The organism is Massilia mucilaginosa (assembly GCF_011682145.1).
GTDB classification, from domain to species: Bacteria; Pseudomonadota; Gammaproteobacteria; order Burkholderiales; family Burkholderiaceae_D; genus Telluria_A; species Telluria_A mucilaginosa.
Map to the genome: position 1 here is coordinate 1 of NZ_WHJH01000016.1, position 54,905 is coordinate 54,905.

The 54,905-nt window shown below is 64.0% G+C and carries 58 protein-coding genes and 1 tRNA gene (1 of these 59 running past the window's edge); 20 read left to right on the top strand and 39 right to left on the bottom strand.

What is annotated here, in order from left to right; all coding sequences use genetic code 11:
* The first annotated feature begins 200 nt into the window (after positions 1–200).
* From ribA to F2P45_RS15015, 3 genes are all read left to right on the top strand, one after another.
* Positions 201–845: a GTP cyclohydrolase II gene (gene ribA, locus F2P45_RS15005; protein ID WP_166876420.1), complete on the top strand. Its 645-nt coding sequence runs from the start codon at positions 201–203 to the stop codon at positions 843–845.
* Between the two features lie 76 nt (positions 846–921).
* Positions 922–2,382: a S1C family serine protease gene (locus F2P45_RS15010; protein WP_166876421.1), complete on the top strand. Its 1,461-nt coding sequence runs from the start codon at positions 922–924 to the stop codon at positions 2,380–2,382.
* On the top strand, positions 2,379–3,350 hold the full coding sequence (locus F2P45_RS15015; RefSeq protein ID WP_166876424.1) for an FHA domain-containing protein: 972 nt from the start codon (positions 2,379–2,381) through the stop codon (positions 3,348–3,350). Before F2P45_RS15010 ends, F2P45_RS15015 begins: the two co-directional genes overlap by 4 nt.
* A gap of 7 nt (positions 3,351–3,357) precedes the next feature.
* On the opposite strand, the gene F2P45_RS15020 is transcribed toward F2P45_RS15015, so the two are convergent.
* Positions 3,358–3,963: a YdeI/OmpD-associated family protein gene (locus tag F2P45_RS15020; RefSeq protein WP_166876426.1), complete on the bottom strand. Its 606-nt coding sequence runs from the start codon at positions 3,961–3,963 to the stop codon at positions 3,358–3,360.
* A gap of 79 nt (positions 3,964–4,042) precedes the next feature.
* Here F2P45_RS15020 and F2P45_RS15025 point away from each other — a divergent pair, with 79 nt between their 5' ends.
* The 3 genes from F2P45_RS15025 (at position 4,043) to F2P45_RS15035 (ending at position 7,100) form a co-directional block, all read left to right on the top strand.
* A complete protein-coding gene (locus F2P45_RS15025; protein WP_166876429.1) occupies positions 4,043–5,098 on the top strand; it encodes a sensor histidine kinase in 1,056 nt (351 codons plus the stop codon).
* Entirely contained in the window at positions 5,086–5,799 is a 714-nt protein-coding gene (locus F2P45_RS15030) for a LytR/AlgR family response regulator transcription factor (RefSeq protein ID WP_166876432.1), read from the top strand. Before F2P45_RS15025 ends, F2P45_RS15030 begins: the two co-directional genes overlap by 13 nt.
* A 98-nt stretch (positions 5,800–5,897) precedes the next feature.
* Positions 5,898–7,100 (top strand): acyltransferase family protein, encoded by a 1,203-nt coding sequence (locus F2P45_RS15035; RefSeq protein ID WP_166876435.1) that lies wholly within the window; start codon positions 5,898–5,900, stop codon positions 7,098–7,100.
* A gap of 135 nt (positions 7,101–7,235) precedes the next feature.
* Here the strand turns inward: F2P45_RS15035 and phaP are convergent, their stop codons facing one another.
* A complete protein-coding gene (gene phaP / locus F2P45_RS15040) occupies positions 7,236–7,928 on the bottom strand; it encodes a TIGR01841 family phasin (protein ID WP_166876437.1) in 693 nt (230 codons plus the stop codon).
* A gap of 394 nt (positions 7,929–8,322) precedes the next feature.
* Here phaP and F2P45_RS15045 point away from each other — a divergent pair, with 394 nt between their 5' ends.
* Positions 8,323–9,051, top strand: coding sequence for a hypothetical protein (locus tag F2P45_RS15045; protein ID WP_166876440.1), 729 nt, complete (start codon positions 8,323–8,325; stop codon positions 9,049–9,051).
* 49 nt (positions 9,052–9,100) lie between these two features.
* On the opposite strand, the gene F2P45_RS15050 is transcribed toward F2P45_RS15045, so the two are convergent.
* From F2P45_RS15050 to F2P45_RS15060, 3 genes are all read right to left on the bottom strand, one after another.
* Complete coding sequence (locus F2P45_RS15050; protein WP_166876443.1) at positions 9,101–10,003, bottom strand: ion transporter; 903 nt, start codon at positions 10,001–10,003, stop codon at positions 9,101–9,103.
* A gap of 55 nt (positions 10,004–10,058) precedes the next feature.
* Positions 10,059–10,610, bottom strand: a complete 552-nt coding sequence (locus F2P45_RS15055) for an NADPH-dependent FMN reductase (RefSeq protein ID WP_166876445.1) — start codon at positions 10,608–10,610, stop codon at positions 10,059–10,061.
* 105 nt (positions 10,611–10,715) lie between these two features.
* Positions 10,716–11,354, bottom strand: a complete 639-nt coding sequence (locus tag F2P45_RS15060; protein ID WP_166876448.1) for an NAD(P)-dependent oxidoreductase — start codon at positions 11,352–11,354, stop codon at positions 10,716–10,718.
* Between the two features lie 248 nt (positions 11,355–11,602).
* On the opposite strand from F2P45_RS15060, the gene F2P45_RS15065 reads away from it, so the two are divergent.
* The 3 genes from F2P45_RS15065 to F2P45_RS15075 all read left to right on the top strand — a co-directional run bounded on the left by F2P45_RS15065 (position 11,603) and on the right by F2P45_RS15075 (position 15,590).
* Entirely contained in the window at positions 11,603–13,951 is a 2,349-nt protein-coding gene (locus tag F2P45_RS15065; RefSeq protein ID WP_166876451.1) for a S8 family peptidase, read from the top strand.
* A gap of 54 nt (positions 13,952–14,005) precedes the next feature.
* A complete protein-coding gene (locus F2P45_RS15070) occupies positions 14,006–14,911 on the top strand; it encodes a LysR family transcriptional regulator (RefSeq protein ID WP_166876454.1) in 906 nt (301 codons plus the stop codon).
* 226 nt (positions 14,912–15,137) lie between these two features.
* Entirely contained in the window at positions 15,138–15,590 is a 453-nt protein-coding gene (locus F2P45_RS15075; RefSeq protein ID WP_166876457.1) for a hypothetical protein, read from the top strand.
* Positions 15,591–15,787: 197 nt separating this feature from the next.
* On the opposite strand, the gene F2P45_RS15080 is transcribed toward F2P45_RS15075, so the two are convergent.
* The 3 genes from F2P45_RS15080 to F2P45_RS15090 are packed head-to-tail and all read right to left on the bottom strand — an operon-like array spanning position 15,788 to position 17,836.
* Positions 15,788–16,096 carry a hypothetical protein gene (locus F2P45_RS15080; RefSeq protein WP_166876460.1) on the bottom strand — a complete coding sequence of 103 codons (309 nt, stop codon included), beginning with the start codon at positions 16,094–16,096 and terminating at the stop codon, positions 15,788–15,790.
* Positions 16,093–17,361 carry an MFS transporter gene (locus tag F2P45_RS15085; protein ID WP_223164750.1) on the bottom strand — a complete coding sequence of 423 codons (1,269 nt, stop codon included), beginning with the start codon at positions 17,359–17,361 and terminating at the stop codon, positions 16,093–16,095. The genes F2P45_RS15080 and F2P45_RS15085 overlap by 4 nt, the downstream gene beginning before the upstream one ends.
* Positions 17,345–17,836, bottom strand: coding sequence for a MarR family winged helix-turn-helix transcriptional regulator (locus tag F2P45_RS15090; RefSeq protein ID WP_370663258.1), 492 nt, complete (start codon positions 17,834–17,836; stop codon positions 17,345–17,347). Before F2P45_RS15090 ends, F2P45_RS15085 begins: the two co-directional genes overlap by 17 nt.
* A gap of 75 nt (positions 17,837–17,911) precedes the next feature.
* Here F2P45_RS15090 and F2P45_RS15095 point away from each other — a divergent pair, with 75 nt between their 5' ends.
* On the top strand, positions 17,912–18,448 hold the full coding sequence (locus F2P45_RS15095; RefSeq protein WP_166876462.1) for a PaaI family thioesterase: 537 nt from the start codon (positions 17,912–17,914) through the stop codon (positions 18,446–18,448).
* Here F2P45_RS15095 and F2P45_RS15100 read toward each other — a convergent pair.
* The 27 genes from F2P45_RS15100 to F2P45_RS15230 all read right to left on the bottom strand — a co-directional run bounded on the left by F2P45_RS15100 (position 18,435) and on the right by F2P45_RS15230 (position 41,716).
* Positions 18,435–19,391: a hypothetical protein gene (locus F2P45_RS15100; RefSeq protein ID WP_166876465.1), complete on the bottom strand. Its 957-nt coding sequence runs from the start codon at positions 19,389–19,391 to the stop codon at positions 18,435–18,437. The two genes, F2P45_RS15095 and F2P45_RS15100, sit on opposite strands and share 14 nt — an antisense overlap.
* A gap of 121 nt (positions 19,392–19,512) precedes the next feature.
* Positions 19,513–20,028: a 2-C-methyl-D-erythritol 2,4-cyclodiphosphate synthase gene (gene ispF, locus F2P45_RS15105; RefSeq protein ID WP_166876468.1), complete on the bottom strand. Its 516-nt coding sequence runs from the start codon at positions 20,026–20,028 to the stop codon at positions 19,513–19,515.
* Positions 20,029–20,046: 18 nt separating this feature from the next.
* Positions 20,047–20,733 (bottom strand): 2-C-methyl-D-erythritol 4-phosphate cytidylyltransferase, encoded by a 687-nt coding sequence (gene ispD, locus F2P45_RS15110; RefSeq protein ID WP_166876471.1) that lies wholly within the window; start codon positions 20,731–20,733, stop codon positions 20,047–20,049.
* Between the two features lie 8 nt (positions 20,734–20,741).
* A complete protein-coding gene (locus F2P45_RS15115) occupies positions 20,742–21,455 on the bottom strand; it encodes a hypothetical protein (RefSeq protein ID WP_166876474.1) in 714 nt (237 codons plus the stop codon).
* A gap of 6 nt (positions 21,456–21,461) precedes the next feature.
* Positions 21,462–22,019 carry an NUDIX domain-containing protein gene (locus tag F2P45_RS15120; protein WP_166876477.1) on the bottom strand — a complete coding sequence of 186 codons (558 nt, stop codon included), beginning with the start codon at positions 22,017–22,019 and terminating at the stop codon, positions 21,462–21,464.
* 16 nt (positions 22,020–22,035) lie between these two features.
* Positions 22,036–22,356 carry a DUF2818 family protein gene (locus F2P45_RS15125; protein WP_188130156.1) on the bottom strand — a complete coding sequence of 107 codons (321 nt, stop codon included), beginning with the start codon at positions 22,354–22,356 and terminating at the stop codon, positions 22,036–22,038.
* Positions 22,356–23,873: an NADH-quinone oxidoreductase subunit NuoN gene (gene nuoN / locus F2P45_RS15130; protein ID WP_166876480.1), complete on the bottom strand. Its 1,518-nt coding sequence runs from the start codon at positions 23,871–23,873 to the stop codon at positions 22,356–22,358. The genes F2P45_RS15125 and nuoN overlap by 1 nt, the downstream gene beginning before the upstream one ends.
* 8 nt (positions 23,874–23,881) lie before the next feature.
* Positions 23,882–25,384 (bottom strand): NADH-quinone oxidoreductase subunit M, encoded by a 1,503-nt coding sequence (locus tag F2P45_RS15135; protein ID WP_166876483.1) that lies wholly within the window; start codon positions 25,382–25,384, stop codon positions 23,882–23,884.
* A gap of 24 nt (positions 25,385–25,408) precedes the next feature.
* A complete protein-coding gene (gene nuoL, locus F2P45_RS15140; RefSeq protein ID WP_166876485.1) occupies positions 25,409–27,538 on the bottom strand; it encodes an NADH-quinone oxidoreductase subunit L in 2,130 nt (709 codons plus the stop codon).
* A 54-nt stretch (positions 27,539–27,592) separates the two neighbouring features.
* The gene (gene nuoK / locus F2P45_RS15145) at positions 27,593–27,901 is read right to left on the bottom strand and encodes an NADH-quinone oxidoreductase subunit NuoK (protein WP_126075091.1); all 309 of its coding nucleotides are present in this window, start codon (positions 27,899–27,901) and stop codon (positions 27,593–27,595) included.
* Positions 27,898–28,593: an NADH-quinone oxidoreductase subunit J gene (locus F2P45_RS15150; protein WP_166876488.1), complete on the bottom strand. Its 696-nt coding sequence runs from the start codon at positions 28,591–28,593 to the stop codon at positions 27,898–27,900. Before F2P45_RS15150 ends, nuoK begins: the two co-directional genes overlap by 4 nt.
* A gap of 54 nt (positions 28,594–28,647) precedes the next feature.
* A complete protein-coding gene (gene nuoI, locus F2P45_RS15155; RefSeq protein ID WP_099876575.1) occupies positions 28,648–29,136 on the bottom strand; it encodes an NADH-quinone oxidoreductase subunit NuoI in 489 nt (162 codons plus the stop codon).
* 10 nt (positions 29,137–29,146) lie between these two features.
* Positions 29,147–30,238, bottom strand: a complete 1,092-nt coding sequence (nuoH, locus tag F2P45_RS15160) for an NADH-quinone oxidoreductase subunit NuoH (protein WP_166876492.1) — start codon at positions 30,236–30,238, stop codon at positions 29,147–29,149.
* Positions 30,238–32,577, bottom strand: a complete 2,340-nt coding sequence (nuoG, locus tag F2P45_RS15165) for an NADH-quinone oxidoreductase subunit NuoG (RefSeq protein ID WP_166876495.1) — start codon at positions 32,575–32,577, stop codon at positions 30,238–30,240. Before nuoG ends, nuoH begins: the two co-directional genes overlap by 1 nt.
* Before the next feature lie 15 nt (positions 32,578–32,592).
* The gene (gene nuoF, locus F2P45_RS15170) at positions 32,593–33,888 is read right to left on the bottom strand and encodes an NADH-quinone oxidoreductase subunit NuoF (protein WP_166876498.1); all 1,296 of its coding nucleotides are present in this window, start codon (positions 33,886–33,888) and stop codon (positions 32,593–32,595) included.
* Positions 33,885–34,364, bottom strand: a complete 480-nt coding sequence (gene nuoE / locus F2P45_RS15175; protein ID WP_166876501.1) for an NADH-quinone oxidoreductase subunit NuoE — start codon at positions 34,362–34,364, stop codon at positions 33,885–33,887. Before nuoE ends, nuoF begins: the two co-directional genes overlap by 4 nt.
* 25 nt (positions 34,365–34,389) lie before the next feature.
* A complete protein-coding gene (locus F2P45_RS15180) occupies positions 34,390–35,643 on the bottom strand; it encodes an NADH-quinone oxidoreductase subunit D (RefSeq protein WP_166876503.1) in 1,254 nt (417 codons plus the stop codon).
* Positions 35,643–36,236: an NADH-quinone oxidoreductase subunit C gene (locus F2P45_RS15185; RefSeq protein ID WP_166876505.1), complete on the bottom strand. Its 594-nt coding sequence runs from the start codon at positions 36,234–36,236 to the stop codon at positions 35,643–35,645. Before F2P45_RS15185 ends, F2P45_RS15180 begins: the two co-directional genes overlap by 1 nt.
* A 15-nt stretch (positions 36,237–36,251) precedes the next feature.
* Positions 36,252–36,728 carry a NuoB/complex I 20 kDa subunit family protein gene (locus F2P45_RS15190; protein WP_054263649.1) on the bottom strand — a complete coding sequence of 159 codons (477 nt, stop codon included), beginning with the start codon at positions 36,726–36,728 and terminating at the stop codon, positions 36,252–36,254.
* A 3-nt stretch (positions 36,729–36,731) separates the two neighbouring features.
* Positions 36,732–37,091 (bottom strand): NADH-quinone oxidoreductase subunit A, encoded by a 360-nt coding sequence (locus tag F2P45_RS15195; protein WP_099876556.1) that lies wholly within the window; start codon positions 37,089–37,091, stop codon positions 36,732–36,734.
* A gap of 172 nt (positions 37,092–37,263) precedes the next feature.
* Positions 37,264–37,350, bottom strand: a tRNA-Leu gene (locus F2P45_RS15200).
* A 166-nt stretch (positions 37,351–37,516) separates the two neighbouring features.
* The gene (gene secG, locus F2P45_RS15205) at positions 37,517–37,960 is read right to left on the bottom strand and encodes a preprotein translocase subunit SecG (protein WP_166876507.1); all 444 of its coding nucleotides are present in this window, start codon (positions 37,958–37,960) and stop codon (positions 37,517–37,519) included.
* Positions 37,961–37,996: 36 nt separating this feature from the next.
* The gene (tpiA, locus tag F2P45_RS15210) at positions 37,997–38,743 is read right to left on the bottom strand and encodes a triose-phosphate isomerase (protein WP_166876509.1); all 747 of its coding nucleotides are present in this window, start codon (positions 38,741–38,743) and stop codon (positions 37,997–37,999) included.
* 83 nt (positions 38,744–38,826) lie between these two features.
* Positions 38,827–39,807, bottom strand: coding sequence for an NAD(P)H-quinone oxidoreductase (locus F2P45_RS15215; protein ID WP_166876511.1), 981 nt, complete (start codon positions 39,805–39,807; stop codon positions 38,827–38,829).
* A 230-nt stretch (positions 39,808–40,037) separates the two neighbouring features.
* On the bottom strand, positions 40,038–40,688 hold the full coding sequence (locus tag F2P45_RS15220) for a tetratricopeptide repeat protein (protein ID WP_308613542.1): 651 nt from the start codon (positions 40,686–40,688) through the stop codon (positions 40,038–40,040).
* Positions 40,685–41,437, bottom strand: a complete 753-nt coding sequence (locus tag F2P45_RS15225; RefSeq protein ID WP_166876512.1) for a GIN domain-containing protein — start codon at positions 41,435–41,437, stop codon at positions 40,685–40,687. Before F2P45_RS15225 ends, F2P45_RS15220 begins: the two co-directional genes overlap by 4 nt.
* 72 nt (positions 41,438–41,509) lie before the next feature.
* Complete coding sequence (locus F2P45_RS15230) at positions 41,510–41,716, bottom strand: hypothetical protein (protein ID WP_166876514.1); 207 nt, start codon at positions 41,714–41,716, stop codon at positions 41,510–41,512.
* Positions 41,717–41,915: 199 nt separating this feature from the next.
* On the opposite strand from F2P45_RS15230, the gene F2P45_RS15235 reads away from it, so the two are divergent.
* Positions 41,916–43,211 carry a GMC family oxidoreductase N-terminal domain-containing protein gene (locus F2P45_RS15235; RefSeq protein WP_166876516.1) on the top strand — a complete coding sequence of 432 codons (1,296 nt, stop codon included), beginning with the start codon at positions 41,916–41,918 and terminating at the stop codon, positions 43,209–43,211.
* Between the two features lie 33 nt (positions 43,212–43,244).
* Here F2P45_RS15235 and F2P45_RS15240 read toward each other — a convergent pair whose 3' ends face one another.
* Positions 43,245–43,931: a methyl-accepting chemotaxis protein gene (locus F2P45_RS15240; protein ID WP_166876518.1), complete on the bottom strand. Its 687-nt coding sequence runs from the start codon at positions 43,929–43,931 to the stop codon at positions 43,245–43,247.
* A 520-nt stretch (positions 43,932–44,451) separates the two neighbouring features.
* On the opposite strand from F2P45_RS15240, the gene F2P45_RS15245 reads away from it, so the two are divergent.
* The 8 genes from F2P45_RS15245 (at position 44,452) to F2P45_RS15280 (ending at position 53,144) form a co-directional block, all read left to right on the top strand.
* Positions 44,452–45,006 carry an FxDxF family PEP-CTERM protein gene (locus tag F2P45_RS15245; protein WP_166876520.1) on the top strand — a complete coding sequence of 185 codons (555 nt, stop codon included), beginning with the start codon at positions 44,452–44,454 and terminating at the stop codon, positions 45,004–45,006.
* A gap of 176 nt (positions 45,007–45,182) precedes the next feature.
* Positions 45,183–46,580, top strand: coding sequence for a M16 family metallopeptidase (locus tag F2P45_RS15250; protein ID WP_166876522.1), 1,398 nt, complete (start codon positions 45,183–45,185; stop codon positions 46,578–46,580).
* 12 nt (positions 46,581–46,592) lie between these two features.
* Positions 46,593–48,011: a M16 family metallopeptidase gene (locus F2P45_RS15255; RefSeq protein WP_166876525.1), complete on the top strand. Its 1,419-nt coding sequence runs from the start codon at positions 46,593–46,595 to the stop codon at positions 48,009–48,011.
* Between the two features lie 294 nt (positions 48,012–48,305).
* Positions 48,306–49,937 (top strand): YncE family protein, encoded by a 1,632-nt coding sequence (locus F2P45_RS15260; protein WP_187367175.1) that lies wholly within the window; start codon positions 48,306–48,308, stop codon positions 49,935–49,937.
* Between the two features lie 67 nt (positions 49,938–50,004).
* Entirely contained in the window at positions 50,005–50,688 is a 684-nt protein-coding gene (locus F2P45_RS15265; RefSeq protein ID WP_166876528.1) for a hypothetical protein, read from the top strand.
* 32 nt (positions 50,689–50,720) lie between these two features.
* Complete coding sequence (locus F2P45_RS15270) at positions 50,721–51,155, top strand: CC0125/CC1285 family lipoprotein (protein ID WP_166876530.1); 435 nt, start codon at positions 50,721–50,723, stop codon at positions 51,153–51,155.
* Between the two features lie 14 nt (positions 51,156–51,169).
* Complete coding sequence (locus F2P45_RS15275) at positions 51,170–51,592, top strand: hypothetical protein (RefSeq protein ID WP_223164752.1); 423 nt, start codon at positions 51,170–51,172, stop codon at positions 51,590–51,592.
* Positions 51,593–51,782: 190 nt separating this feature from the next.
* Positions 51,783–53,144 carry a sigma-54-dependent transcriptional regulator gene (locus F2P45_RS15280; RefSeq protein ID WP_166876535.1) on the top strand — a complete coding sequence of 454 codons (1,362 nt, stop codon included), beginning with the start codon at positions 51,783–51,785 and terminating at the stop codon, positions 53,142–53,144.
* A 6-nt stretch (positions 53,145–53,150) separates the two neighbouring features.
* Here F2P45_RS15280 and F2P45_RS15285 read toward each other — a convergent pair whose 3' ends face one another.
* The 3 genes from F2P45_RS15285 to F2P45_RS15295 all read right to left on the bottom strand — a co-directional run.
* Positions 53,151–53,636 (bottom strand): GNAT family N-acetyltransferase, encoded by a 486-nt coding sequence (locus F2P45_RS15285; RefSeq protein WP_166876539.1) that lies wholly within the window; start codon positions 53,634–53,636, stop codon positions 53,151–53,153.
* Positions 53,633–54,745, bottom strand: a complete 1,113-nt coding sequence (locus tag F2P45_RS15290) for a SagB/ThcOx family dehydrogenase (RefSeq protein ID WP_166876542.1) — start codon at positions 54,743–54,745, stop codon at positions 53,633–53,635. Before F2P45_RS15290 ends, F2P45_RS15285 begins: the two co-directional genes overlap by 4 nt.
* A gap of 84 nt (positions 54,746–54,829) precedes the next feature.
* Positions 54,830–54,905 carry the 3' end of a hypothetical protein gene (locus F2P45_RS15295; RefSeq protein ID WP_166876545.1) on the bottom strand. The gene runs 443 nt beyond the window's last position, so only the last 76 of its 519 coding nucleotides appear in the window; its start codon lies beyond the right edge, outside the window; its stop codon occupies positions 54,830–54,832.

Below are 54,905 nucleotides of genomic sequence, written 5' to 3' on the forward strand. Positions count from 1 at the left end.
GCTGCTCTGAGGTAGAATTCATGTCGGGCAAGGTGGCGTTTTTGTTGATAGCTGTGTTTCTCGATAACTCACATTTTATCAATCACTTACGGCATTCTTGCCCTTTTTTATGCAAAATTCAGGCTAGAGCCCCTCCCCCAACGGCTGCCCCCGTTTTCCGCTACACTTGCGGCTACAGCAATAGATTTGAGAACATCGCCATGCCCTCCCCTGTCACTGAAGAACTCCTCGATTACACGACTTCCTGCGCGCTGCCCACTCCCTGGGCGCAGTTCACCCTGCACGCCTTTGTCGAGCATGCAACTGGCAAGGAGCACCTGGCGATGACCCTGGGCGACATCGGCGACGGCGAACCCGTCCTCGCGCGCGTCCACTCCGAATGCCTCACCGGCGACGTGCTTTTCTCGCAACGCTGCGACTGCGGCGCCCAGCTCGAAGGCGCCCTCAAGCGCATCGCCGAGGAAGGCCGCGGCATCCTGCTCTATCTGCGCCAGGAAGGACGCGGCATCGGCCTGGTCAACAAAATGCGCGCCTACCGCCTGCAGGAAGCCGGCGCCGATACGGTCGAGGCCAACCTGGCCCTCGGTTTTCATGCCGACGCCCGCAGCTACGAGCTGTGCCAGCCGATGTTCAGCCATTTCAGCATCCACTCCCTGCGCCTGATGACCAACAATCCGCGCAAGATTGCCGCGATGGAAAAGCTCGGCGTCACCGTCAGCGAGCGCGTCCCCCTGCTGGTGAACCGCAACGCCACCAACAACAGCTACCTGAACACCAAAGAAGCCAAGCTCGGCCACATGATGACCCCGCTGGCCGAGCCGGTCGCACAGGACGGCGAGCTTTAAGAGAACCCGGAAAGCGCGCAAATAAGCTAAGCTGGTGGCAAGATAGAAGAAACAGTTCTTGCCACCGAAGGATTGCATGAAATTTGTCAATACCGCAGTGCTTGTTTATTGCTTTGCGACCCATGCTGTCGCGGCGGCGCCGCCCGTCAAGCCTGCGGTGCCGCCCCGTCCGCCCGCTTCCCTGGCCATGCCGGCCGTGATTCCTCCGACAGTCCCCGCCGCGATCCCTCCGACCGTCCCCGCCGTGATTCCACCGGGCGCCCAGCCTCCTGCCGGCACCGCGCCCGTGCCCGACGTCGACGACAACGCCACCCTGCCGCCGCCCTCCTCGGCCGCGCAAAAAGTGTATTCCGCCGCCAAGGCCGACCTGTTGCAAATCCGCATGCTGCTCAAGAACGGGCGCAGCCAGTCGAGCGTGGGCTCGGGCTTCATGGTCGGCACCAGCAACCTGGTGTTGACCAATTATCACGTGGTGTCGCAAATGGCGATCGACCCGGATGTGTACGTCGGCGAATACATCGATACCGACGGCAAGAGCGGCCCGGTCGAGCTGCTGGCCGTGGACGTGCTGCACGACCTGGCGGTGGTGCGCATCAACCGCAACGGCAGCGGCTTTTTCAATATCCCCGAGAAACTGGTCAAGCTGACCCAGGGCCAGTATCTGTATTCGCTGGGCAATCCTCTCGACCTTGGCTTCGCCATTTCGGAAGGCTCCTACAACGGCATCATCTCGCGCAGCTTTTACGACCAGCTGATGTTTACCGGCCCGATCAACTCGGGCATGAGCGGCGGCCCCAGCGTGACCGTGGGCGGCGAGGTCGCCGGCGTGAACGTGTCGAAGCGGCGCGATGGCGAATTGATCAGCTTCCTGGTGCCGGTGCGCTACGCCCAGGAACTGCTGAAAAAAGTGCAGGCGCAGACCAGCAAGCCGAAGGATTTCAATCCCCTGATCGGCGAGCAACTGCTGGCGCACCAGCGCGCCATGATCGACCGCCTGCTCGATTCGCCGCTCTCGCTCAAGACCATGGGTCCGTACCAGGTGCCGGTGCGCGAGTCGGAACAGGTGCGCTGCTGGGGGCGCTCGAACGTCAAGGCCGAAGCGACCTTCAACGCCGACACCATGGCCTGCGCGATGGAGTCGGCCATTTTCGTGTCGGATTCGCAGCAGACCGGGCACGTGTCGATGACGCACCAGTACGTGCGCTCGGCCATCCTGGACCCGGTGCGTTTCGCGGTGCTGGCCTCGACCCTGTTCAAGACCGATAACCTGGGCAGCACCAAAGACACCCGCATGACCGGGCCAATGTGCACCGAAAAATTCGTCAAGACCAAGTCGCTGCCGCTGCGCGCGGTGACCTGCGTGCGCGCCTACCGCAAGTTCGCGGGCCTGTACAACTTCACCCTGCTCACGGCCAGCACCGACGACGCCCGCGCCACCTTGCAGAGCCGCCTCGATGTGTCGGGCGTCTCGTACGACAACGGCATGCGCACCACGCGCGCCTTCCTCGAAGCGCTGGCGCGCGGGAACAACAAATGAACGCGCCCTACTTCATCGAAACGCTGGCGCGCAACGGCGACGTGCTGCACCGGCACCAGGTCGACGCGCTGCCGATCCGCTTCGGGCGCGGCTACGACAACGACTTCATTCTCGACGACGCCTTCGCCGCGCCGCGCCACGCCGTGCTCGAAGCGGGCGAGGACGGCCAGGCCGTGCTGCGCGACCTGGGCACCAAGAACGGCGTGATCCACCTCGGCAAGCGCAAGTCCAGCCTGGCGCTGACCGGCGACACCGTGATCCGCATCGGCCACACCACCCTGCGCGTGCGCGGCGCCGATTTTCCGGTCGGACCCGAGATGGTCGACCGCACCATGCACGGCTGGGAGGGCGGCATTCCCGGCGTGGTCGGCATGCTCCTGACCGGCGCTTTTGCGCTGATCACCACCTGGCTGGGCGACACCCAGGCGTTCCAGTTGATCCGCTACCTGCTGCCGCTGGCCTTCGGGATCGGCGCGGGACTGGTATGGGGCGGCGCGTGGGCCTTCGCCAACCGCCTGTTCGGGCGCCACGCGCGGCTGGGGCGCCACCTGTTCATTTTCGGCTGCGGCCTGACGGCGGTGCTGGCCTACAAACTGGGGGCGAGCGCCGCCGCCTACGCGTTCTCGCTCGAAGCGCTCACCGCCTACAGCGCGCACGTGGCCATCGCCATCGTGGCCGGCGTGATCTTCTTTCACCTGGGGACGGTCAAGCCGCACCAGACCCGGCGCTTCGGGCTTGCCTGCCTGATCATCGCCATGATCGGATCGGGCCTGGTCCTGATCAGCAACCAGCTGCGCTACGGCCGGGTGGCGGACGAGCTGTTCATGTCGGTGCTGATGCCGCCATCGACGCGCGTCAGCCTTGACCACAGCGTCGACGGATTCATGACCGATGTCGCCGCCATGAAAGCCAGGCTCGACGCCGAGCGCGGCACCAGGATCAAGGGCGACGGCGGCGACGACGATTGAACGAACCTCAGGCTTTCTTGGCCATGATCGGATGCAGCATCTCGCCACGGGCCAGCATCGCCGCAAAGTTGGCGATGTGGCGCGCGCGGGTTTCGGGCTTTTTGGCGGTCTGGATACGAAACAGCATCGCATAGCGGTTCTGCGAATTGAGCGTGGCGAAGAACGCGCGCGCGCCGGGGTGCGCATCGAAGGCCGCCTCCAGGTCGGGCGGCACCTGGGCCGAACTGGCGGGTGCGTAGGCGGCGTCCCAGCGGCCATCCTGCTGCGCGCGCCGCACTTCGGCCAGGCCGGCCGGCTGCATTTTTCCCTCGGCGATGCAGGCGAGCGCCTTGGCGCGGTTGACCTGCGACCAGATGCTGCGCGCGCCGCGCGGCGTCCAGCGCTGCAGCCAGTAGTGCTGGTCCTCGGCTTTCTTCTGGCCGTCGATCCAGCCGAAGCACAGCGCCACTTCCAGCGCTTCCTGGTACGACACGGTCGGTTCAGGGGCGCCCTTCTTCGCATGGCGCAGCCACAGCCCGCGCGAGCCGGCATGGTGCTCGGCCAGCCACTGCGCCCAGGCGGCTTGCGAGGAAAATGCGCGCGGGGTGGCGTCTTGCGCCAGCGCTGTCTCCATCTTGTTTCTCCCATTTCTTTGACATGATCGAGAGAATACGCAATCATCAGCGCTTCGACCAGCCCCCCCCCACCCGCTCATGCCACTGCAACGCTCCACCATTGTCATCGGCGTCGCCTGGCTGCTGTTCTGGGCACTGATGGTATCGGTCGCCGTCGAGGATTACCTGCGCGACGGCGGCACCCGGCTGTGGCAGCCGGTGCTGTGGGAAAGCTCCTCGATGCTGGCCGCGACCGTCTTGCTGGCGATCCAGCGCCAACTCACGCGCCGCCACGATCATTTGCTGGCGGCCCCGTGGCGCTGGTTCGGCCTGCAGGCGCTGTTCCTGCCGATGTACTGGGTGGCGTTCGTGCCGATCGCCTTCGGCATCCGCCATGGCGTGTACGCGCTGGCCGGCTCAAGCTACGAGCACGAAGCCTGGGGGCCGACCTTTCTGTACGAATCGCTCAAGCTGTCGGTGTTCGTCGGCCTGTTCGTGGTGATCGTGTTCGGCATCCTGTCGTACCGGCAGCTGCTTGAAGAGAAGCTGCGCGCCGAACAAGCCAACGCCCTGCTGCGCCAGGCCCACCTGCAGCGCCTGCGCCAGCAGATGCAGCCGCACTTCCTGTTCAATGCGCTCAACACTATTTCATCCCTGATGCACACCGATGTCGCGCGCGCCGACGCCACCCTGATCGAACTGGCCGACGTGCTGCGCGCCACGCTCGACGTGGGCGAGCTGCAGGTAGCGCCGCTGTCGACCGAACTGCGGCTGGTGCGCGGCTACGCCCGCGTGATGGAAGAGCGCTTCGCCGGGCGCGTTGTCATCGCATGGCGGATCGACGACGCTGCACTTAGCTGCCCGCTGCCGGTGATGAGCATCCAGCCCCTGCTCGAAAACATCTTCAAGCACACCGTGGAGAAGCGGCGCGAGACGGCCCGCATCGCTATCTCGGCCAGCCGCGCCGACAACCGGCTGGTGCTGACGCTGGAGGACGATATCGGCACCTTGGCCCCCGACGCGCCGCCCGGAGTGGGCCTGTCCAACCTGCGCGAACGGATGGCGGCGCTGTACGGCGCCAGTGCCAGCCTGGAGCTGTCGCCGCTGGCGCCCGCCGGCGTGCGCGCCACGATGACCGTGCCATGCGCCTCCTGATCGTCGACGACGAGCGCCCCGCGCGCGACAGGCTGCGCCAGCTGCTGGCGCAGGAAGACGGCATCAGCGCCATTCTTGAGGCGCGCGACGGGGTCGAAGCGATGCGGCAGATCGCGGCGTGCGCGCCGGACGCGCTGTTTTTGGACATCCAGATGCCCGAGGTGAGCGGCCTCGAACTGGCCGCGTCGCTGCCCGCGCCGGCGCCGCTGATCGTCTTCGCGACCGCGTTCGACCAGTATGCGCTCAAGGCTTTCGATGCCAACGCCATCGACTACCTGCTCAAGCCCTACGACCAGGCCCGCCTGCGGCGCGCCCTTGAGCGCCTGCGCGAACGCTTGCAGGCGCGTGCCGCGCAAACCCTGCCGCCGTTCGTTGGCGAACACGCGTTGCAGCAGTTGCTGGTGACCGAACGGGGCGTCACGCGTGTGATCCGCATCGACCGGATCGGATGGATCGAAACGGCCGACAATTACGTGATCCTGCACACGGACGGCAAGCCGCTGATGCGCCAGACGCTGGCCGGCCTGCTGGACAAACTGGGACCGGGCTTCATGCGCTGCCACCGGCGCGCAGCAGTGCAACTGGCATGGATCGAGCGGGTCGAGGCGCTCGACAAGGGCGACTGCGAGCTGGTGCTGCGCGATGGCGCGCGCGTGCCATGCAGCCGCCAGTACCGCGCGACGCTGATGGAACGCCTGTAACGCCGCTTCACCCCACCGTCATCCCGGCTCGCCCCATTCCGCTGGCGTGTCGGCCCGCGCTGATTCAGGCTGTGATTTTTTCACTCACAAAGCGCGCCATGACTACCTCGCCTGCCCGACTCTGGTTTCTCGACTGGGTCCGTATCCTCGCCTTTTTCGTGCTGATTGTTTACCACGTCGGCATGTATTACGTGACCTGGGACTGGCACGTCAAAAGTCCCTTTGCCAGCCACGCCATCGAACCGCTGATGCTGCTCTCGTCGCCGTGGCGCCTCGGGCTGCTGTTCATGGTGTCGGGCGTGGCATCGAGCCTGATGCTGGCGAAAACCAGCGCCGCCCGCTTCCTTGGACAGCGCAGCGCGCGCCTGCTGCTGCCGCTGGTGTTCGGCATGCTGGTCATCGTGCCGCCGCAGGCCTACCTGGAAGTGGTGGAAAAACTGGCCTACCAGGGCAGCTACGCCGACTTCATGCAGCTGTACCTGGGCCGATACCGCGGCTTTTGCCGGGGCACCGACTGCCTGATCATGCCGACCTGGAACCACCTGTGGTTCGTGGCCTATCTGTGGGTGTATACACTGCTGCTGGGCGGCCTGGTGGCGGGACTTGGCAGCCGCGTCGACCGGCTGGCCGCGCGCGTGGCAGCGTCGCTGGTGGGCTGGAAGATCATCGCACTGCCGTTCGTGGCGCTGGCGATCGTGCGCCTGCTGTTGCAGCCACGCTTTCCGACCACGCACGCGCTGGTGGACGACTGGTTCAACCATGCGAACTACGTGCTGCTGTTTCTGCTGGGCGCCATGCTCGCGCGGGCGCCGCAGTTCTGGCCGCGCGCAGAATCGCTGCGCTGGAGCGCGCTGGGCATCGCGGCGGCCTGCTGGGCCACGCTGACCATCTGTTTCGCCCTGCCCGATAGCTTGTTCATCCCCCAGGCGCTGGAGCAGATGTGGAATTTGCAGCGCATCCTGTACTCGCTGTTCTTGTGGAGCGCAATCGTTGGGGTATTCGGCTTCGCGTACCGCCACCTGAACCGCGACAGCGCCAACCGGCGTTATCTGGTGCAGGCGGTGTTCCCCGTGTATATCGTGCACCAGACGCTGATCGTCGTGATCGCACATGCAATACAGCCGGCCAGGCTCGCGCCCGTGATCGAAGCGCTGGTGTTGATCGTGCTGACTATGTGCCTCAGTTTTGCTGTCGTCGACGTGGCGCGGCGTTCACGCGTCTTGCGACCGCTGTTCGGCATCGCCCCCGTGCAGGCAAGCGCAAAAATCCAGCGCGCCTCACAGGAAGTGACGACGCACTGAACGACGCCACGATGCGCCAGGTTGCCGCCGGGGGCAACAAGCCTTCGGCGGCAACGGCCTTACCAGTTCCAACCGGCGCTGTGCCGGTCAGGCGCACCCCTCGCGCTTGTGATTTGCGATACCTGCGCCTGCTATTCAGGCATTCTTGCCGGTGCTTGCACCACCCGATTTGCTACCCGCGCCGGTGGAACTGCCGGACTGAGCTGCCGGTGACGCAGTCGCGCCTTGCGACGAGCCGCTGCCTTGCATGCTGCCGTGCTGGTCGCTCTGGCTGCTGCCTGCCGAACCACCCTGCGCGCTGCCGTTCTGGCCGCTCTGCATGCTGGTGCTGCCGCGCACTTCGGTGCTGCCGTTACCGCGCCAGGCGCCGCCCTGTTGCGTGAACGGGTCGCTGAACTTGCGCATGTTTTCCTGTTGGTTTTGCATGCTGCGTTCGGTTTCTTCGGAAGCGACGCGGGCCACTTCATCGGCCAGGGCGCGCGCCGTGCGGGTGGTTTCCTGCACGTGCTGCTCGGTCACGCGGGCCAGTTCGACCTGCGCATCGGCCGCCACGCGCGAGATGTGCTGTTGATAGGCGCGCAGTTTTTCAGTGGCGGGCTGGGCGCGCGATGCGGCTGCGCTGATCACGTCGGTCTGGCGGTCGGCCGTCAGCATTTGCTGGCCGGCCATGGCGGTTTCTTCCAGCAGGGTCTGGGTCAGCTGGATGTTCAGGGCGCACAGTTGCTGGAACGAATTAAACAACGACTTCGACATATCGTTGAGGAAGGAAACCTGCGCGTCCAGGTGGCTGCGCATAGCGGGAGTTACCGATTGCGGATATGGAAACATGTAGTCCTCTTTTATGTAATTGATCAAGTACAAGGAGTTGCGGTGCGGGGATAAGCGGCCTTGCTTGCCAGCCTTTCAGCGCGCCGCCGCAGCGCATGCCCGGTGAAGACTGTTTGTCGCGAATCAAAACCTTGCGCCAGATCGTCTTCAGCACGAGTCACTAGGCTAGGGGACTATCACCTTGTGGGTTTGATATATATCAAACGTGTTCAAGTCGGCAACGTTCTCAGCTGCTTTCTGTCTTGAAACGGTGCACTTGTGCTGCGCCGCACCAAAAGCATGCCGTGCGTCGCCGGCGGGCCCGGGCGGCCAAGGGCTGGCGGCCACGCATGGTTGTGGTATGGAAATTGCTTATCTGCATACGCTAATCACCATATACAAGGGAGCGTTGCCAATGCTGCTCAAAAACGACTTGCTCTATTACCCGGCGCAGGAGCGCACGGTCCGCATTTTGTGGATCGACAGCGCCGCCAGCGTCGCCTACACATTCGACGTGGGCGCGAAAGGCGCGCATCCCGAGATCGCGCCGCTGCAGTCCCTGCATGCCGATCTGGGCGCGCGGCGCGCTCAGCTGATGCTGGTGGACCCTTACGCGGCGCGCGGCGATCCATCCCTGCTGCCCGCGCGCCACCGCCAGGTGCGCGACCGCGCGTGGGCCGTGGTGCAGGACTTGATCGCCGACGAACCGGCCATCTACCAGGCGCGCCACCGCGGCCGCATGGTGATGGCGCAAAGCGCGCTGCACGCAATTTCGCACCCGTCCATCTACCGCTATCTGCGGCGCTACTGGGAGCGCGGCCAGCATCCCGATGCGCTGCTGCCGGATTACAAAAACTCCGGCGCGCCGGGCAAGACGCGCGGCTCCAGCGCCGGCGTCAAACGCGGGCGCCCGCGCAAGGCCGGCAGCCATCCGGGGCTGAACGCGGACGACGGCATCCGCCGCACCTTTCACGCCGCCGTGGCCCGCTACAGCGCCACGCACGCGCAGTTCTCGCGGCGCGGCGCATACCGCCAGATGATTGAGGATTTCTTCGATCCAGGCCAGGCCGACTGCTTGCCGACCTTCGGTCAGTTCAACTACTGGATCGAGAAGGATGCGCCGGGCGCGGGCGCATCGGTGTGAGCCATTCGCCCGGCCGAAACAGTGCGGCGCGGCCCATCACGACGCGGGCTCAGTCGGTGCTCTTGTCGTATTGGTAGGCCGGCAAGGATTCGCCGCAATCCTTGCAGTACTTCGCATCCGCTTCATGCCCTTCGCTCAGGCACGACGGACAGGTCCGGGTGGTCGGCTTCCAGTTCATGCGCTGCGATGTCATCTCCGCCGTCACAATCCCGGTCGGCACCGCCAGCACGCCCCACCCCAGCAGCATCATGAAGGCGGCGATCAGGCGCCCCAGGTTGGTCTGCGGCGTCAGGTCGCCGTAGCCGACCGTGGTCATGGTCACCGTGGCCCAGTACATCGCCATCGGGATGCTGGTGAAGCCATTTTCCGGGCCCTCGACCACGTACATCACGGTCCCCAGAATCAGCACCGCCATCACCACTACCGACAGGAACACGAGGATCTTGCGCCCGCTGGCGCGCAGGGCGCGGCCGAGGCGCAGGTATTCGTTGATGTACAGCGTCAGTTTGAAGATGCGGAAAATGCGCAGCAAACGCAGGATGCGGATATCCAGAAAGACCGACGCCTCCGGCACCAGCAGCGCAAAATAGGTCGGCAGCACCGAAATGAGGTCGATCACGCCAAAGAAGCTGGTGGCGTAGCGCCATGGATGGCGCACGCAGTACAGGCGCGCGATGTATTCGGCCGTGAACAGCAAGGTGAACGTCCATTCCAACACAGTGAGCGGGCGCTTGATGGCGCCGGTCGCCGACGGCACGCTGTCGAGAATGACGACGGCGATACTGAGCAGGATGATGGCAACGAGCAGCACGTCGAAATGGCGGCCCGCGCTGGTATCGGCCTCGAAAATGATGGTGTAGATGCGCCGGCGCAGCCCGCTGTCGGGCTTGCCGAAGAGCGGCGGCGTATGCGGTGCGATATCGGCGGCGGCTGGAGTGGAGGTGTCGGTCATGGTGCCGGCAGGTTAGCACGGACAAGGGGCGCCAGGGAACGCCCCCTCTTGTCGATTAATCGGCGTGGCGTTCGACCCAGACCGCAAAGGCGTCGACGAACTTCTGCAGGAAGGCCTTGGTGCTGTCGTTGGTGAGATTGTCGCCTTCGTACTGGCTGGCGATGTTCGACAGGTAGGCTTCCGGCTGCTGCATGGCGGGCATGTTCAGGAACACCAGCGACTGGCGCAGGTGATGATTGGCCCCGAAAGCGCCGAGCGCGCCCGGCGTGACGCTGACCACGGCGCACGGTTTGCTGCCCCAGGCGCTCTGGCCGTACGGACGCGAGCCGACGTCGATCGCGTTCTTCAGCGCGGCGGGCATGGAGCGGTTGTATTCGGGGGTGCAGAACAGGACGCCGTCGAATTCCTTGAGCTTGTCGCGGAACTCGGTGTAGACCGGCGGCGGCGCGGCGTCGTCGTCCTGGTTGTACAGCGGGAGCTGGCCGATCTCGATGATCTCCATTTCCAGCGTGGGCGGCGCCAGCAGCATCAGGGTCTTGGCGACCTTGCGGTTGAAGGAATCCTTGCGCAAGCTGCCAATGATGACGGCGATTTTTCGTGAAGCCATGTCGGTCCTTTCGGGGGTGGTCGGTTTGTCGGTGCTGCGTGATTTGTAAATCTTAACAACTTTTACAGTACCACGCGCGCTTTTCCGCCCCCCCCTGCGGACTAGTTAGTAAGCGACCGTGAAGCGCTGGCGGCTGTGCGTCGGCTGTTCCAGCTCGTCGATCATGGCCACGGCGTAGTCTTCCACCGAAATGGCGCTGTTGCCGGCGGCGTCGGCCAGCAGCTGATCGCCGCCGAGGCGGAACACGCCGCTGCGCTGGCCCGGCGAGATCATCGCTGCCGGACTGAGCATGGTCCAGTCGAGCGAGGCTTCGGCGCGCAGCAGATTGAGCGCCTGGCGCGCGCCTTCCGCACTGGCGCGGTAGGCTTCCGGGAAGCCCGGCGTGTCGAGCAGTTGCACGCCAGGCGCGACGTCGAGCGAGCCGGCCCCGCCGACCACCAGCAGGCGAGGCGCGCGCGCTTCCTTGACGGCGGCGATGATGTTGCGCACGCCGGCCAGGTAATACGCCTGCACATCGCCCTGGGCATGGCCGCTGAAGGCCGACAGCACCGCGTCGGCGCCGGCCAGTTGCGCGGTCAGCGCGGCGACCTCCATCACGTCCGTTTTGTGGGCCTGCAAACGCTCGCGCGCGGCCAGCTTCTCGGGACGGGTCGCCAGCGCGGTGACGGCATGGCCGCGGTTGAGTGCTTCATTCAATAAGGCTGTGCCAATGAATCCGGTGGCGCCGATCAAAACGATGTTCATTGCAATTCTCCTGCTGTTGGGTTGGTATGGAGAGCATGATGCCATCAAGAATTGATGAGATAAACGGCATTTGACGCATTTCATTGTTACCAATTCCTTATCAATCCAGCGAGCCGGGCAATGTGATGGCGGCTTGCGCTGGCGCAAGGCGGACGCTGGTATAACGCCGATTATCGACAACACGCCTGACCGGGCACATGAAACCGTGTCGCCGCGCGGTGCCGGGCGCCACCCACAGGAGGCATACCATGGACAAACACAGCAGTCTGCAAGGCAGGACGAACAGTGCGAGTTACGACCGGCCGCGCGTGGTCGTGCGCTTTCGCGAAGGCGTGCACCTGGCCGACCGTCCCGACCTGGGCGAGCAGATCGAAAACACCGGCATCGGACCATGGCGGCGCCTCATTGCGCAGTTCCCCGACCTGAAACTGAGCCCGGTCTTCACCGTGCTCAAATCCGACGACCTGCGCGAACTGCAGCGCCGCGCGGCCGCCATGGACACGTCCTACCGGCCGGCCGACTTCAACACCTTCTACTATGTCGACGCGCCGCCCGAGACCGACCTGCTCGAACTGGTACGCGCGCTGCTGCGCTGGAACAGCGTGCAGACGGCCTACATCGACCAGGGCGGCCCCGACCCCGCCGTCAACGCGGCCAACGATCCGCGCTCGGTCAACCAGGGCTACCTCGATCCTTCACCGGACGGCATCGACGCCGAATACGCGTGGACCTTCACCGGCGGCGACGGCGCCGGCCAGCGCTTCATCGACCTCGAACGCGGCTGGACGCTGAACCACGAAGACCTGGCCGCGCACGGCGCCACCCTGCTGCACGGGACCCTGCTCGACACCTCGCGCGCGCACGGCACCTCGGTGCTGGGCGAAATCTGCGCGGTCGACAACGCCACCGGCTGCGTCGGCATTGCGCCCAACATCGCCTCGGTCGACGTGGTCTCCTTCCACGGCAGCACGCGCGCGAACGCCATCATCGCCGCCATCACCAACCTCGCCTTCGGCGACACCCTGCTGCTCGAAGCCCAGGTCGCCCTCAACGGCACCGCCCTGCTCGGCCCCATCGAAGCCTACGATGCCGAGTACGAGGCGATCCGCCTGGCCACCGCGCTCGGGATCATCGTGGTCGAAGCGGGCGGCAACGGCACCAATAACGGCGGCACGCCGGCGCTGAACATGGATACCTACACCACGCTCGGCGGCCAGGCTATCCTGCACCGCGATCCGGGCAATCCGCAGTTCCGCGATTCGGGCGCGATCATCGTCACCGCCGCCAGTTCGGCCGCACCGCACACGCGTCTGGCCTACGGCCCGCACGGCAAGCGCATCGACTGCTATGCGTGGGCGCAGAACATCAACACCTGCTCGTCCAACGACGCCGGCTCCACCACCGGCTACACCACCGGTTTTTCGGGCACCTCGGGCGCCTCGCCGATCGTCACCGGCGCGGCGCTGTCGGTGCAGGGACGCGCCCAGGCGCAGCTGGGCTACCGGCTCAGTCCACGCCAGATGCGCGCCGTGCTGAGCGACCCGGCCACCGGCACCCTGCCCTCGGCGGCGGAGACCACCCAGATCCGCGTCATGCCGAACCTGCGCAAGATCTTCGACACCTTCTTCAACGCCGGGCCGGACGTGTACCTGCGCGACTTCGTCGGCGACAGCGGTCTGCCGCACACGGGCGCCATCTCGGCCAGCCCGGACATCATCCTGCGCCCGACGACCGTGGCGTCGCCGCAGGCCAGCTTCGGCGCCGGCAGCGGCACCGAGAACAATGCGGGCCTCGGCTACAAGGCCGAAGCGGGCCAGGACAACTATATCTATGTGCGGATGCTGAACCAGGGCGGCGCGAACGCCGTCAACGTGCAGGCCACCGTGTACTGGGCGCCGGTGGCCACCCTGATCACGCCGGACCTGTGGAACCTGGTTGGCACCACGGTCCTGCCGAACGTGCCGACCGGCGAGCAGCTGACGGTATCGAACGCGCTGGTGTGGGCCAAGGCCGGCATTCCGGCGCCGGGCCATTACTGCTTCGTGGGGCTGGTGGGCACGGTGGGCGACCCGGCGCCGGGGCCGGCCGACTTCCTCAATTTCGATAACTTCCGGCGCTTCATCCGCGAGAACAACAACGTCACCTGGCGTAACTTCAACGTCGAGAACAACGACCCGGATGTGGAAGACCCGACCGTGCCGCGCGGCTTCAAGGCGCTGGCTTTTCTTGCGCCCGGCGCCCCGGACCGCGCCCGCAACATGGCGCTGGAAGTGGTGGCGCGCCTGCCGGAAGGCGCGCGGGCAATGCTGGAAGTGCCGCTGGTGTACTTCGAGATGCTGCGCGAGCGCCGCCAGTACGGGCGCGTGAAGATCGACAGCGAACGGCGCGTGGCCTTTTTGGCGGTCAACGCGAGCGGGCGCACGGCGTTCGGCGAAGTGCCGTTTCCGGCCAAATCGCGCATGGCCATGCGCCTGCTGGTCGAGATTCCGGAGCAGTACCGCGAACGCAGCTTCCAGGTCTACGCGCGCCAGTTGTTCGAGCGCGAGGAAATCGGCAGGGTCACCTGGCAACTGGGGCCCAAACGCGAAGGCAATTGATACGCCGGGCGTCATGGACGATAATGGATTGTTACCCTATCCTTAACAGTGTCCATGACGCCCCTCGACCAGATTGACCTGAACAGCCTGACCATCTTCGACGCCGTCGCCGACGCGGGCAGTTTTACGGCGGCGGCCGAGCGGCTGGGCGTGGCCAAGGCCAGGATCAGCGTCCAGATCGCGCGCCTGGAACGCCAGCTGGGCGTGTCGCTGTTTACCCGCACCACGCGCCAGGTGGCGCCCACCGAGGCCGGACGCGCGCTGCATGCGCAGTGCCAGCCCTTGCTGCGCGCCCTGTCCGACGCGCTGGCGCAGGCCGGCAGCGAGCAGGGCGAATTGTCCGGCATGCTGCGCATCTCCACCACGGCGCTGCAGGTGGAACACTCCATCGGCCCGGCGCTGGTGGCGTTCATGGCGCGCCACCCGCGCATCACGGTCGATGTGCGCACCGCCGACAAGGTGGCCGACATGGTCGCCGAAGGCATCGACCTGTCGTTTCGCATGGGCTGGCTGCGCGACTCGACCCAGCGCGCCATCAAGCTGGGCGAGTTCACGCAGCATGTGGTGGCGGCGCCGGCGTACCTGGCGCGGCACGGTCATCCGGCCATGCCGCAGGATCTGGCGCGGCATGACTGGGTGGCGCTGTCGCTGATGCGCACGCCGCTGACCTGGACGTTTACCGGGGCCGATGGCGCCGAGACGGTGGTGCACACCAGCTCGCGCATGCAGGTCGATTCGCCGGCGGCGCTGCTGGCGCTGATCGAACAGGGCGCGGGCGTGACGGTGATGGAAGGGCAAACCCTGCGCGCCAGCTTCAAGGCCGGCACGGTGGTCGAACTGCTGCCGCAATGGTCGCTGCCGCGCGGCGGGATGTACGCGGTGCTGCCGCCGGGACGCCAGGCACCGGCGCGGGTGCGCGCATTCATCGAGTTCTATCGCGGGTTCTTCAACGCTGCTTGAGCGACGCACCCGGCGTCAGGCCAGGTCAGCAGGATCGAATGCGTCTTCGCTGTAGATTTCGCCATCATCAATGCAGCGTATGGGTGCGGAACAACGCCATGCTGCGACGATGAACATGATCCCACGAACCTAAACAGCGATCTGCAGCGCGCCGCCGCTTTGGGATGAGTCGGCAGCGCATTGTGCGGTATGATTTACCGCGCGTTTATCTAATGGGATAGGTTTTATGAGTAAAAAAGATGAAATAGTGCAGAAAATGGCCGGCGTACTGCTGGAATTCATGACGTTGACCAAGCTTGATTGGGATGCCACCTATTTCCGATTTGCCAGCCCTGGGGGAGGAACAACCAGCTCCGAATGGCTTTATCGAAAAGACAGAGAATTGAATTACTTCCAGGGTATGGCACAACTGGAAATGACATATCAGAACACACTGGAGAAATTGGCGGAGAACTTGTCTGCCGAAATCGTGAGCGAGGGGCGGGAGCAGCCTGTCGTCATCGTCGCCACGGTCGACAGCGAGAAAAAATACAATCTGAAGCTCGATTATCGAGACCCGTCCGCACTGGAGATTCGCCTACTGAGTCTGGGAATGGAGAATTCCTATTTTGGTGAAGAAATCCTCATCGACAAAACAATCGAGCAATTTCAGGAGCACTTGAAAGGATTGGCGTCGTAGGAACGCGAACCTGAGCGGATGCATTGAATGCATCCGCTCACGCGGGGCCTTACAGCCAGCGATTGACCGGGGCATTGCGCAGGCATGCGTTCATGCGCGCTTCAGCGACGATGCCGCGCCATGTCAGCTCGCGCCCATTTCGTCGTGGCGGCCGACATCCTCTTCCAGTCCGGCCAGTTGCTCAAGCAAATCCATCGCTAAATCCTGCCGCGCCTGAACTCGGCCAGGAATTTTTTCGCCTGCGCCGCCGTGAGCACCACCACCGGATCGCCATGGTACGCATACAAGAACGGCGTGCCGCCGAGGCGGTCGGTCAGCTTGGCCGACAGCAGGAAGCGCGTGCCGGCCGGATGAAGCGCCGGGTCCACCAGCGCGCGCGCGCACTGCACGCGCAGGCTGGGGGCGAAGGCCTGCCCCGCCATCGGGCGGATGCGCAGGGCGCCGCTGCGCGCATCTTCGAACGATTCGACCGCGACGTCGCGGTAAGCCCAGGTATCGCGGGTCATGCCGATGCTTTCGCCGCCAGCGCCGGTTCGCGAACGACATGCGCTTCGCGGATCGGCAGGTTGATCAGGGCGGCCGCCAGGGCCAGCACGATGTCGGCGTACCACATCCAGGTGTAGTCGCCGTAGGTCACGAACGACAGGCCGCCGAGCCAGGCGCCGAAGAAGCCGCCGACCTGGTGCGACAGCAAGGTCAATCCGAACAGCGTCGACAGGTAGCGCATGCCGAACAGTTTGCCGACCAGGCCGGCCGTGGGCGGCACGGTGGCCAGCCAGGTGAAACCGAGCGCGCCGGCGAACACATAGACGGTCATGGCCGTTTTCGGCGCCAGCAGGTAGATGACGATGATCACGGCGCGGCTGGCGTACATCAGGGCCAGCAGGGACTTCATGCGGTAGCGGGTCGACAGCGCGCCGGCGGTCAGGCTGCCTGCGATGTTGAACAAGCCGATCAGCGCGAGCGCGGTGGCCGATACGCCGGGCGACAGATTGCACAGGGCGACTTCGCCCGGCAGGTGCGTGACCAGGAACGCGATGTGAAAGCCGCAGGTGAAAAAGCCGGCGTGCAGGCACAGGTAGCTGCGGTCGCGCAGCGCGATCTTGATCTGGGCACCGAGGCCGATGCCGGGCGCGTCGACCGGCTTGGCCAGGACCACGGCGGCCGCGGGATCGGCCTTGGCCACCCCGGCGCCCTTGCGCAGCGGCCAGGCCAGCGGAATCGTCAGCAAGGTGGTGGCCGCCATGGTCAGCATCGCCATCACCCAGCCGGCGCTGTTGATAATCGCCTGCATCAGCGGGGCGAACACGAACTGGCCGAAGGAGCCGCCGGCGTTGATGAAGCCCGCCGCGAACGGCCGGCGCGCGGCCGGCAGGCGCTGCGCGGTGGCGCCGATCAGGATCGAGAAGCTGCCCGCCCCCGCCCCCGCCGCGCTTAAGAACCCCATGGTCAGCATCAGGCCCCACTGCGACGAGACGAAAGGCGTTAGCGCCATGCCGGCGGCGAGCATGACGGCGCCGAGGATGATGACTTTGGCCGAGCCCCATTTGTCGGCCACGGCGCCGAACACCGGCTGCGCGGCGCCCCACACGAACTGCCCGATCGCCATCGCAAAGCTGATCGAGGCCACGCCTAACCCGGTCGCGCTGTTAATCGGCGACATGAACAAGCCGGTGGTCAGGCGCGCGCCCATGGTGATCATCAGGATCGCCGAAGCGGCGAGAATCAGGAGCCACGCGGCGCGCGGCGTCATCTCAGTCTGGGTGGGCATGGTTCAGGTCCTCGATCAGGGGCGTTAGTTGGACAAGCGTGGTTTCCAGTTGCGTGTGCAGGGCGCGCACGGCGTCGCGCCCGACCAGCTGTTCGAAGGCTTGCTGGGCGCCGCACCAAACCAGGTAGGCTTCGCCAACTTTCTCCTGGCCGGACTCGGTGATGGTGACGATGCGCTGGCGGCTGTCGGCGCCGGCGCGCGTGGCGACCCAGCCGGCGTCCGCCAGCGGCTTGAGGTTGCGCGTGAGCGTGGTGCGCTCCATGCCGAGGCGCTCGGCCAGTTCGGCCACCGGCAGCGCGCCGCGCGCGACGTTGGCGAGCAGGCTGTATTGGGTGGTCTTCAGGCCCACGGCGGCCATGTGCTGGTCGTACAGGCGCGACATGGCGCGCGTGAGCTTGCGCAGCTTGAAGCAGGTGCAGCCCAGGGGCTTGTCGATCGGATCGGTCATGGCGGCGGAAAATAGGTGCAGGTACACTGATTGCTCGAAGTATATTACAATCGACCTGCCTTGTGTGCATGGACCGACTTTTTAATCAGCAAGAAGGGGATGATGATGGAACAAGCAGACAAACGCCAGCAATGGCTGGACGATGCCACGGCGATGCGCGCAAACATGGCCGCGCCGGGCGTGGCGGACCGCGCCGAATTGCGTGGCCGCAGCGGGCTCGACTTCCTGCAGGCGATCGGCAGCGGCGCCCTGCCACCGGCGCCGATCGCGCACTTGATGGGTATCCTGCCGATCTCGGTGGAACCGGGCCGCACGGTGTTCCAGGGAACGCCGGAGCTGGCGCATTACAATCCGAGCGGCGTGGTGCACGGCGGCTACGCGGCCACCATGCTCGACACCGCCCTCGGCTGCGCGATCCATACGATGCTCCCGGCCGGCAAGGGATACACGACCCTGGAGTTGAAGGTGAACTATCTGCGCGCCATGACGGACCAGACCGGGCCGGTGCGGGCCGAGGCGACCGTGGTCAGCGTGGGGGGACAGGTCGGCGTGGCCGAAGCGCGCATCACCGATGCGAATGGCAAGCTGTACGCCTTTGCGACAACAACCTGCCTGGTGTTCGATATCAGCGCTGGTTAACGGCGGAAAAATTGCCGCTGCCGTTTTGCAGCACGCTGGCGGTGAAGGCATTGCCGCTTTGCGTGATGCTGGAAAAGTTGCCGGTCGTCCAGCTAAGCGCGCCATGTTGCACGGCGGTGGCGCGGTTGTAGTTGCCGGTCTGGATGATCTCCGAGACGCTGCCGTTCAAGGTGGATGTGGCCGAGGCAAAGTTGTCGTTGCCGGTTTGCACGATGGTCGAGCCGTTGACCTGCCCGCTTTCATCGGCGCGCGCGACGTTGCGCTCGCCCCGCTGCACGATCGACTGGTCTACGGTGAAGACGGTGCCGTTCTGGCGCACGTAGGCGTCGTTCAGGTTGCCGGCCTGGTCGACCCGCACGAAGGAGTAGGCGGCATCGGACTGGTCGATGAGCACCTTGTTCAGCTTGCCGTTCTGTTCAATATCAGGTCCGCCGTAGCCCGAAAAGTAATGTTGCACCACGATCCGGTTGTCCGAACCGGTCTGGCGCGCCTGTACCGAGAAGGTCGGAATGTCCTTCTGGTTGATGGAAGTGTAGTTGGCGCTGCCGCGCTGTTCGAGGGTCAAGGTCGAACTGTTGACGTTGTCCTGCCTGAACACGGCCACGTTGCCCTGGCCGGTCTGGAACAGCTTGTTGTCGCTGCGGTCGGCATGGTCCTGCAAGATGTTGCCGACATTCGCATTGCCTTCCTGGCGCACATGCACGCGCGCCACGGTGGCGATCTGGACGATGCCGCTGGCACCCGTGCCAGGGTCGCCGATGAGGTTGTTGGTGCCGATTTGCGTAACGTCAACCTGGACATAGTCGCTGCTCTCGCGCTGCTCGACCAGACTCTTGTTGCCGCTGCCCTGCTGGGTGGTGTTGACGAACACTTGCGCCAGCGCCGGGACGCTGGCGAAAGCCATGCCCATGGCGACGGCCAGTGCCGATAAGGTGGATTTCATGATGTCTCTCCCTATAGTTGAACCTGACGAATCAGGTTCAAGTGTAGGGGGGTGTTTTCAGGTCCGCCTGACGGCGATCAAGCTTCCCGGCCGCCGTCAGGCGGACCTTTGCCGGCGGTCCTTACGCGGCGGCGGACTTGATCAACAGGCAGATCGCCTCGGCGGCCATGCCCTCTTCCCGGCCCAGGTAGCCGAGCTTCTCGTTGGTCTTGGCCTTGATGTTGACCTGCTGGGGCGATACGCCAATGTCTTCGGCAATGCGCGAGACCATCTGCGCGATATGCGGCGCCATCTTCGGCGCCTGGGCGATGATGGTGGCGTCGATATTGCCGATCGTGTAGCCGGTGGCGACCACGCGGTGCGCCACTTCGCGCAGCAGGGTGCGCGAATCGGCGCCGGCGAACATCGGATCGGTGTCCGGGAAATGCTTGCCGATGTCGCCAAGGCCGGCCGCGCCGAGCATCGAATCGATGATCGCGTGCAGCAGGACGTCGGCGTCCGAATGGCCAAGAAGGCCCATGCGGTGCGGGATTGCGACCCCGCCGATAATCAGTTTGCGGCCCTCGACGAGGGCGTGGCAGTCGTAGCCGGTTCCGATGCGGAACGGCGGTGCGGGATTGTAGGATGCCAGTGCCATGGTCTCACTCATTTCAGGTTAAGGCGCGGCCAGGTACATCTCGGCGATCCGGATGTCCGCCGGCAGCGTCACTTTTAGATTACGGGGATGTCCTTCGACCAGCTTGGGCGACAGACCCAGGGCCTCGACCGCACTGGCGTCATCGGTGATGACGCTGGCGTCGGTGGCCGCGGCGAGTGCGTCGCACAGCAGCTTGTAGCGAAACATCTGCGGCGTCTGCGCCAGCCACAGGCCGTCGCGGGCGACGGTGGTGACTTGGGCGCCGCTGCGCTTGACGGTGTCGACCACCGGCAGGGCCAGCAGGCCCCCGACCGGATCGTCGCCCACCGTGGCGATCAGCTTGTCGATCAGCGCGGCATCGAGTCCGGGCCGCGCCGCGTCGTGCACCAGCACCCAGTCGTGCTCGTGCAGCTCGCCCTCCAACGCCCGCAGGGCGTTGCGGACCGACTCCATGCGACTGGCGCCGCCGCAGCGCAGCACGGTGGCTGCGCCGGATGGCACGATGGCGTCGATATACTCGTCGCGCGCGCTGACCACGACGTAGGTATGGGCGATCAACCCGCTCGACAAAAACGCATCGAGGGTGTGACGCAGCATCGGCTTGGCGCCGATGGGCAGGTATTGCTTGGGGCTGCCGGATGCCATCCGCGCGCCAATGCCGGCGGCGGGGATCAGGGCAAAATAGCGCGGTGCGGAATGCTTCATGGCTGTCGTCATCGTTGTCGTTTAGCCGGTCTTATAAGGGACTGTACCTCACCTTTGCAAACTTTGCTCAGGCGCGCATACTCTTGCGGCGTGTCGATGGCGGCCTGCAAAATCTCCACTTTCGCCATCTCGTTCTTTATGTACGTCATCCAGCCAGTATTGATTTCCTGCTGCAACAGGGCGCGAGCCCTGCCCGCCGGCGCGTAGAGCGGTTTGTTACCGAACCGTTTGGACAGCGCCGCGCGCACCGTGACTTCCACTTTCGGCAAATGGTCGAGATAGGTCTTGAGGTGGCGCATCTCATGCGCAAGAATTTCCTGATATGCGCAAGAACCAGGAGAAAACTCGCGTCCGACGTAGACCACGATGGGGCTGTAGAACAGCGACACCGTGATTTTCGGCGCCACGCACTCGTAGCCGCTCAAGGGATCCTTGAGCATCGCGCCGTTCAGGCCAATCGACATGCGCGACTCGGTGCGGGTCAGTCCCAGCACGAAGGAGTTAGGAGCGGCCGGCGTAGGCCCGCCCGGCTTCATGGCGGTCAGGCCGTGAAAGGAGACTGTGTTGTTGATGGTGTAGCCGTTCTGCGCCGACGTCAATACGGATACCGCCTTGTCGATCGAATCCTCGCAGCGCACCTGGAAAGCGGTGCGCGCGGCCCAGGAACTGTGCGAGCAAACCAGGCCCAGTGCGAACGCGAATGCGGACGCGGCGATGTTCATGGCGGGTCAGCCCGGCGCCCAGCTTCCGGCGGCCAGCTTTTCAAGCCAGAAGGCGCCGATGATGGTCTTCACGTCGGTCACCTTGCCGGTGCGCACCATCTCCAGCAGTTCGGGCACGCTGGCGCTGAAGGTGTCGAGGAACTCGCCGTCGTCCAGTTTTGCCGGGCCGGCCGTCAGCCCGCGCGCGACGAACAGGTCGAGGTGCTCGTCCGAATAGGCAATCGCGTTGTGAATCGTGCTGATGAACTGCCAGTCGGTCGCCGTGTAGCCGGTTTCTTCCTGCAGCTCGCGCTTGGCGCAGGCCAGCGTCTCCTCGCCCGCATCGATTTTCCCGGCCGGGAATTCGATGAACACGCGGCCGAGCGGATAGCGGAACTGGCGTTCGAGCAGCACGCGGCCATCGGCCAGGATCGGCAGGATCACCACGGCGCCCGGATGGCGGATGTACTCGCGGGTGGCGACGGCGCCGTTGGGGAGCGTCACGCGGTCGTGCGAGACCTTCAGAAAGCTGCCATCGTAGGCGACGCCGCCATCGATGCGGCTTTCCTTGAGGTGCGAGTCCATGCCCGGCTCCTTGCGGTTAATGTTTGCGCTTGCGCAGGTAGCGCAGCACGAAGCCCGGGAACGCCAGCACCACGAACAGCGGCACGGTGATCATGTAGAACTCCTTGACCTGCACGAAGACGTTACCGATGCGCGACTCCAGCAGGTAGGCGATACCGCCCACCACAAAGTACAGCACCAGCAACTCAAACACGCGCAGCCAGCCCGACTTGTTCGGGGGCGCGCCGGGCGCGCTTTTGAGCGGGATGATGCCGAACAGCCGTTCATTGATGAACGGCAGGTTGGCCGCCGCCAGTGCGATGGCGATGGCCAACCAGCTCGATGACGACACGTCCATCAGGAACCGATAGTCTTCGTCATCGCGTTCAGACAAGCGGCCAGCAGCGGACCGGCGAATACGCCGAGCAGCACGGTAGCGATACCGTTGAGGGACAGGACCGCGCGCATGTCGAACGGCGCCACGATCGGGGTGGTGTCCGTCGGCTCGTCGAAGTACATCACCTTGACCACGCGCAGGTAGTAGAACGCGCCGATCAGCGAGAACATCACCGCGACCACGGTCAGCCACACGGCGCCGGTCGAGAGCACCGCTTCGAGCACGGCGAACTTGGCGGCGAAGCCCATCATCGGCGGCACGCCGGCCAGCGAGAACAGCAGGATCGCCATGACGATGGCGAACCACGGGCTGCGCTTGGCCAGGCCCTTGAAGTCGTTCAGTTCTTCGGCTTCGAAGCCGCTGCGCGCCAGCAGCATGATCACGCCGAAGCTGCCGAGGGTGGTCAGCACGTAGGTGATCGAGTAGTACATGGCGGCGCTGTAGGCCGATGCGGCATTGCTGGCGTCGGCCATGGCTTTCGGGTCGACCGGATTGGCGACCACGCCGGCCAACAGGCCCAGAAGCACGAAGCCCATTTGCGCGATGGTCGAATAGGCCAGCATGCGCTTGATGTTGGTCTGGGCGATGGCGGTCAGGTTACCGATGGCCAGCGACAGCACGGCCAGGACCATCAGCATCTGCTGCCAGTCGATCGCCATCGGCAGCAAGCCTTCCACCAGCAGGCGGATGCAGATCGCGAACGCGGCCAGTTTCGGCGCGCCGCCCAGCAGCAGGGTCACCGCGGTCGGCGAACCCTGGTACACGTCGGGCACCCACATATGGAACGGCACCACGCCAAGCTTGAACGCCAGGCCGGCCACCAGGAACACCAGGCCGAACACCAGGATGTGCAGGTTGGCGTTGGCGGCGGCTGCCGCTGTCGAGATTTCGCCGATGTCGAGCGAGCCGGTGGCGCCGTACAGCATCGAAATACCATACAGCAGGAAGCCGGAAGCCAGCGCGCCGAGAATGAAGTACTTCATCGACGCTTCGGTCGAGACGGCGTGGTCGCGGCGCAGCGCAACGAGGGCGTACAGCGACAGCGACATCAGTTCCAGGCCCAGGTAAATGATCAGCATGTTGTTACCGGAGATCATGATCATCTGGCCGAGCAGCGAGAACAGCGCGAGCACATAGAATTCGCCGCCCAGGTTCCCCGACAACATGCCGCGCGCGGTGGCGTAGGTGCGCGAGTAGACCAGGGTGATGCCGATGGCCAGGTAGGTGAACAGCTTGAGCAGGTTCGACATCGGGTCCGACACGAACATGTTATTGAAGGTGTAGACCGTGGTGCCGGCCGCGTAATCGGCGTAGCTCAGGATGGCGCAGCCGACCAGCGCGGCGAGCGAGAGCAGGTACGTGACGACGCGTTTCTCGTCCTTGAGGAACATGTCGATCAGCAGGATGCCCGAGGCGGCGACCAGCAGGAAGATTTCGGCGTAAACCGGGATCAGGTTGGGATTCGTAGTCTGGATCATAGTCTTCTTTATTGCGGCAGTTTCGACACGGCGACATGCTTGAGCAGGTCGGCGACCGAGGTTTGCATCGTGTCGGTGAACGGCGCCGGGTACAGGCCCATGGCGATCACGGCGATGGCCAGGATACCGAGCATGACGAATTCACGGGTGTTCAGGTCCGTCAGTTCGGCCACGTGCTTGTTGGCGACCTTGCCGAAGACCACGCGCTTGACCATCCACAGCGAGTATGCGGCGCCGAAGATCAGGGCGGTCGCGGCCAGCATGCCGATCCAGAAATTGAATTCGACCGCGCCCAGGATGACCATGAACTCGCCGACGAAACCGGAGGTCGCCGGCAAGCCGCAGTTGGCCATCGAGAACAGCACGATAAAGGCGGCGAAGCGCGGCATGCGGTTGACCACCCCTCCGTAGTCGGCGATCTGGCGCGAGTGCATGCGGTCGTACAGCACGCCGATACACAGGAACATGGCGCCCGAAATGAAGCCGTGCGAAATCATCTGCACGATGCCGCCCGAGACTGACATCTGGTTGAACATGAAGAAGCCCAGGGTCACGAAGCCCATGTGCGCGATCGACGAATAGGCGACCAGTTTTTTCATGTCCTTCTGGACCAGTGCGACCAGGCCGATGTAGATCACGGCGATCAGCGACAGGGTGATGATGAAGCCGCCCATGTAGTGCGATGCGTCAGGGGTGATCGGCAGCGAAAAGCGCAGGAAACCATAGGCGCCGAGTTTCAGCATGATCGCGGCCAGCACGGCCGAACCGCCCGTTGGCGCTTCGACGTGGACGTCCGGCAGCCAGGTGTGGACCGGGAACATCGGCACCTTGACGGCAAACGCCATCAGGAAGGCCAGGAAGATGAAGATCTGTTCTTTCATCGTCAGCGGCAGTTTGTGCCACGTCAGGATGTCGAAGGTGCCCGAGACGTTGTACAGGTAGACGATTGCAACCAGGGTCAGCAGCGAACCGAGGAAGGTGTACAGGAAAAACTTGAACGAGGCGTACACGCGGTTCTCGCCACCGAACACGCCGATGATGATGAACATCGGGATCAGGGTCGCTTCGAAGAAGAAGTAGAACAGCAGGCCGTCCATGGCGCAGAACACGCCGATCATGAGGCCCGACAGGATCAGGAAGGAACCCATGTACTGGGCCACGCGCTTTTCGATCACTTCCCACGCCGAGATCACGACGATCACGGTGATGAAGGCCGTCAGCGGCACGAACCACAGCGACAGGCCGTCGATCGCCAGCGAGTACATGATGTTGAAACGGCCGATCCACGGCGTGCTTTCGACGAACTGCATGCCATGGAAGGCATTGTCGAAGTGCTGGATCAGCGGCAAGGTGACCAGGAAGCTGGCGATGGACGCGATCAGCGCCATCCACCGGGTCATGCCCGGTTTGTCGTCGCGGCCAAGCGCGAGAATGGCCGCACCAAGGACGATCGGAAGCCAGATCGCCAGGCTCAGATACGGAGGGAAATTAGAAATCGTAGACGGCATCATGTTTTATTGTCTTTGCGTGTCTGTTTAAGCGTGCCAGAACGGGAGGAAGTACATCAGCGCGCCGAGCACACCGATGATCATCACAAACGCGTAGTGGTAGATGTAACCGGTCTGTCCGAGACGGACGACGGACGAGAACCAGCCAACCAGTTTCGCGCTGCCGTTGACGATCAGGCCATCAATGATGCCCTTGTCGCCGATATTCCACAGGCCGTTGCCAAGCAGGCGCGCGCCACCGGCGAACACCACGTCGTTGAACTTGTCCATGTAGTACTTGTTGTCCAGCAGCGTATGGATCGCCTTGAACTTGGCATAGAACCAGGCCGGTACACGCGGATTGATCATGTAGCAGTAGTAAGCCGCGGCCACGCCGGACAGGGCCAGCCAGAACGGCGCCGTCTGCAGGCCGTGAATGACCATGCCGACCGGGCCATGGAAGCCTTCGGCCAGTTCCTTCATGGCGCCGTGGTTGTCGCCGACGGTGATCACACCCTCGAAGAATTTACCGAACAGCATAGGTTCGATGGTCAGGAAACCAATGATCACCGACGGAATCGCCAGCAGGATCAGCGGCAGCGTCACCACCAGCGGCGACTCGTGCGGCTTCTGGCCAGGAGCCAGGCCGTGGTGCGCGTGGTCGTCGTGATCGTCCTCTTCATGGTGCGCATCGGAATCGTGGCCGTGCGCACCGGCGTGCTTGGCGTCGTGCTTCGCATCGTGTTTTGCGTCGTGCTTGGCATCGTGCGCATGGTGGTCATGCGCATGCGCCTTGCCGAAACGCTCTTCCCCGTGGAACACCAGGAAGTACATGCGGAAGGAGTAGAACGCCGTGACGAACACGCCGGCCAGCACCGCGAAGTTGGCAAAGCCAGCGCCCCAGATATGGGTCGCGTGGACCGCTTCGATGATGCTGTCCTTCGAGTAGAAACCCGAGAAGAACGGGGTACCGATCAGCGCCAGGGAGCCGAGCAGCGCGGTGATCCAGGTGATCGGCATGTACTTGCGCAGGCCGCCCATGTTGCGGATGTCCTGGTCGTGGTGCATGCCGATAATGACCGAACCGGCGCCGAGGAACAGCAGCGCCTTGAAGAAGGCGTGGGTCATCAGGTGGAACACGGCGACCGAGTAGGCGGACGAGCCGAGCGCCACGGTCATGTAGCCGAGCTGCGACAGGGTCGAGTAAGCGACCACGCGCTTGATGTCGTTCTGGATAATGCCCAAAAAGCCCATGAACAGCGCGGTGATCGAACCGATGACCAGCACGAAGGACAGCGCGGTGTCGGACAGTTCGAACAGCGGCGACATGCGCGCCACCATGAAAATACCGGCGGTCACCATGGTGGCGGCGTGGATCAGTGCCGAAATCGGGGTCGGGCCTTCCATCGAATCGGGCAGCCAGACGTGCAGCGGGAACTGGGCCGATTTGCCCATGGCGCCGATGAACAGGCAGATACAGGCGACCGACAGCAGCATCCAGTCCGAACCCGGCAGGGTCATTGCGGCCAGCGCTTCTTTTTTCGCGAACACTTCGGTGTAATTCATGGAACCGGCGTAGGCCAGCAGCAGTCCAATACCCAGGATGAAGCCAAAGTCGCCGACGCGGTTGACCAGGAACGCTTTCATGTTCGCAAAGATCGCGGTCGGACGGGTGTACCAGAAACCGATCAACAGATACGAGACCAGGCCCACCGCTTCCCAGCCGAAGAACAGCTGCAGGAAGTTATTGGCCATGACCAGCATCAGCATCGAGAACGTAAACAGCGAGATGTATGCGAAGAAGCGGTTGTAGCCTTCGTCTTCGGCCATGTAGCCGATGGTGTAGATGTGCACCATCAGCGACACGAAGGTGACCACGCACATCATCATCGCCGACAGGGCGTCGATCTGGAAGCCGACCTCCATTTTCAGGGTGCCGACGGTCATCCAGTTATAGATGGTGCCGTTGAAGCTGGCGCCGTCGAGCACGGCCATCAAGGTGTGCACCGACAGGACCAGCGCGATCAGCACGCCCAAAATCGTGACGGTATGCGACGTTTTACGGCCGACCAGGTTACCGAAGAATTTTGTTCCGAACAAGCCCGCAATCACAGCACCAGCCAGCGGCGCCAGCGGTACGGCAAGAAGGACGTTAGGGTTAAGAAGTTGCCCCGCCATGTTGAACCTTAATCGTTATGTATTCGAGTATGAATGTAAGCCGAACGGACCGGATTAACCTTTGAGGGTATCGAGGTCTTCCACGTTGATCGTGTCCAGATTACGGAACATGACCACCAGAATCGCCAGCCCGATTGCCGATTCGGCAGCGGCGACGGTCAGGATGAAGAAGACAAAGATCTGCCCCGCCGCGTCGCCCAGGTAATGGGAAAACGCGATGAAGTTCAAATTCACGGCCAGCAGCATCAATTCAATCGCCATCAGCAGCACGATGACGTTCTTGCGGTTCAAAAAGATACCGACAATCGAGATCGCAAACAGCAGTGCGCCCAGGATCAGGTAGTGTGCAAGCGATAAGGTCATTTCGTCTCCTTGGGTGCGGCCGATGCGTCCGGCGCAGTGGCGGCCTGGGCTTCGGCGGCGGCCAGCGCGGCCGCTTTGGCAGCGGCGTCGATGGCGGGCTGGTCGACCGTTGCCATCTTCACGATGCGCAGGCGGTCGTTACGCTTGACGCGCACGGCGTCGCCCGGATTGAAGGCCTTGGTGTCCTTGCGGCGACGCAGGGTCAGCGCGACGGCGGCGATAATGGCGACCAGCAGGATGGCGGCGGCGATCTCGAAACCAAGGATGTACTTGGTGTAGATCAGCAGGCCCAATTCCTTGGTGCCACCGATGTTCGCGCCGACGGCCTCGGCCTCCTGCTCGAACTTCATGAAGCCGCGCCACAGCACCGCTGCCATTTCCAGCACGATGACCACGCCGATACCGGTGGCCAGCGGCAGGTAGGACCAGAAGCCCTCCCGCATGCGGTCCATATTGATATCGAGCATCATGACCACGAACAGGAACAGCACCATCACCGCGCCCACATACACCAGCACCAGCACGATCGCCAGGAATTCGGCTTTGAGCAGCATCCAGATGCCGGCGGCGTTGAAGAACGCCAGCACCAGGAACAGTGCCGCGTGGACCGGATTGCGGGCAGTGATAACGCGGGTCGCGGCGATGAGCATAATCGCCGAGAACACGTAGAACAACACAGTTTTAAATTCCATAACTAACCCAGAGGACTTGCAGTTAAATTTGCTAAATACACCTTGCGCCGGCGACTAGCGGTAAGGGGCATCGGCAGCGCGCGCGGCGGCGATATCGCCCTCGTAGCGATCGCCAACAGCCAGCAGCATCTCTTTCGTATAGTACAGATCGCCGCGTTTTTCGCCGTGGTATTCCAGCACGTGCGTCTCGACAATCGAGTCGACCGGGCAGGATTCTTCGCAGAAGCCGCAGAAAATGCACTTGGTCAGATCGATGTCGTAACGCGTGGTGCGGCGCGAACCGTCGTCACGCTGTTCCGATTCGATGGTGATGGCCATGGCCGGGCACACCGCTTCGCACAGCTTGCAGGCGATGCAGCGCTCTTCCCCGTTGGGGTAGCGGCGCAGCGCGTGCAGGCCGCGGAAACGCGGCGACATCGGGGTCTTCTCTTCCGGATACTGCACGGTGATCTTGCGCGAGAACGCGTAGCGTCCGGTCAGCGCCAATCCCTTGATCAGTTCGGTCAGCAGCATGCTGCTGAAAAAATCTTTCACTCGTTCCATTATCTCTTCCTTACTTCCAAATATTCCAGGATGTCTGCATCCAGCCTGCGACCAGGACCAGCCACACCAGGCAAATTGGAATGAAAATCTTCCAGCCGAGGCGCATGATCTGGTCATAGCGATAGCGCGGGAAGGTGCCGCGAACCCAGATGAACAGCGAGACAATCACAAAGGCCTTGGCGAACAGCCAGAAGAAGCCGAGGAAACCGCCCAGTACGCCGCCAACTTCGAGGAAGGCGAACGGTGCGTGCCAGCCGCCCAGGAACATGATCGATGCCAGGGTGCCGATCAGGATCATGTTGGCGTATTCGGCCAGCATGAACATGGCGTAGGACATGCCCGAGTACTCGACCATGTGGCCGGCCACGATTTCCGATTCGCCTTCGACGACGTCGAACGGGGAACGGTTGCATTCGGCCAGACCCGAGGTCAGGTAGACGATGAACAGCGGCAGCAGCGGCCACACGTTCCACGACAGCATGGACACGCCGTGCGCCACGCCCCAGCCCATGTTCTGGCCGGCGACGATGTCGGAGAAGTTCAGGCTGCCCGAGACCATCAGGATCACCACCAGCACGAAGCCGATGGGAATTTCGTACGAAATCATCTGGGCCGAGGCGCGCATCGCGCCCATGAACGAGTATTTCGAGTTCGACGCCCAGCCGGCGATGATGATGCCGTACACCTCGATCGAGGTGATCGCCATCAGCAGCAGCAGGCCGGCGTTGACGTTGGCCAGGGCCACGCCAGGACCGAACGGCACCACCACCCAGGCGGCCAGCGCCGGCATGATGGTCATGATCGGACCGAGGATGAACAGGCCGCTCGACGCCTTGGCCGGCACCACGATCTCTTTGAACAAGAGTTTCAGTGCATCGGCGATCGGCTGCAGCAGGCCCATCGGACCGACGCGGTTGGGGCCGATACGGATCTGGATCCAGCCGATCAGCTTGCGTTCCCACAGGGTCGCGTAGGCAACCAGGCCCATCAGCGGCAGCAGGACGCACATGATCTTGACCATGGTCCAGATCAGCGGCCAGACGTAGCCGATGTTGGTGGCACCCCAGGCGTTGACGCCATCAATCATTTCAGGCAGAGCCATCAGACCCCCTCCCCTGCTTTTTCAACTGTGATCGCACCGAACATCGCGCCCAGGGTGGCGGTCAGCGGATGCGCCGAGGCGACACGCACGGTGTTGGCCGGCAGGCGGGCATCGATGCCGGCCACCAGGATGGCCGAACCCGAACCTTGCGACACCTTGACCTTGGCGCCGGCCTGCACGCCGAGCCTGGCGGCCAGGTCGGCCGGCAAGGTCACCAGCGGCGCGTTGGCGTCGGCGGTGCGCAGCAGCGGCTCGGAACGGCGCGCGATGGCGTCGGCGAAGTAGATCGGCACGTCGGTGACGCGCTCGAGCGCGGCGCTGGTGCCGTAGGCGGCGCTCTTGAGCGCAGCCTTGCCGGTATTGTTCAGCTTGGCCGACAGGTCGGTCACGCCTTTGCCGAACAGCTCGTCGCGGATCGCTTCGGAGGTGTCGTATTCAAAGCCGGACAGGCCCAGCAGATTGCCCAGCACGCGCAGCACTTTCCATGCCGGACGGGTGTCGCCGAGCGGCTTGACGGTGCCGTTGAAACTTTGCGCGCGGCCTTCGCAGTTCACAAACGTGCCCGAGGTTTCGCTGAAGGGCGAAATCGGCAGCAGCACGTCGGCATACTCGACACCATGCTGGAAGGCCGACATGACGACGACCATCTCGGCGGCGTCGAGCGCGGCGCGGGCTTGCTGCGGGTTGGCGGCATCGAGCTCAGGCTCGGCGTTGAGCAGCACGTAGGCTTTTTTCGGTACCGAGAACAGCGGCACGGCGTTCTTGGCGAACGCGCCGACCAGGTAGCCGCCAACGGTGTTGGCGGCTTCGGTCAGGTAGCCGAATTTGGCGCCGGTCTGTTCGGCGATCCACTGCGCAGCCGCATGCAGCGCGGACGCCTGCGGATGGTGCGCGGCGGCGTTGCCCAGCAAGACCACGCCCGGCAGGTTCTCGTCGCCGGTATTCAGGCTGGCGGCGATGGCCTTGGCGGCGTCGCTCGCTTCAATGCCTTCGAAACCGGCTGGCGCGGCCACGCCCTTGGCGGCGGCGACAGCGGCCACGATGCCGGACAAGGCGGCCAGCCAGTCGGACGGCGCGGCGATGATCTTGTTGGCGGTCGGGATCAAGAGTTCGTCATCGGACGCGTGCACCAAGGAGAGCTTGGCGCCGTTCTTGACAGCGGCGCGCAGGCGGGTGGCGACCAGCGGGTGATCCTTGCGCACGAACGAACCGATGACCAGTGCGCGCTTGACCAGCGACAATTCGGCGATCGGCATGCCCAGCCATGGGGTGACCTGGCCGTCCAGCGCGAAGTCGCTCTGGCGCAGGCGGAAGTCGATGTTCTCGGAACCGATGCCACGCATCGCTTTGGCAAGCAGGTGCAGCTCTTCGACCGTCGAATGCGCGGTGGCGACGGCGGCGATGCTGTCGGCGCCATGTTCATGCTTGATGTTGCGCAAGCCGTGCGCCACGTATTCGAGCGCGGTCTGCCAGTCGGTCTCGGCCCACTGGCCGCCCTGCTTGATCATCGGCTTGGTCAGACGCGAGCCGTTGTCCAGCGCTTCGTACGAAAAACGGTCTTTGTCCGAAATCCAGCACTCGTTGATGCCGTCGTTTTCCAGCGGCAGCACGCGCATGACTTTGCCGCCCTTGACCTGGACGATCAGATTGGTACCGAGCGAATCGTGCGGGCTGACCGATTTGCGGCGCGACAGTTCCCAGGTACGGGCGCTGTAGCGGAACGGCTTCGAGGTCAGTGCGCCGACCGGGCACAGGTCGATCATGTTGCCCGACACTTCCGAGTCGATGGTCTTGCCGACGAAGGAGGTGATTTCGGCGTGTTCGCCACGGCCCAGCATGCCCAGTTCCATGACGCCGGCCACTTCCTGGCCGAAACGTACGCAACGGGTGCAGTGGATGCAACGGGTCATTTCCTGCATTGAGATCAGGGGGCCGGCGTCTTTCGGCGGAACCACGCGTTTTTCTTCTTCGTAGCGCGAGTTCGATTTGCCGTAGCCGACCGCCAGGTCTTGCAACTGGCATTCGCCGCCCTGGTCGCAGATCGGGCAGTCGAGCGGGTGGTTAATCAGCAAGAATTCCATCACGGATTTCTGTGCCTGTACCGCCTTCTCGCTGTTCGAGCGCACGATCATGCCCGCCGAGACCGGCGTGGCGCAGGCCGGCAAAGGCTTCGGTGCCTTCTCGACTTCAACCAGGCACATGCGGCAGTTGGCTGCGATCGACAATTTCTTGTGATAGCAGAAGTGCGGAATGTAGGTGCCCAGCTTGTTGGCCGCGTCCATCACCATGCTACCTGGTGGGACTTCTACCTTCTTACCGTCAATTTCAATTTCAACCATGAGAGTTCTCTGGCCTTAGATATAAGCAGGCACCAGACAGTGCTTGTGCTCGATGTGATATTCAAATTCTTCGCGGAAGTTCTTCACGAAAGCGCGTACCGGCATCGCCGCCGCATCACCGAGGGCGCAAATGGTGCGGCCCTGGATGTTGTCGGCGATCGAGTTGAGCATGTCCAGGTCGTCGGGACGGCCCTGGCCGTTCTCGATGCGGTGGACCATGCGGTACATCCAGCCGGTGCCTTCGCGGCACGGCGTGCACTGGCCGCAAGACTCTTCATAGTAAAAATACGACAGGCGCAGCAGCGACTTGACCATGCAGCGTGTCTCGTCCATGACGATCACGGCGCCCGAACCGAGCATCGAGCCGGCCTTGGCGATCGAATCGTAGTCGAGATCGGTGTTCATCATGAGCTCGCCGCGAATCACCGGGGCGGACGAACCGCCAGGAATGACCGCCTTGATCTTTTTGCCGCCGCGCATGCCGCCAGCCAGTTCCAGCAGCTTGGCGAAGGGCGTGCCGAGCGGCACTTCGTAGTTGCCCGGCAGGTTGACGTCGCCCGAGATCGAGAAAATCTTGCTGCCGCCATTGTTCGGCTTGCCGATGGCGGCATACTTCTCGCCACCCATGTTCAGCAGGAACGGCACGGCCGCGAAGGTTTCGGTGTTGTTGATCGTGGTCGGCTTGCCGTACAGGCCGAACGAGGCCGGGAACGGCGGCTTGAAGCGCGGCTGTCCCTTCTTGCCTTCCAGGGATTCGAGCAGCGCGGTTTCTTCGCCGCAGATGTAGGCGCCGTAGCCGTGCGCGGCGTGCAGCTGGAAGGAAAATTCGCTGCCCATGATCTTGTCGCCCAGGAAGCCGGCGGCACGCGCCTCGTCCAGTGCGTCTTCAAAGCGCGCGTATTCGGCCCAGATTTCGCCGTGGATGTAGTTGTAGCCGACCGTGATGCCCATCGCGTAGGCGCCGATGGCCATGCCTTCGATCAGCGCGTGCGGATTGTAGCGAATGATGTCGCGGTCCTTGAACGTGCCCGGCTCGCCTTCGTCGGTGTTGCAGACGAGGTATTTCTGGCCCGGGAACTGGCGTGGCATGAAGCTCCACTTCAGGCCCGTCGGGAAACCGGCGCCGCCACGGCCGCGCAGGGAACCGGCTTTCAGTTCGGCGATGATCGCTTCCGGCGTGATTTTCTCTTCCAGGATACGGCGCAGCGCGGAGTAGCCGCCACGGTTCACGTAATCCTGCAAGTGCCAGTTCTGGCCGTCGAGGCTGGCCAGGATGACCGGGTCGATGTGACGTGAATGGAGCGATGTCATTTCTTGAGTTCCTCGACCAATGCGTCGATTTTGCTATCCGACATCAGGCTGCACATGCGCTTGTTATTGACCAGCATCACCGGCGCATCGGCGCAGGCGCCCATGCACTCGCCTTCGATCAGGGTGAACTGGCCGTCTTCGGTGGTGCCGCGATAGCCGACGCCGAGTTTTTCTTGCAGGTAGTGACCGGCGTGCTCGCCGCCCGACAGGGCGCACGGCAGGTTGGTGCAGACCGAGATCTTGTACTTGCCGACCGGCTTGACGTTGTACATATTGTAGAACGTGGCCACTTCCTGCACGGCAATGGCGGGCATGCCGAGGTAGTCGGCGACGTCCTGCATCACTTCCGGCGGAAGCCAGCCTTTTTCATCCTGCGCAATGGCGAGCGCCGCCATGACCGCGGACTCTTTATGGTCGGGCGGATACTTGGCGACTTCACGGTCGATTTTTTTGTATGACTGCTCTGATAACAACATGGTTGTGCCTCAATAAATCGACTGCTTAGCGGTCGATACTGCCGAATACGATGTCCTGGGTGCCGATGATGGTGACGGCGTCGGCCAGCATGTGGCCGCGCGCCATTTCGTCAAGGCTTTGCAAGTGCGCATAGTCCGGGGTGCGGATCTTCAGGCGGTACGGCTTGTTGGCGCCGTCCGACACGATGTAGATGCCGAACTCGCCCTTCGGATGCTCGACCGCGGCATACGCCTCGCCCGGCGGCACGTGGAAGCCTTCGGTAAACAGCTTGAAGTGGTGAATCAGCGATTCCATGTTCGACTTCATCTCGGTGCGGCGTGGCGGCGCAACCTTGTGGTTGTCGGTCATGACCGGACCCGGATTGGCGCGCAGCCAGGCCGACGCCTGCTTGATGATGCGGTTCGACTGGCGCATCTCTTCGACGCGCACCAGGTAGCGGTCGTAGCAATCGCCGTTGGTGCCGACCGGCACGTCGAAATCCATCTTGTCGTACACGGCGTAGGGCTGTTTCTTGCGCAGATCCCACTCCACGCCCGAGCCGCGCAGCATGGCGCCGGTAAAGCCCATGGCTTTGGCCGCTTCCGGGCTGACCACCCCGATGCCGACGGTACGCTGTTTCCAGATACGGTTGTCGGTCAGCAGGGTTTCGTACTCGTCCACATAGGTGACGAAACGCTTGCAGAAGTCGTCCAGGAAGTCGAGCAGCGAGCCCTGGCGGTGTTCGTTCAGTTCGTCGATGGCCTTGGCGCTGCGGATGATCGAGGCTTTGTGCTTCGGCATCGCGTCCGGCAGGTCGCGGTACACGCCGCCCGGACGGTAGTAGGCCGCGTGCATGCGCGCGCCGGACACCGCTTCGTAGCAGTCGAACAAGTCTTCGCGGTCGCGGAAGGCGTACAGGAAGGGGCCCATGGCGCCGACGTCGAGCGCGTGCGTGCCGAGCCACATCAGGTGGTTCAGCAAGCGCGTGATTTCATCGAACATGACGCGGATGTACTGGGCGCGCACGGGCACCTCGATGCCCAGCAGGCGTTCGATCGCCATCACGTAGCCGTGCTCGTTGCTCATCATCGACACATAGTCGAGACGGTCCATGTAGGGCACGGTTTGCAGGTAGGTGCGGGTTTCGGCCAGTTTTTCGGTGGCGCGGTGCAGCAGGCCGATGTGCGGATCGGCGCGCTGGATGACTTCGCCGTCCAGCTCGAGCACGAGGCGCAGCACGCCGTGCGCGGCCGGGTGCTGCGGGCCGAAGTTGAGGGTGTAGTTCTTAATTTCAGCCATTATTTCATCCCGTAGGTTTCTTCGCGGATCACGCGCGGAATGATTTCACGCGGCTCGATCGTCACGGCTTGGTAGATCACGCGCTTCTGTTCCGGGTCGTAACGCATTTCGACGTAACCGGAAATCGGGAAGTCCTTGCGGAACGGATGGCCGATGAAGCCGTAGTCGGTCAGGATGCGGCGCAGGTCGTTGTGGCCTTCGAACAGGATGCCGTACAGGTCGAACGCTTCGCGCTCGTACCAGTTGGCGGCGCGCCACAGTTCGACCACGGAAGCGAGCACCGGGGTATCGTCGTCTTCGGCAAACACGCGCACGCGCACGCGCCAGTTGTGTTCGATGGACAGCAGGTGCGAGACGGCCGCGAAACGCGCGCCATCCCAGGTGCCTTCGCCGTAGGTGGAGTAATCCACGCCGCACAGGTCGAGCAATTGTTCGAAATGGAGCGCAGGATCGTCGCGCAGGGTCTGCATCGCGGCGTAATAGCCGGCGGCCTTGACCACTACGGTCACTTCGCCCAGCGCCACCGTAATAGCGGCGCCCTCACCCAGTGCGGTGCGCAGGGCGAGTTCAAGGGCTTCGAGTTTTGTCGTCATGGTGGAAACCGCTTCTTAACGTGCGATGGTATTGGTGCGCTTGATCTTGTTCTGCAGTTGCAGAATCCCGTACAGCAGCGCTTCAGCGGTCGGCGGACAGCCCGGCACGTAGACATCGACCGGCACGATGCGGTCGCAACCGCGCACTACCGAGTACGAATAGTGATAGTAGCCGCCGCCGTTGGCGCACGAGCCCATCGAGATAACCCAGCGCGGCTCCGGCATCTGGTCGTAGACCTTGCGCAGGGCGGGCGCCATCTTGTTGCACAGCGTGCCGGCGACGATCATCACGTCGGACTGGCGCGGCGAGGGACGGAACACGACGCCGAAGCGGTCCATGTCGTAGCGGGCCGCGCCCGTGTGCATCATTTCGACCGCGCAGCAAGCCAGGCCGAACGTCATCGGGAACATCGACCCGGTACGCGCCCAGTTGATCAGCTTGTCTGCTGTCGTGGTGATGAAACCTTCGTTTAATACGCCTTCAATTGACATGGCTTATTCCCAATCAAGGGCACCTTTCTTCCAGATATACCAAAAACCGACCACAAACTCGGCGATGAAGACCATCATCGTCACGAAGCCGGACCAGCCCAGTTCACGCATGGAAACGCCCCATGGGAAGAAGAATGCCGTTTCCAGATCAAACAAAATAAACAGGATTGCCACCAGATAGTAGCGGACGTCGAACTTCATGCGCGCGTCTTCGAACGCCTCGAAGCCGCACTCGTAAGGCGACAGCTTGGCGGAATCGGGCTTATGGGGAGAGAGCAGATATCCCAGGACCTGCGGGACGACACCGACACCGATGCCAACCAGAATGAACAACAGGACGGGGAAGTAATTATCGAGGTTCACTTGATGGAGCCTATCTTGAACGATCGGTTAATGAAACACTGCGTGTCGCAGCGCCCTACCGCACGAACCTGGCTTGAACCTTGCCACCAGGACCGTACGACTGATCCTCGCAAAAAAGCCAGCTTAGGCATAAACATGTTCGCTTATGCAACCTTGCTGGCTTTTATATTCTTGGTGCCGACGGCGAGACTCGAACTCGCACAGGCTTTCGCCCACTACCCCCTCAAGATAGCGTGTCTACCAATTTCACCACGTCGGCATTGAGTCCGCTATTCTAACATTGTTACATCACAGTATTCAATGCAAAATTGCGCGAAAACAAGGATAAAACAGAAAAACTTTACATCTATTTGATACCGGCCAATATACAGCCTTACTGCCTGCACTAATACTCTGTGCGCGGGCAGTATTCTAACAGAAAACGATTACTTTGGCAGCTGATTAGCAGGCGTTGCAGGAACAGTTGCCGGGGCAGCCGCATCAGCCGCTGGCGCGGCGGGCGCCGGTGCTGGCGCAGGCACTGCTGGCGTGACCACTGGCGCGGCGGTCGGGATGGCGGCCGAACCGGTCACCGGGGCCGGGGCGGTCACGGCGGCGCGATCCATCAGGCCGCCGCTGTTGACGCCGGTCTGGCCCTTGGCAAAATACGCCAGGCCCAGGGTGGCGCCGAAGAACACCGCGGCGGCAACGCCGGTCGACTTCGACATGAAGTTCGACGAGCCGGTGGCGCCGAACAGGCTGCCGGAAGCACCGGAACCGAAGGCCGCACCCATATCGGCGCCCTTGCCATGCTGCAGCAATACCAGGCCGATAATCGCCAGAGCGGAAAGAACCTGTACAACAACTACCAGATTGAACAACGTGTTCATTGCTTATTCCATTCCAAGTTTAACAACAATAATAGTTCAATTGGCCGCGTGAAGAATGGCGAGGAAATCCGCCGCCTTCAATGCCGCCCCGCCGATCAGACCGCCGTCGATATCTGGCTGGGCCATCAATTCAAGGGCGTTATCGGGCTTCATGCTGCCGCCGTACAAAATCTGCACTGTCTCGGCCGCTACTGCATTCTTTGCCATCAGCTGCGCGCGCAGCTGGGCGTGGACTTCCTGGGCCATGGCCGGCGTGGCGGTCTTGCCGGTGCCGATGGCCCACACCGGTTCGTAGGCGACGACGATCTGCGCCACGCGCTCGCCCACCAGGTCGAGTACGGCGCCGAGCTGGCTCGCTACCACGGCCACGGTCTGGCCGGCCTCGCGTTCGGCCAGCGTTTCGCCGACACACACGATCGGGGTCATGCCCGCGTCGAGCACGGCGACGGCTTTTTTGGCCACCAGCTCGCTGTTTTCGCCATGGTAGGCGCGCCGCTCGGAGTGGCCGACGATGACGTAGGCGCAGGCGAAATCGGCCAGCATGGAGGCCGCGACTTCGCCGGTGAAGGCGCCGCCCGGCTGGGCCGAGACATCCTGGGCACCCCAGGCGACCGGGCTGCCGGCCAGGGCATCCTGGCACTGGGCCAGATAGGGGGCCGGCGCACAGACGGCACAAGAGGCTTCAGAGGCATTGACGCCAGCGACGATGCCGGCCAACAGGCTCGCATTCGCGGCACGGTTGCCGTTCATCTTCCAATTTCCTACGACGAGTTTGCGACGCATAGTAGCCCAGATTTAATTAACCCGCTATTTTAACCCCCGATCCGATGTCGGTCAAACAAAGGCCGGGGTCAGTTGCCAGCCGATCACAGCACTTGCAACATGATCTTCCCGATATGGGTAGAACTCTCCATCAGGGCGTGCGCCTGGGCAGCCTGTTCGAGCGGAAAAGTCTTGAAAATCACCGGGCGAATCTTGCCTTCTTCAATCAGCGGCCAGACCTTGTCGCGCAACCTGGCGGCGATCGCGCCCTTGAAGGCGACCGGGCGCGGACGCAGGGTCGAGCCGGAAATGGTCAGGCGGCGCCGCAGCACCTGGCCGAGGTCGATATTCGCCCTGGCGCCGCCCAGCAGCGCGATCAGGGCGATGCGGCCATCGTCGGCCAGGCAATCGATTTCGCGTGGAATGTAGTCGCCGCCGACCATGTCGAGGATCACGTCGACGCCCTTGTTGTCGGTGAGCGACTTGACGACCGCGACGAAATCCTCGGTTTTGTAGTCGATGCCGCGTTCGGCGCCGAGCGACTCGGTGGCGCGGCACTTGTCGGCGCTGCCGGCGGTGGCGAACACGCGGTGGCCGAGGGCGGCGGCGAGCTGGATCGCGCTCACCCCGATGCCGGACGTGCCGCCCTGCACCAGCAAGGTCTCGTTGCCGGACAGGTGGGCGCGCTCGAACACATTGCTCCAGACCGTGAAGAAGTTCTCGGGCAGGGACGCCGCTTCGAGCGGCGAGAGGCCGGCTGGCACCGGCAGGCACTGCTGCAGCGGGGCGGCGCAGTATTCGGCGTAGCCGCCGCCCTGGACCAGGGCGCAGACCATGTCGCCTTGGTGGAAAGTGCTGCCGGCCAGGTCGCCGCCGACGATCTCGCCGGCCACTTCGAGGCCGGGCAGGTCGGACGCGCCCGGCGGGACAGGGTAATGACCGAGGCGCTGCAAGACGTCGGGACGGTTGATGCCGGCCGCGTGCACGCGGATCAGCACTTCGCCGGCTTTCAGGTCAGGAACGGGACGCTCGCACAGTTGCAATACATCGGGAGGACCGGGCTGTTTGATGTCGATGGCACGCATGGGATGGGGCTCGCTTGGGGCAAAAGGCGATTGTACGGGATGTGGGGGATGCGTGTTTTGCAGGACGCCGCCAGCGACCCGATGACCAACCCTTACGTAGCTAAAGCGGACAGCGTCATCAATGCGCTTTCCAGCAAGGCCGGCAGTTCAGAAAAGGGGTCCCGAAACAGGTATGTTTCGCGACCCACATCGCGCGATCCGGCAACGACCGGCCGCGGAAATAGCAACGGCTACCCCGCCCCGCCCCCACTGCGCGACTGCGTCGGCAGCGGCGTCCCCGGCTTCCACGCGCGCGACAAAGCCTGCGCCTCGTCGATCTGCTCCTGCGTCATGCGCCTGGCGATCGCCGCCCGCTGCCCGGTGGCGTTGGCGTTGCCGCTGGCGGCCGCCAGGTTCCACAACATATACGCCAGCACCTTATCCTGCGGCATGCCCGCCGCGTGATAGCGGTACATCAAACCCAGCGCATGCTGCGCCTCGGCATGGCCCTGCTCGGCGGCCTTGCGGAACCATCCGATTGCCGCCTTGTGATCGAGCGGCACCGCGGTGCCCGTGTAATACATCGCCCCCACCACATACTGCGCGTCGGCCTTGCCCCGCTCGGCCGCCTTGCGGTGCCACAGCATGGCCTGCTTGTAGTCGCGCGCCACCCCGCGTCCCATGTAATACATGAGCCCGAGCAAATGCTGCGCGTCGACATGCCCGGCCCTGGCCAGCGGCGCGACTTCTTTCAGCGCCCGCGCATAGTCGCGCGCATTATAGGCGTTGGCGCCTTCGGTAAAGCCGGCGAGCGCACTGCCGTGCAGGCTGGCGGCGAGCAGCATCGCATACAAGAACTTGTTCATGGCGCGGGTGGCCTGGCGCGCGTGCGTGACGCTCATTTCCAGCTGACCTTGCCAAGACCTTCGACGCTGACGTTGCGGCTGCCCGGCTTGCCGTACACCGTCACCGATCCCATCCCGTTCAGCTTCAGCTTGGCGCTCTGGCGCGCCATCACCGTGGCGTTGCCCAGCCCGTTCAAGTCGAGGTTCACGCTGTCGGTCTGGAAGTGCTGCGCATCGAGTCCGCCCAGCCCGCCCAGATTGGCCCTGAGCCACTTGGCGCGCCCGCTCAGCCTGGCATATCCGGCCCCGCGCAGCTCCAGCTCGACGCCCTCGCTGGCCACGCCCTGCAAGTCCAGGCTGCCTACCCCGCCCAGGCTGGCGCTGACGACGCGGTAGGTGCAGCTGACCTTCATCGAGCCGGCCCCTTCCAGCGACAGGTCGAGCTCGTCGCCCGCGAAACCGCTGACCTCGGTCGAACCGAAGCCGTCGGACGACACTTCGCGCAGGCTCGGGAGCGTCAGCTCGGCCCGCGCACGGCTGCCGCGCGCGGCGCCGCCGATGCTGATGGTGTCGCCGTGCTGCTCGGTGGTGACGCTGCCCAGGGCGCGCCGGGTGCCTTTGACGACCAGGCTGGGCACGGCGCCCTGGCGCAGGTGCAGGTCGATCGCCCCGTCGACCCGGACCCGCTGCGCGCTGGCGTCGACCGTGCGGGTTTCGGTCGTGCCGTCGTCGGCCGAGGCGGCCGTGGCGAGCGGGGCAAGGGCGAGCGCCGCCGCCAGCGCGCCGGCTTGGAAAAACTCAATCATGGTGCATCTTTCGCATCGTTTGTTGTGGCTTGGCTGGCGCCTACATTACCAGCAAGCCGGACGGCTTTCCACTTATTGCGGCAGGCGGGCTTTTGCGGCGGCGCTCAGGCGGCGCGCGCTGACCACGACCACCGGCATGGCGGCGTCAAGCGTGGCGCTGGCGGCCAGCGGCGCGCTGCGCTGGACTGGCGCCGGCGCGCCCGCAGTGGCGAAGGTGCTGGCGCCGATGACGGCGACGACGGCAAGAAAAATGGCTTCCATGTGTTTGGCGATGTTCATGATGCGCTCCTCGTGTGGGTTCGGTGGCGTGGCGGTATGGTGTGACTGTAACCACACGGCGCCCGTCTCTCCAGCCGATTGCGATGAACTGCATTTTTCGCCACCTGGTCCAGCAAAAATGCGCGACGAGGCGTCACGCACGCTTGTACTCACTTGTGCCAGTTGACGAGCCCGTCACGGCGTCCGATACTCGTGCACCATGCAAGCGACCACCTCCCCCAGCTCCCCCGCGCCCGACGCGATTGTCGTCGGCAGCGGGCCGGGCGGCGCCAGCGTGGCGCGCGAACTGGCCGCCCGCGGCCTGCGCGTGCTGATCCTGGAACAGGGCAGCGCCGCCCCGCTCAAAGGCACGCTGGTCCAGATGGCGCGCATCGGCGCAATTCCCGGCAAGGGCGCCTTTATCCACCGCGACGCCTCGCTGCTGGTGCAGGGCATCAACGCCGGCGGCAGCTCCAGCATCAATTTCGCCACCGCCGCCGATCCGCCCCTGGCCCGCTTCGGCGCGTTCGGCATCGACCTGGCGCCGGCCTTGCAGGCCCTGCGCGCCGAACTGCCGATCGGCCCGCTTCCGGATGCGCTGGTCGGCCCGGCGGCGCGCCGCATCATGCAAGGCGCCCTGGCGCTGGGCCTGGACTGGCGCAAGCTCGACAAGATGATCCGCCCGCAACTGTGCCGCACCGGCTGCTGGCGTTGCGTCTACGGCTGTCCGTTCGGGGCCAAGTGGAGCGCGCGCGATCTTCTGGACCAGGCCCGCAGCCACGGCGCCATCCTGCTCGACCAGGCCCGCGCCACGCGCGTGCTGGTCCAGAACGGCAAGGCGGCCGGGGTTGAATACATGCGGGGAGGCAAGCTTGAACAGGCGCTGGCGCCGCTGGTGATCCTGGCCGGCGGCGGCATCGGCAGTCCGCGCCTGCTGCACGCCAGCGGCTTGCGCGCCCGGTCCAGCAGCCTGTTCAGCGATCCGGTGGTGGCGCTGATGGGGACGGTGGACGAGCTCGACGGTGGCGCCGAGGTGCCGATGGCGGCCGGCCTGCGCCTGGACCAGGCCGGCATCTCGCTGGCCGACATGACCTTGCCCAGGCCGATGTACCAGGCCTTCGCGGCGCAGGCCGGCCGCTTCGACCGCCTGTTCGCGCACCGCCGCACGCTCTCGGTCATGGTCAAGATTGCCGACCAGGCTGGCGGCGCGGTCGGGCCGCGCTGGGTCGACAAGACGCTGCACCGGCTCGACCGCGACAAGCTGGCCCAGGGCGAAGCGATGGCGCGCGCCATCCTGGCCGCTTGCGGCGCCACGCACGTCTTCAAAAGCCACCATTTCGCCGCGCATCCGGGCGGTAGCGTGCGCATCGGCGATGGCGTCGACGCCAGTCTGCAAGCCGGCGCGGCCGGCCTGCATGTGTGCGACGCCTCGGTCATTCCGGGGCCGTGGGGCTTGCCGCCGACCCTGACCCTGCTCTGCCTGGGCAAATGGCTGGGCCAGCGCCTGGCGCGCTGAGACCCTGTTTCAGCGGCTCGGCAAGCGACCGGCTCAGGCGGCCAGCGCGCCGTTCAGCGCTTCATGCACCAGGTCGTCGATTTCGCCCGTGATCAGGGTCATGGAGCTGGCCACCACCGAGAACTCCTTGCCGGCCTGGCCGGCGCGCGCGGCGACGATCTGGGCATTGAAAGCGACCATGCGCGCCTGCTTGGCGATGGTCTTGATGTCGCCCATCATCACTTGCAACTGGCGCTTCTGGAGCTGGGCGTGGCGCTTCGATTGTTCCTCATACACCAGGGTCAGCCCGTTGAGCACGCTCAGCAGGGCCGTGGCGCTGCGCACCAGTTCATCGAGCAGCGCGGGCGCGCCGCGCCCTTCGCCGACGATGGCGTCGAGGGTCGATTCGGCCAGCGCGATGAAGTCGCGGATCACGCGGTCGCCCTGCAGCACGCCGAAATAGGCGTCGCGCAGCTGGGCGCAGAACACGCCCGGCAAGCCGCCCTTGCCTTCGACCAGGGTCAGGTGCGCTTCGCGGAACTGCGCCAGGGTCTCGCGCGCGGTGCCGGCGGCGCCGTGGTGGCCCATCGAGGCCAGGACCGCGTACAGCACCACCCGCTGCGAGGTGAAGCGGCGCCGGCCGGACAGGTTGATCAGTGCGCCAAAGACGTCGCCGGATAGCTTGACCCCGGCAAATCCATCGTCGCGCGGGCGGGCCAAGGTGCTCGCATCTTCCAACATGGTGCTCTCCTTCTCAGTGCCGGCGGCGACTTCGCCAGCCGGACAAAGGAAGCCAGTGCAGGTTCCGTGCCAGGCCACAACCGGGCTTTTTGCCGTCGGCTTCACCAAATTGGCGCGATGCAACACAGAGCGAGCACCAAAGCGGTCCGCCACAGCCCAACATGATGCGCAAGTATCGTATTGACGCCCACCAATTGGACAATAACTTATGATTTACTTAAAGCTGCACTTCCAAAATTTCTCGTCTCTTTGTAGGACTAGGACTACATACAGAAATGATATGAACACAAATGGTGCTCTGCAACAGACGTCAAGCGAGCTCTTCACTATGAAGTTGGGTTTGTAATAGTATTTCCATATCAACTAAGCATTCTCTGTAGAAAATTGCAACGAGATGTAAAGAACCGGGCTCATCCTTACCACTGTCACAAGCCAATGTTAGATTGCCCTCTCGCGTACACATACGTGATCCAAGCCACAATCCGGCCTTAACAAAAGGCAACTTAATAGGTGCAATATGATGAAAAAATCTAAAGTTTTCCTGTCGGCCATCGCGCTGGCATCCGCCGCTCTCGTATCGAGCCAGGCATCCGCTGTCGAGATCATCAATACCTCGACTCTGGAATTCGTCGACAACTTCGCTGAAGCCGACGGTTTCTTCGCTGGTGGCAACAAAGGCAACACCTTCATCGACAACTACAGCTTTACCCTGGCCCAGGCTGGCGAATTCGCCGCAGGCATTTTCTCGGTTACCGGCAGCGCTAAAACCGGCCTGGACATCACCGAATTCAACCTGATCGACAGCACCGGCTCCCTGTTCGGCGGCACCCTGCTGTCGACCGGTGCAACCGACCAATGGTCGCTGTCGACCTCGAGCCTGAACGCCGGCACCTACACGCTGCAAGTAAAAGGCAGCATCCTGGGCAACACCGTGGGTCGCTACTCGACCAACATCGCTCTGGCACCAGTACCTGAGCCAGAAACCTACGCAATGATGCTCGCCGGCCTCGGCCTGCTGGGCTTCACCGCTCGCCGCCGCAACAAAAAGGCAGCAGCCGCCGCACTGGCAGCGTAAGCTTTACGCGCCCTGCATGGAAAACCTCGCGTCCCAGTGACGCGGGGTCGCTATGCGGGGTTTTTTCACATGCATATGTTTGCTTAAAAACCAACGTACGTTAAGATACTCCGCCATGCAGCGGCTCCGCCCCTGCGGCCGAGCTGGTTTCCCAGGTACTTATCGTGAGGTTTTTCATGCGCATGCGCCAACTCCCCGTTCTCATCGCCGGACTGTCCCTGTCCCTGTCCGCAGTCGCGGCCGCCAGCGACAGCTGGAACGTTCCCGTCAACGTCAAGAAGCTCGACAACGGCCTGACCGTGATCGTCTCGCCCGACCACACCTCGCCCACCGTCGGCGTGAGCGTGGTGTACCACGTCGGCATGCGGCTCGAACCGAAAAACCGCACCGGCTTCGCCCACCTGTTCGAACACCTGATGTTCCAGGGCACGCCGAACGCACCGAAGGGCGTGTTCGACAAGACCATCACCGGCGGCGGCGGACGCAACAACGGCTCGACCCGCCCCGACTTCACCAACTATATAGAGACGGCGCCGGTCTCGTCGATCGAGTCGATCCTGTGGCTCGAAGCGGACCGCATGAAGACGCTCGACTTCAACGAGAAAACCCTGAAGAACCAGCAGGACGTTGTCAAGGAAGAAATCCGGGTCAACGTGAAGAACCAGCCGTACGGCGGCTTCATGTGGATCGACATCAACCAGCAAGCGTTCCAGAAGTGGGAAAACAATCACGACGGCTACGGCAGCTTCGAAGACCTGGAAGGCGCCAGCCTGGACGACGTGCGCAATTTCCACCGCGATTACTACGGCCCCAACAATGCGGTGCTGGCCATTTCCGGCGACGTGACCCCGGCCCAGGGTTTTGCGCTGGCGCAGAAATACTTCGCCGCCATCCCGACACGCCCGACCCCGCCGCCGACCGATTTTTCCGAACCGCTCAATAGCGCCGAAAAGCGCATCGAGCAAAGCGACGCGCTGGCCCAGGTGCCGGCCATTGCCGCCGGCTGGAAAATGCCGGCGCGTGGCAGCAAGGATCTGGCGCCGATGGCGGTGCTGGGCGAACTGCTGGCCGGCGGCGACGCCTCGGTGCTGTACCAGGGCCTGGTCAAGGGGCGCGAAGTGGCGCTCAACATCGAGAACCTGTACGGGCTGACCAGCCCGTGGGAATTCGACGGCCCGACCTTGTTCACCGTGTTCGCGCTGTACAAGCCGACCGGCAACGCCGACACCGTGCTCAAGGGCATCGATGAAGAAATCGCCAAAGTGGCCGCCGGCGGGGTCGATCCCGCCACGCTCAAGCGCGTCAAGACGCGCATGCTGGCCAACTGGTACAACACGCTGGAAAGCTTCATGGACCGCGCCGACACCCTGGCCAAGCTGCAAACCCTGTGGGGCGACGCCAACGTGGCCAACAAGATTCCGGGCTGGATCGAAGGCGTGAGCTCGGAAGACATCCAGCGCGTCGCGAAGACCTACCTGACCCGCGCCAACCGCACCGTGATCGACCGCAAGCCGGTCGCCAAGACCGCCGCCGTGGCCGCGCCCGCCGCCGCCCCAACGCCCGTGAAGAACTAAGGAGAGCCCGCCATGAAAAAACTGATGCTGGCAATGAGTATTTCCCTGCTGTTCAGCGGCGCCGCGCACGCCGCCGCCGCCGCGCCGGCCCCGGCCGCCAACAAGCTGCCGCCGTACGGCAAGGACAAGCCGATCCCGGCGCCGAAGATCATCAAGAAAACCCTGGCCAACGGCCTGCAGGTGTGGGTCGTGCCGCGCCAGGGCCTGCCGCGCGTGGACTACGTGCTGGCCGTGCGCGGCGCCGGCCTGGCCGCCGACGAGCGCAAGCTGCCCGGTTTCGCCAACCTGATGGCGGGCCTGCTCAATGAAGGCAGCACCAAGCGCGACTCGCGCGCCATTGCCGAAACGGCCCAGGGCCTGGGCGGCGAAGTCGGCGCCGGCGCCAGCCACGACGGCGTGGTGGTGTCGGCCAATGCGCTGACCTCGAACGCCGGCCCGATGCTGCAACTGCTGGCCGAAGTGGCGCGCATGCCGGCCTTCCCGCCGCAGGAAGTCGAGCTGGGCAAGGGCAACGCGCTGGAAGGCCTGAAAGTGTCCGAGACCAGCCCGGGTTTCCGCGCCGAGCGCACGCTGAACAAGGCGGTCTTCGGCGATCACCCGTACGGCAACACCAGCCCGAGCGTGGAATCGATCAGCGCGGTCACGCCGGAATTGCTGCGCGCCGAGCACGCCAAGCGCTTCCGCCCCGACCGCAGTCTGCTGGTGATCACCGGCCGCATCGACGAAGCCGAAGCCATCAAGCTGGCCACGGCCGCTTTCGGCGACTGGAAGGCCGAGGGCGCGGCCCTGCCCGATACCCCGGGCGCCAGCCTGGCCGCCAAGCCGGTGCGCATCATCCTCCAGCGCGACGGCAGCGTGCAGTCGACCATGCGCCTGGGCAGCCCCGGCATGGCCGCCAGCGCCAGCGACTTCGTGCCGCTGCGCCTGACCAGCACCATCCTCGGCGGCGGTTTCAGCAGCCGCGTGAACCTCAACCTGCGCGAAGAAAAAGGCTACACCTACGGCGCCTCGGCCGGGGCGCGCATCTTCCGCAACGGCGGCAGCATCGTCGGCGGCGCCGATGTGCGCAACGAGGTCACCGGCGACGCGCTCAAGGAATACCTGCACGAGTACAAGCGCATCGGCACCGAGCTGGTGCCGGAAGCGGAAATGAGCATGAACAAGCGCTACGTGGCGGGCGGCTACCTGATCAGCAACCAGATGCAGGCCGCCGTGGCCAGGACCCTGGCCGGCAACTGGCTGATCGGCCTGCCGCCGGAATTCCTCGGCCAGTACGTGCCGCTGATCCAGAAAGTCACGCCGGAGCAAGTGCGCGAGATGGGCAAGAAGTACTTTGCGCCGGAACTGCAATCGGTGGTGGTGGTGGGCGACAATGCCGCCGTGGCCGAACAGCTGAAAAAGTACGGCGAATTCACCGTCCAGCAAAAGTAAGCCGGGAACAGGCACGCGGCCCGCCAGGGCGCGCCGCCGCTTCACCGACCGGCCCCAACGCCGCCTGTGCCCAAGCACCGGCGGCGTTTTTTTGCCTGTCGGATGACAGCACGCCGTCCGCCAAGAGTCCAGGCCGCTGGTTTTTGAACATGAGTCACCATGAGTTAAGTTGAACTTTTGATATTACACAGATAACATCGCCGGGTTTTCCTCTTTAAAATCAAGCTATTAGAAATCCGGATACGAAGAGCGAAAACACCGTGTTTTTTCATATCCCTCAATCAAAGGATGCCAATGAACGCACTTTCGCTCTGCTCGCTGCCGTCGCGCGGCGTGCTGGCGCTCAGTCTTGCCGCCGGGCTAACGAGCCTGCCGACAGGCGCTGCCGCCCAGACCACGCCGGCCCCGGGCGCGCTCAGCCCCGCCTGCGCCAGCTTCTACCCGGCCGACTTCAAACTGTCGAGCACGCGCAACACCGACGCCATTCCCACCACGGCCCGTCCGGCCAAGGGCGTGGCGCTCAAGGAAGCGGCCTACAACACCTGCCTGGTGCGCGCCACCAACCACACGGCCGAGGGTGTGAGCGGCTTTTCGCGCAACGATTATTCGCGCCGCCAGGCCTTCAACGCCGACAGCTCGCAATACCTGACCTATGCGCTGAACGGCTTCTGGCAGACCTACGACGCCCGGACCTTCAACTTCAGCAAGCGCCTGCCCGGCCTGGCCGGCGACGCCGAACCGCAATGGCATCCGGCCAACGCCGACAAGCTGTACTACCTGCCGACCAACGGCGTGGGCATGCGCCTGAACGAGCTGACGGTGTCGACCGGCGCGACGCGCGTGGTGGGCGACTTCGCGGCGCGCCTGAAAGCGCGCTGGCCGGGCGCCAACGCGGCCTGGACCAAGTCGGAAGGCTCGCCGTCGAAGGATGGCCGCTACTGGTGCTTCATGGTCGATGATGCCAACTGGAACAGCCTGGGCGTGTTCACCTGGGACCGCGACACCAATACCATCCTCGCCACCCTCGACACCAGGGGCGACCGTCCGGATCACGTCAGCATGAGCCCGAGCGGCAACTACTGCGTCATTTCCGGCGACAGCGCCAGCGCTACCGTCGTCGCCAACCGCGACCTGAGCAACCGCCGCAAGATCCATCCGAAATCGGAGCACTCGGACCTGGCGATCGACGCCAACGGCGACGATGTGTACGTCTCGGTCGACTACCAGGCCAACGCGGGCGACCTGTTCATGGTCAACCTGCGCACCGGCGTGCGCACCAATCTGTTCCCGACCTACGTGAACGGCTCCGCCACCGCGCTGCACCTGTCCGGCAAAGGCTTCAACAAGCCGGGCTGGGCGCTGGTATCGACCTACGCCGACAGCGGCGCGCGCCAATGGCTGCACCGAAAGATGTTCATGGTTCAACTGGCCGCCAATCCGCTCACCTACAACCTGGGCTTTACGCGCGTGACCAGCAATGGCTACTGGAGCGAGCCGCACGCCTCGGTCAACCGCGACTTGACCAAGGTGATCTTCAATTCGAACTGGGGCACCGGCAGCGACACCGATGTCGACGCCTACCTGATCGAGATTCCGGCGAGCGCCATCAAGACCATCCCGGGCGCCGGCACCCCGACCACGCCGCCACCGGCAACCCCGGCGCTGGCGATCACCCTGGGCGCGCTGACCAGGAGCGGCTACAACGCCACGTATGCCTTGACCACCAACCAGCCGGCCAAGTGCCGCGCAGCCTGGTCCGCCGGCAATGCGTACGACGCGCTGTATGACCCCATCAGCACCGCAACCGGCGGCCTGAAGCACAGCAAGGCACTCACGCTCGGTTCGACTTCCTCGCAAACCGTGTATGCGGTCTGCAAGTCGGATGTGCTGGGTAGCGAAAAGGAACAGGCCATCCTGCTCAAGTAAGCGCTATTTTCACCTGTCAATGTAAGCGTATACATTGGCAGGCAAGCGACGTTTATAGGAGCAATAGTTGCAATTGGTTATCTACGTAAGAGATAATGCGAGGCAACTACATCATTCCGTCCGCCGGCGTGCAAGCGCCGGCGGTTTTCATTTCATGCCGCCCTATCGACCACCCGAAGGCGCACTGCCCGTCCGGATCATCATGCCCAATCCCCGCCTTTTCATCGCGCCATTGCTGCTGGCGGTCCTGTCCGCCTGTAGCACCTACGTGCCGCCGCCAAGCAAGCCGACCGCGACCTTGGTCATGTACATGGAAAACGAAACCCCCACCCCACGCATGCGCATCGGCAGAGCCGTGGCTTTCGAAGATAACGAATGCGGGGCCCCGCGCACCAACCACGTCATCAACAGCGCCATTTCCATGGACGATGTCGATGAAATACCGCGCAAGCAGATTGCAGCCGAGCAGGAATTCACCTTCGCCATGGAAGCCTCGCACGTTCTGTGGGGCGGCAATTCGGGCTGTTCCGTCACCGCGACTTTCACGCCCAAGGCCGGCCAGACCTACGACGCCCGCATGTACACACGCGGAAACTCGCAACGTTGCGAGATGATCATCGTGGACCAGGACAACCACGAGGTCCCGTCCACAAGGCCCGCATACTCCTGCATGCACGGGATGAACGGCATCAACAAAAATGGCCAGGGCTGGTACAAGGCGATCAGTGTATCGGTCACGATTGTCAGGTAAATCATGCGCAACGCGACATCCCCAGGTTCATCATGAAACTCATCAAACCGCTTTCTCTCGCCCTCATGCTGTTGCTGGCCGCGTGTGCCGCCGACTACCACCCACGTACCAACTACGTGCTGTTCGCGTCGGACGGTGGCTACCAGGAAGAACAGGGACCGGGCAAGCTGATCAAGGTAAGCTACATCGGACCACGCGGGGTAAACGTGTATATGGCCGCCAACTCGGTCCTCTACAGAAGCGCCGAAATCACCCAGCGCGAAGGAAAAACATATTTCGCGCTGTACAACGACCTGCCATCGGCGCTGAAAGACCGGCGCAGCGATAAAGCCGTGTATTCGACCGTGGGCCACAGGGCCTTTTCCTACGCCTACATCGTACCCTTCGAAGACAATGCACCGGGCCTGCTGTCGGCTGCGGAAGTCATCGCCCGGCTCGAGACCAAGGTCAAAGGCAAGCCGCGATGACGCCCGTGCCCCTTATGATGAAGTGGAGCACGATCCTGGCCGTGCTGGCCCTGCTGGGCACGGCGGGCTGCGGCGAAGCCCCGATCTACCGTTCGGCTCCCATGGCGGCCGATGCCTCGGCGCTGGTCGACGCCTCCGGCAGGATCGTCAAATGGATTTGCGCCAAGGGCGAGCGACACCGCTTGGTGGGCGACGCCAACGGAAATGCGCAGATTCCCGCCGGCGCGCGCGTGACCGTCGGCGCCTATTACAATCAGGACAGACTACGATGCCTGGCAGCGGCGAGCTTCATCCCCCAGGCCGGACAGCGCTACCGCATCGACCTGCAACTTGCCGCTGAACGTTGCAGACCCGCCATTTACATCGACGACCCCGGCACCGTCATCGGCGTACGGCTCGCGCCCGGCGTGCAGTCGGCGCGCGGCTGCGATCTCTGAACCGGCCTTCCTCAACAATGGCATTTTCCATGCCATGAGACGAACTATTGCGCAACAAAATGGGCATTGAGCCAGATCAAAGGTTGTTCAGAAAGAAGCACGTATAGTTATTTGTAGCAAGCGGGGCTCAACCAACCTTTGAGCGTTGTCAAACATTGTGCAACTTTCTTTGACCGGGAGAACGACGCGCATGCAAGCCCGACTGCACCTCCCGCTCTGGATCCACCCCTTCGACCACGTCAGCTCAGCCCTGTGCGCCAAGATCACGGCGGCACTGGAACAGGCCGGCTTGCAGCCGGATCCCGGCGGCGCCCGCCCGTCCGGCTTCGGCCTGGCCCTGGTCGACGGCGTCGACGCCGCCGTGCTGGAGCGGGTGCGCAGCCTGGCCGCCGGCGCCAGCGTGCTGGCCATCGCCGTCGGCGCGCATCCCCCGGCCACGGCCGACATGTGGGCCTTGCTCGAAGCCGGCGCTTTCGACGTGCTCAACTGGACCGACGGCGCCGGCGACGCCGCCCGCATCCAGGCCCGGCTGGAGCGGCGCGACGCCCTGCAGCGCCTGGCCGACTCGCCCGACGTGCGCAGCACCCTGGTCGGCGCCAGCCAGGCCTGGCGCGCGCTGGTGCACAGCGTGGTCGAGGTGGCCGCCTTCACCGAGTCGCCGGTCCTGATCACCGGCGAGACCGGCACCGGCAAGGACCAGGTCGCGCAACTGATCCACCGCCTCGGCGGACACGGCGACCTCGTCGTGCTCGACTGCACCACGCTCACGCCCGAACTGGCCGGCAGCGAACTGTTCGGCCATGAGCGCGGCGCGTTCACCGGGGCCGCGAATGCGCGCGACGGCGCCTTTGCGCTGGCCGATGGCGGCGTGCTGTTCCTCGACGAAGTGGGCGAACTGCCCTTGCCGCTGCAGGCGCAGCTTTTGCGCGCGCTGCAGGAGCACACCTATAAGCGGGTCGGCAGCAATACCTGGCAGCGCTCGCGCTTCCGGCTGGTGTGCGCCACCAACCGCAGCCTGGAAGACGAGGTGGCGAACGGGCGCTTCCGGGCCGACCTGTACCACCGCATCGCCGCCTGGCGCTGCCGCACCCCGCCCCTGCGCGAACGCAGCGACGACGTGCTGCCGCTGGCGCAGCACTTCCTGGCGCTGCTGGCAGGTCCCGGCGCGGCCTGCGGATTCGACGCCGCCGTGCGCGAATACCTGCTGCTGCGCGAATACCCCGGCAATGTGCGCGAACTGCGCCAGACCGTGGCGCGCCTGTGGTACCGCCACAGCGGCCCCGGGCCGATCACCATCGGCGACCTGGCGCCCGACGAGCGCCCCGCGCGCGGCGCGCCCGCCAGCTGGCCCGATATCCGCTTCGAAAGCGCGATCCGCGCGGCGCTCGACTTGCGCATCGGCCTGGCGCGCATCAGCCAGGCCGCCGCCGACATCGCGATCCAGCTGGTGCTGGAGCAGGAGGGCGACAACAACCAGCGCGCCGCGCTGCGCCTGGGCGTGACCGACCGCGCCTTGCAGATCAGGAGGAAGGCATGGGCCGAGGCGCACTGACTTAGCTTAGTCGTTCGGGATCGGCTTGACCAGGATACTGGAAGCGGGCGCGAAGCCGTATCGCCGGTAAAGATCGGCGGCGAACCGGTTGTCGTTGAACACATTGAGCATGATCCTGCGCGCCCCGAGCGCGCGCGCGCGCTGTTCGAGCAGACGCATGGCCGCGCTGCCCAAGCCCTGGCCGCGATACTCCGGCCAGATCACCCAATCGTACAGGTACACATAGGGGTCCAGCGCCGCCTGGCGCAGTTCGAACCAGAGCGCGCCAACGTCCGCACCGGCCGCCTCGATGGCGTAGAGATGCTGCCCGCTCGCCTCCGGCTCCGCATCCGCGCAGATCTTGAGAAATGCAGCCTCGGCACTGGCACGGGCGGCTTGCGCGCTGCTGCCGTAGGCACGCGACTGTGCCTCGGCAAGCAGGGGGATCGCGCGCACGGCGTAGGCATCGAAACTGGCGCCCGACATCGGACGCAGGACGACTGTCGCCGTCATCCCGGCACTACCGGCGAGCTGCTGTTGGGTTCAATATGGAGTGGATCCATCACGGTGGGAATAGTCGAACGGTTGCCCAGGGCGACAGTATAGACGTGGCTTTGGGTCAGCTGCGCACACTTGGTCAAGCGCACCGCCTGGCGGTCATCGATGGCGCAGGTCGGCGTACAGGCCAGGCCGCGCGCGGTCGCCGCCAGCAGGATGTTTTGCGCGATGTGCCCCGCTTCCAGCAAGACCACACGGTAGCCGGTTGGATGCGGATACTTCCACATCGTCCGCTCGAAATGCGCCACCAGCACCACCAGCGCGGCCGTGTGCTCGAACCAGCGCTGCCCCGCCAGCACATCCGAGACCGACAGAAGTTCCTGATCGTTCACCAGCCCGAGCGAGTGCTCGCTGGCGCTGTAATGATAGACCCCGGGCGCCAGCCCGTCGACGCGGCGGGCATACACATACGCCTCGTAGGGATTGCGTCCGCCGCCGGAGGGGGTCAGCTTGAAGGGCAGTTGTTCCGGCGATTGCGCAAACGGCTTGACGAAGCCGGTGATGCCAAGCCCGGCGAACAGGCATTCGGACAGATGATCGAGCCGCAGCGGCTGGTCCGAGAAGCCGCGATAGCTGCGCCGCCTGCACATGAGCGAGAGCGCGTCCGACTCCAGCTCGGGGCGCGGCAAGCTGGTGATTGTCGCGTAGCCCTGATTATCCTGGTGCAGCGCGACCGCATCGGTCGTGATCGATTTCTCGACCAGGCGCGAGGCGCTCTGGGCGGGATCCATGTACTCGGTGCCGCGAATCGAAAAATGATAGTACCCGGCCACCGCCCCCCAGGCGAAGCGCTCTTCGTATTCCTGGTCCTGCACGGCCGCCGGGCTGTGCAGGCTGACCAGCAAGGATGCCGATGTCAACGAGGCGATTTCGCGCCCGAGCGCCGCATGCGCCGCCTCGGGCAATGCACTGTACAGGGCGTAGGGATGACTCCACTGGTCGCAGGAGGCGAGTACCCAGCGGCCCAGCTCGGACAGCGCGATCTCGGTTTTGGCGACGTAGTTTTCGGCAATGAGGGCAGCGTTCGAATATCGCAATATGATGCTGCGTGCGCGTCTGATCATCAACATTTCCTTCTGGCGGGAACGATGAATCGATGTGCTGCAAGAGTCGCAACACCTGGAAATGGGTAAGGGCTGGCGCGGCCGTCAGCGGCGCGGGTCCGGGTACAAGCCGTTCCCGGAAAACGTGGAAAAAGGCGATGGCGGCGCCTGGCCGGGCGCG

What these genes read in the sequence shown, in the direction of transcription:
- ribA (WP_166876420.1), top strand. Translation starts at nt 201, where the DNA reads ATGCCCTCCCCTGTCACTGAAGAACTCCTCGATTACACGACTTCCTGC.
- F2P45_RS15010 (WP_166876421.1), top strand. Translation starts at nt 922, where the DNA reads ATGAAATTTGTCAATACCGCAGTGCTTGTTTATTGCTTTGCGACCCAT.
- F2P45_RS15015 (WP_166876424.1), top strand. Translation starts at nt 2,379, where the DNA reads ATGAACGCGCCCTACTTCATCGAAACGCTGGCGCGCAACGGCGACGTG.
- F2P45_RS15020 (WP_166876426.1), bottom strand. Translation starts at nt 3,963, where the DNA reads ATGGAGACAGCGCTGGCGCAAGACGCCACCCCGCGCGCATTTTCCTCG.
- F2P45_RS15025 (WP_166876429.1), top strand. Translation starts at nt 4,043, where the DNA reads ATGCCACTGCAACGCTCCACCATTGTCATCGGCGTCGCCTGGCTGCTG.
- F2P45_RS15030 (WP_166876432.1), top strand. Translation starts at nt 5,086, where the DNA reads ATGCGCCTCCTGATCGTCGACGACGAGCGCCCCGCGCGCGACAGGCTG.
- F2P45_RS15035 (WP_166876435.1), top strand. Translation starts at nt 5,898, where the DNA reads ATGACTACCTCGCCTGCCCGACTCTGGTTTCTCGACTGGGTCCGTATC.
- phaP (WP_166876437.1), bottom strand. Translation starts at nt 7,928, where the DNA reads ATGTTTCCATATCCGCAATCGGTAACTCCCGCTATGCGCAGCCACCTG.
- F2P45_RS15045 (WP_166876440.1), top strand. Translation starts at nt 8,323, where the DNA reads ATGCTGCTCAAAAACGACTTGCTCTATTACCCGGCGCAGGAGCGCACG.
- F2P45_RS15050 (WP_166876443.1), bottom strand. Translation starts at nt 10,003, where the DNA reads ATGACCGACACCTCCACTCCAGCCGCCGCCGATATCGCACCGCATACG.
- F2P45_RS15055 (WP_166876445.1), bottom strand. Translation starts at nt 10,610, where the DNA reads ATGGCTTCACGAAAAATCGCCGTCATCATTGGCAGCTTGCGCAAGGAT.
- F2P45_RS15060 (WP_166876448.1), bottom strand. Translation starts at nt 11,354, where the DNA reads ATGAACATCGTTTTGATCGGCGCCACCGGATTCATTGGCACAGCCTTA.
- F2P45_RS15065 (WP_166876451.1), top strand. Translation starts at nt 11,603, where the DNA reads ATGGACAAACACAGCAGTCTGCAAGGCAGGACGAACAGTGCGAGTTAC.
- F2P45_RS15070 (WP_166876454.1), top strand. Translation starts at nt 14,006, where the DNA reads ATGACGCCCCTCGACCAGATTGACCTGAACAGCCTGACCATCTTCGAC.
- F2P45_RS15075 (WP_166876457.1), top strand. Translation starts at nt 15,138, where the DNA reads ATGAGTAAAAAAGATGAAATAGTGCAGAAAATGGCCGGCGTACTGCTG.
- F2P45_RS15080 (WP_166876460.1), bottom strand. Translation starts at nt 16,096, where the DNA reads ATGACCCGCGATACCTGGGCTTACCGCGACGTCGCGGTCGAATCGTTC.
- F2P45_RS15085 (WP_223164750.1), bottom strand. Translation starts at nt 17,361, where the DNA reads ATGCCCACCCAGACTGAGATGACGCCGCGCGCCGCGTGGCTCCTGATT.
- F2P45_RS15095 (WP_166876462.1), top strand. Translation starts at nt 17,912, where the DNA reads ATGATGGAACAAGCAGACAAACGCCAGCAATGGCTGGACGATGCCACG.
- F2P45_RS15100 (WP_166876465.1), bottom strand. Translation starts at nt 19,391, where the DNA reads ATGAAATCCACCTTATCGGCACTGGCCGTCGCCATGGGCATGGCTTTC.
- ispF (WP_166876468.1), bottom strand. Translation starts at nt 20,028, where the DNA reads ATGGCACTGGCATCCTACAATCCCGCACCGCCGTTCCGCATCGGAACC.
- ispD (WP_166876471.1), bottom strand. Translation starts at nt 20,733, where the DNA reads ATGAAGCATTCCGCACCGCGCTATTTTGCCCTGATCCCCGCCGCCGGC.
- F2P45_RS15115 (WP_166876474.1), bottom strand. Translation starts at nt 21,455, where the DNA reads ATGAACATCGCCGCGTCCGCATTCGCGTTCGCACTGGGCCTGGTTTGC.
- F2P45_RS15120 (WP_166876477.1), bottom strand. Translation starts at nt 22,019, where the DNA reads ATGGACTCGCACCTCAAGGAAAGCCGCATCGATGGCGGCGTCGCCTAC.
- F2P45_RS15125 (WP_188130156.1), bottom strand. Translation starts at nt 22,356, where the DNA reads ATGGACGTGTCGTCATCGAGCTGGTTGGCCATCGCCATCGCACTGGCG.
- nuoN (WP_166876480.1), bottom strand. Translation starts at nt 23,873, where the DNA reads ATGATCCAGACTACGAATCCCAACCTGATCCCGGTTTACGCCGAAATC.
- F2P45_RS15135 (WP_166876483.1), bottom strand. Translation starts at nt 25,384, where the DNA reads ATGATGCCGTCTACGATTTCTAATTTCCCTCCGTATCTGAGCCTGGCG.
- nuoL (WP_166876485.1), bottom strand. Translation starts at nt 27,538, where the DNA reads ATGGCGGGGCAACTTCTTAACCCTAACGTCCTTCTTGCCGTACCGCTG.
- nuoK (WP_126075091.1), bottom strand. Translation starts at nt 27,901, where the DNA reads ATGACCTTATCGCTTGCACACTACCTGATCCTGGGCGCACTGCTGTTT.
- F2P45_RS15150 (WP_166876488.1), bottom strand. Translation starts at nt 28,593, where the DNA reads ATGGAATTTAAAACTGTGTTGTTCTACGTGTTCTCGGCGATTATGCTC.
- nuoI (WP_099876575.1), bottom strand. Translation starts at nt 29,136, where the DNA reads ATGGAACGAGTGAAAGATTTTTTCAGCAGCATGCTGCTGACCGAACTG.
- nuoH (WP_166876492.1), bottom strand. Translation starts at nt 30,238, where the DNA reads ATGGCTCTGCCTGAAATGATTGATGGCGTCAACGCCTGGGGTGCCACC.
- nuoG (WP_166876495.1), bottom strand. Translation starts at nt 32,577, where the DNA reads ATGGTTGAAATTGAAATTGACGGTAAGAAGGTAGAAGTCCCACCAGGT.
- nuoF (WP_166876498.1), bottom strand. Translation starts at nt 33,888, where the DNA reads ATGACATCGCTCCATTCACGTCACATCGACCCGGTCATCCTGGCCAGC.
- nuoE (WP_166876501.1), bottom strand. Translation starts at nt 34,364, where the DNA reads ATGTTGTTATCAGAGCAGTCATACAAAAAAATCGACCGTGAAGTCGCC.
- F2P45_RS15180 (WP_166876503.1), bottom strand. Translation starts at nt 35,643, where the DNA reads ATGGCTGAAATTAAGAACTACACCCTCAACTTCGGCCCGCAGCACCCG.
- F2P45_RS15185 (WP_166876505.1), bottom strand. Translation starts at nt 36,236, where the DNA reads ATGACGACAAAACTCGAAGCCCTTGAACTCGCCCTGCGCACCGCACTG.
- F2P45_RS15190 (WP_054263649.1), bottom strand. Translation starts at nt 36,728, where the DNA reads ATGTCAATTGAAGGCGTATTAAACGAAGGTTTCATCACCACGACAGCA.
- secG (WP_166876507.1), bottom strand. Translation starts at nt 37,960, where the DNA reads ATGAACACGTTGTTCAATCTGGTAGTTGTTGTACAGGTTCTTTCCGCT.
- tpiA (WP_166876509.1), bottom strand. Translation starts at nt 38,743, where the DNA reads ATGCGTCGCAAACTCGTCGTAGGAAATTGGAAGATGAACGGCAACCGT.
- F2P45_RS15215 (WP_166876511.1), bottom strand. Translation starts at nt 39,807, where the DNA reads ATGCGTGCCATCGACATCAAACAGCCCGGTCCTCCCGATGTATTGCAA.
- F2P45_RS15220 (WP_308613542.1), bottom strand. Translation starts at nt 40,688, where the DNA reads ATGAGCGTCACGCACGCGCGCCAGGCCACCCGCGCCATGAACAAGTTC.
- F2P45_RS15225 (WP_166876512.1), bottom strand. Translation starts at nt 41,437, where the DNA reads ATGATTGAGTTTTTCCAAGCCGGCGCGCTGGCGGCGGCGCTCGCCCTT.
- F2P45_RS15230 (WP_166876514.1), bottom strand. Translation starts at nt 41,716, where the DNA reads ATGAACATCGCCAAACACATGGAAGCCATTTTTCTTGCCGTCGTCGCC.
- F2P45_RS15235 (WP_166876516.1), top strand. Translation starts at nt 41,916, where the DNA reads ATGCAAGCGACCACCTCCCCCAGCTCCCCCGCGCCCGACGCGATTGTC.
- F2P45_RS15240 (WP_166876518.1), bottom strand. Translation starts at nt 43,931, where the DNA reads ATGTTGGAAGATGCGAGCACCTTGGCCCGCCCGCGCGACGATGGATTT.
- F2P45_RS15245 (WP_166876520.1), top strand. Translation starts at nt 44,452, where the DNA reads ATGAAAAAATCTAAAGTTTTCCTGTCGGCCATCGCGCTGGCATCCGCC.
- F2P45_RS15250 (WP_166876522.1), top strand. Translation starts at nt 45,183, where the DNA reads ATGCGCATGCGCCAACTCCCCGTTCTCATCGCCGGACTGTCCCTGTCC.
- F2P45_RS15255 (WP_166876525.1), top strand. Translation starts at nt 46,593, where the DNA reads ATGAAAAAACTGATGCTGGCAATGAGTATTTCCCTGCTGTTCAGCGGC.
- F2P45_RS15260 (WP_187367175.1), top strand. Translation starts at nt 48,306, where the DNA reads ATGAACGCACTTTCGCTCTGCTCGCTGCCGTCGCGCGGCGTGCTGGCG.
- F2P45_RS15270 (WP_166876530.1), top strand. Translation starts at nt 50,721, where the DNA reads ATGAAACTCATCAAACCGCTTTCTCTCGCCCTCATGCTGTTGCTGGCC.
- F2P45_RS15275 (WP_223164752.1), top strand. Translation starts at nt 51,170, where the DNA reads ATGATGAAGTGGAGCACGATCCTGGCCGTGCTGGCCCTGCTGGGCACG.
- F2P45_RS15280 (WP_166876535.1), top strand. Translation starts at nt 51,783, where the DNA reads ATGCAAGCCCGACTGCACCTCCCGCTCTGGATCCACCCCTTCGACCAC.
- F2P45_RS15285 (WP_166876539.1), bottom strand. Translation starts at nt 53,636, where the DNA reads ATGACGGCGACAGTCGTCCTGCGTCCGATGTCGGGCGCCAGTTTCGAT.
- F2P45_RS15290 (WP_166876542.1), bottom strand. Translation starts at nt 54,745, where the DNA reads ATGATCAGACGCGCACGCAGCATCATATTGCGATATTCGAACGCTGCC.